Raw genomic sequence first — 55,791 nt, 5'->3', positions numbered from 1 at the left:
CACCGAGGAGCGCACCCGGCTGGTCCGCGACGTCGCGGACGACGTGCTGGGGTACGGTCCGCTCCAGCGGCTGCTGGATGACCCCGCGGTTACCGAGATCATGGTCAACCGGATGGACCAGATCTACGTGGAACGAAAAGGCCAGCTCACCTTGACCGAGTCGCGCTTCAGCTCGGAGGACCACCTGCGCAAGGTGATCGAACGCATCGTCTCCAAGGTGGGCCGCCGGATCGACGAGTCATCCCCGCTCGTGGACGCCCGGCTCGAGGACGGCTCCCGCGTCAACGCCGTCATCCCCCCGCTGGCAGTCGGCGGCTCCTCGCTGACCATCCGAAAGTTCAGCAAGGTCCCGCTCACCGTGCGCAACCTGATCGATTTCGGCACGCTGACACCGGAAATGGCCGAACTGCTGAACGCCTGTGTCCGGGCCAAGCTAAACATCATCGTCTCCGGCGGCACCGGCACCGGCAAAACCACCCTGCTGAACGTCCTCTCCTCCTTCCTGCCGCACGACGAGCGCATTGTCACCATCGAAGACGCGGTGGAACTCCAGATCCAGCAGGAGCACGTGGTGCGGCTTGAAAGCCGGCCGCCGAACACCGAAGGCAAGGGCGAGGTCACCATCCGCGACCTGCTGCGCAACTCCCTGCGCATGCGGCCGGACCGGATCGTGGTGGGCGAGGTCCGCGGCGGCGAGTCCCTCGACATGCTCCAGGCCATGAACACCGGCCACGACGGCTCCCTTTCGACCGTCCACTCGAACTCGCCGCGCGACGCCGTTGCCCGGCTCGAGACCCTGGTGCTGATGGCCGGAATGGATCTTCCGCTGCGCGCCATCCGGGAACAGATTGCTTCGGCGGTGAACTTGATCGTGCAGATCTCCCGTCTGCGGGACGGAACCCGCCGGATCACCCACGTGACCGAGGTGCAGGGCATGGAGGGGGACATTGTCACCCTCCAGGATGCCTTCATCTTCGACTACTCGGCCGGGGTGGACGCCCACGGGAGGTTCCTCGGCAAGCCGGTGGCCACGGGGATCCGGCCGCGCTTCATCGACCGCTTCGAGGACATGGGCATCTACGTTTCCGCCAACGTCTTCGCGGCGCCGCTGGCACCGGCCGGCAAGGCGTGAGCCGGCCATGACACTGACTATCGGCGCCGCCTTCCTGGCCACCGCCCTCCTCCTGTTCGCCGTCGCGGTCCTCTTGCCGGGGACCGCCCGCGTTCCACTTGACCGACGGCGGCCGGTCCAGGCCGCACCGGACTCCTCGCTTAGCCGGTTCGCGGGATCCGCGGTCAACCTGGCGGACGGCTTCTTCGCGCAACGGAAGATCCGGCTCTTCAACCGGGAGGCTTTGGAACAAGCGGGATTGCGCATGGGCCAGGGCGACTTCTACGTGCTGCTGGCGGTCGGCGCCTTTGTGGGGGCCCTGGCCGGCTTCGTCGTCGGCGGCGTCCTGCTTGCCCTTCTGCTGGTCCTGCTCGCCCCGGTGGCCGGTCACCTGGGCCTCACGGTCCTGGCCGGAAAGCGTCGTGCCAAGTTCGACGACCAGCTGGGCGACACCCTGCAACTGCTTTCCGGGGGCCTGCGGGCCGGGCACAGCATCCTGCGCGCCATCGACGCCGCCGGGAGCGAATCGCAGAGCCCCACCGCGGAGGAAATGCGCCGCGTCATCACCGAAACGTCCCTCGGCCGCGACCTGCTGGCCTCGCTCAGCGACACCGCCGAACGGATGCGCAACGAGGACTTCGTCTGGATCGCCCAGGCCATCCAGATCAACCGCGAGGTGGGCGGCAACCTCGCGGAAGTGCTGGACCAGGTGAACGAGACCATCCGCGAGCGCAGCGAGATCAAGGGCCACATCAAGTCCCTCGCGGCCGAAGGCAAGTTCTCCGCCTACATCCTGATGGCCATGCCCATCGGCATCGTGGTCATGCTGATGCTGGTCAACCCCGGCTACATGAACGTGATGTTCACCAACCCGCTGGGCTGGGCCATGATGGCGGCCTCCGTGATCCTGATGACGATCGGTGGTCTGTGGATGCGCAAGATCATCGACCTGAAGTTCTGAGGCCCGGATGAACCCCCTGATCCTGTGCTCCCTCCTGCTGGTCAGCCTCCCCTCGGCGTACCTGACGTGGTCCGTCCTCTCCGTCGACCGGAAATCCCAACGCGCCATCCGGGAGATGCTTTCCCTGGGCACCGGACCCGCCGAGTCCGCCGGGCCCAAGGAGACGGCCCTGCTCGAGCGGATCGGCCACCGCCTGACGCCTCCCGCCTATGTCCGGAAACTCGACCGGCTGCTGTCCTTGGCCGGACGTCCCGCCTCGCTCCCGCTGGGTCGGGTTCTGGCCGCCAAACCGCTGCTGGGACTGCTGGGCGCTCTCCTGGGTCTCTGGCTCGCCGGCACGCCGGCCCCGCTCCTGAAGCTGGTGGGCTTGTTCGTGATGCTCCTGGGCTACTTCATCCCGGACCTGCTGCTCTACAGCAAGGGCCAGGAACGCCAGAAGATCATGCAGCTGGAACTGGCCAACACGCTGGACCAGATGCTGATCTCGGTCGAGGCCGGATTGGGATTCGAGGGGGCCATGGCGCGGGCCGGTGAAAACGGCAAGGGACCGCTCGCCGAGGAACTGGTCCGCACCCTGCAGGATATGCAGGTGGGACGCAGCCGGCGCGAGTCGTACCAGGCGCTGGCGGCACGAACCAACATCCCCGAGCTGCGCAGCTTTGTCCAGGCCGTGGTGCAGGCCGACACCTACGGCATTGCCATCAGCCGCGTGCTCCGGATCCAGGCTAAGGTGATGCGCGTCAAGCGGCGCCAGCGAGCCGAGGAGAAGGCCATGAAGCTGCCGGTCACCATCCTGTTCCCCCTGCTGTTCTTCATCTTTCCGGTGCTCTTTATCGCCATCCTGGGGCCCGCCGTGATCAATGCCATAGAGACCTTCAGTGGACACTAATCGGCCCATAAGTTGCGTCGGACGGCCTGCACGGACGCCGCTAGTTGGCCCATAAAAGTGCCGGTCAAGGATAGCCGCAAGGTTTCCGCAGGATACTCCGCCGCCTCCGGCGCCGGTCCGGACAGCTAGTACCGTAGAGCCATGTCTCTCTTAGCTGCCTGCCCCGACGACGCAAACGCGGGGTCCTTGCTCGCCGCCGATGACCCCGCAGGCGGGGCCGGACTGACGGCGCCGTCCTCCGGCGCGGCCCCGCTCGTGGACCCCGCGGCCCTCCAGGACCTGGGCGAGCAGCTGAACAGCGCCGCCGTCGCCAAGGGCTTCGCCCGGGACTACGCAGAGATGTGGGACCAGCGCTATGACTCGCTGGCCGGGGCCCTGGAACGCCGTGACCAGGCAGCCGCGCTGGACGCCGTGCTGAGCCTCAAGACGTCCTCGTCGATGGTCGGCGGCCTGCGCCTGGCCGAACTCGCCGGCGAACTCGAGGAATCGATCCGGGGCGGGGACCTCGGAAGGGCCGCTTCCCTGCTGGACGATGTCGCCGCCCGCGGCAGCGAAACCGTGGACGAGCTGCAGTTCAGCTACATCCTCTGGGAGCGCTAGGAACGTTCAGCGTACTGGGAGCGCTCGGGCGCCAGCCGGTAGCCCACTCCGCGCACCGTCTGAAGCCAGCGCGGTTGCACCGAATCCTCCCGGAGCTTCCGGCGCAGGTTGCCGATGTGGACCTCAACGGCCCGTTCATCGGACTCGCTGATGTAGGCGTCGGCGCGGTAGTACTCTCCCCGCACCACACGGACCAGCTCGGTCTTGGACTTCACCGCGCCGGCGCCGCGGAGGAGCGCGTGCAGGAGGTCGAACTCACTGCGGGTCAGGGCGAGCGGTTCGCCCTCGACCGTCACCGAGCGCATGTCGGGATTCAGTGCCAGCCCGTTGTGGCGCAAAACATTGTCCGGCACGGCAGCGTCGCCGGCCGGCCGTGCCGACGCCGCAGTCAACGCGCCCTGGCCGTCATGCCGGGGCCGGCGCATCATCGCGGCCACCCGGGCCCGTAGCTCTCGGGGCCGGAACGGTTTGGTCAGGAAATCGTCGGCGCCGGTATGGAGCGCAGTCAGCGTGTCGAGCTCGTCCGTCCGTGCGGTCAGCATGACGATGTAGGCGTCACTGAACTGGCGGATCCGGCGCAGCACCTCATAGCCGTCAATGTCGGGAAGACCCACGTCCAGTGTTACGACGCTGGCCTCCCGGCGCCGGACAACCTCGACGCCCTCCCGGCCCCCGGCCGCTGAATGCACCTCATAGCCGGCCTGCCGGAGCACTGCCTCCACGAGGTTGCGCACATCCGCATCGTCCTCAACAACGACGGCCACCCCAAGGTCAGTCATGCCACCCTCACATCCGATGCTGCTCTGCCGGCCGGCGATGACTGTGCATACGCCGCCGCTGTAAATCCGGGCCTCATGCCCCGATGCCCGCGCCGTGCCCAAGGGACACGGCCTACACATGTCCTGCCACCATACCTACCAAGGGCCCCAATTTCGGTCTCCGGCGCAGTAACACGGGCAACAATAATATGTTTAGTGTCAAGTAGGTGTGACAGCAATGTAAACTCCAGTTGCGAGGAAGGGGCGCTTGTCATTGGGTGAACAGCGGCTGTTTCGTGGCGCGGGCGTGGACCCCCGCCTGGGCGCCCTGCACCCGCGCGCCCGTGTGCTGCTCAGCCAGCTGCCACTCACCCTGTTGTTCGGCGCCGGCCTGACGGCCGCGCCGGCCGCTTGGAGCCTCCACTTGGCCAACGGCTGGGGCCAGACCTCCCTCGCCCTTCATGCCGCACTTCTCCTGGCCTGCCTCCTCGTGCCGTGGCAACGGTTCGGGCCGCTGGCGCCCCTGGCGATTCCGGTCCTGGACCTCGCCGCGATCGGACTCAGCCGGGTGGCGGCCGCCGAGGAACTACCGGGCCTCGGAGTGCTGTCCGTGCTTCCCGTCGTCTGGATCGCCGCCTCGCAGCTCTCCCCCGCCGTCATCGCGGCCGTCAGCTTCCTGGGGCCGCTGCTGGCAGGTCTGCCCTGGTATTTTGCCGCCGGCGCCGGGGACAGCCCGGGGCGCGGCGCCACCGTCGTGCTCCTGGCACTGATGACCCTGGCAGTCGCCCTGGCCATGCAGTTCGCCAGGGCGCAGCTGTGGCGCCAGCAGCGCAAGGTCGAAGCCAAGGAGGCGGAGTTGCAGGCCCTCCTCGCGGAAAGCCGGGAGCGTGAACGGCTGCTGAATACCATCCTGGACACGGTCGACGTCGGCATCGTCGCGATCGGCGCGAACGGCCGCCGGCTGCTCACCAACAGCTGGCAGGCACGGCTCGAGGCGGCCGCGGCGATTCCCGGGCCTGCCGGGCCCGCGGATCCGGGCTGGGAAGACCAACTGCTGCTAACCGGGCGGGACCAGACCACGCTGCTCCCGCCTGCCCGGCGCCCGCTCCGCCGGGCGCTGGAGGGCGAGTCCTTCGCGGACCACCTCGTCTGTTTCGGGGAAGCGCCGGGCAGCCGGGTTGTGTCCACCGGGGCGAGGCCGCTGAAAAACGACGACGGCGGCTTCGGCGGCGCCGTCGTCGTGTACAACGAGGTCACCGGGCTGGTCAATGCCCTCGCCGCCAAGGAAGACGTGGTCGCGACCGTCTCGCACGAGTTCCGGACACCGCTGACGTCGATCATCGGCAACCTGGACCTGGTCCTGGGCGATGAACTGCCCCTGCCGGTGCTGCGCCGGATCGAGGTGGCGCAGCGCAACGCCGAGCGGCTGCTGGCGCTCGTCTCCGACCTGCTGATGTCCGCCAGCTCCGCGGTTCAGGTCCACCCGAGGAAAACCGACCTGGCCGGCCTGGTGGAGGCGAGCCTCGGCTCGGCCCAGGCGCATGCCCAGTCCTCGCGGGTGTCGCTGGCGATGCACGTGCCGGCGCCGCTGTGGGCGAATGTGGACCCGCTGCGGATCAGCCAGGCGCTGGACAACTTGGTCTCCAATGCCATCAAATACTCGCCGGATGGCGGCGCGGTGACTGTCTCGGCCTGGGCCGACGACGGCCGTGTGCTGCTTCAGGTGGAGGACAGCGGCATCGGCATGACCGCTGCCGACGCCGAAAGGGTCTTCACCCGCTTCTTCCGGAGCCCGGCCGTACGGGACGGCGCAATCCCCGGGGCCGGGCTGGGCTTGTCCATCACCAAGGCGATCGTGGAGGGCCACGGGGGCTCCATCACCTGCAGCACCCTCCCCGGCTGCGGGAGCACCTTTACCGTGGACCTGCCGGCAGACGGCCACCCGGCCGCTTTCTAGTCCCGCGGGTCAGTCGCCGGTCGGAACTTCCCCAACTTCGGCGCCGTCGCCCGGCGTGTTGCGCCGGCCCGCCGTCCTTGCCGGCTTTGGTGCCGTCAAAGACGGGGAAACTCGGCCGCGGGCTATTTGCGAAGGGCGCGCGTCAGCTCGGCCCGTGCCAGCAGCCCGCTAGCGGAGGGGTACGCCACCTCTTCAAGGACCAGCGGGTGCGGGGCGGCAAGGACGGACCGGGCATCCCGCTGGCGGGCGATCAGCCGCTCGTAGAGCCACCCGGGCTGCTCGACGCCGGCTCCGACGTAGAGCGCCGATCCCACGAGCGAACGGACCATGTTGTGGCAGAAGGCGTCAGCCTGGACCGTGGCGACGATGACGCCGTCAGCGCCCCGGGTGAACTCGAAACGCTGCAGTTCCCGGATGGTCGTGGCGCCTTCGCGGGGCTTGCAGTAGGAACGGAAGTCCTGCAGCCCCAGCAGCTGGGAGGCGCCTTCGTTCAGCAATGCGGTGTCCAGCTGCTCCTTGTGCCAGAGCGTCGAGTACCGGCCGAGCGGATCCCACAGGGCCGCCCCGTCCGCGATCCGGTAGCTGTAGCGCCGCCACAGCGCGGAGAACCGGGCATCGAAGCCTTCCGGCGCCAGGGCAACCCGGTGCACTTCGATCGCGCCGCTGAGCTCGCCCAGCCCGCGGCTCAGCGCGCCGCGCAGCCGCCGGAGCAGCGCCGCGGCAGGGTCGAGTTCGGCCCCGCGGTTCAGCCCCTGCCATTCCGCTTCACTCAGGTCCAGGTGCACCACCTGTCCGCGGGCGTGCACGCCGGCGTCGGTGCGCCCGGCGACGGTGACGCGGACCGGCCGGCGGATCAGCAGGGCGAGGGCCTCTTCCAGGACGCCCTGCACGGTACGGCGGCCGGGCTGCAGGGCCCAGCCGCTGAACGGGCCGCCGTCGTACGAAAGATCCAGCCGGATACGCAAAAACCCGCCGCCCCCCATAACGGGGGCAGCGGGTTTGAGCTCGTTCATAGACTTAAGTCTATAAGAAGGTTCTAGCGAATTACTTCGCGTCCTTCTCGGACTCTGCAGCAGCTTCCTCGGCGGCCGGAGCCTCTTCGGTCTCGGCGACCTCAGCTTCGGGAGCCTCTTCGGTCTCGGCAGCTTCAGTCTCGGCGACCGGAGCGGCTTCAGCCTTGTCAGCGTCCTTCTTATCGGCATCGCGCTTCGCAGCGGAAGTAGCCTCGGCTACCACGGCCTGCTTGGCGGAAACCGGCTCGAGAACCAGTTCGATGACAGCCATGGGAGCGTTGTCGCCCTTGCGGTTGCCGATCTTGGTGATACGGGTGTAGCCGCCGTCGCGGTTCTCCACTGCCTGTGCAATGTCGGTGAACAGCTCGTGGACGATGCCCTTGTTGCTGATCAGGCCGAGTACACGACGGCGGGAAGCGAGGTCACCGCGCTTGGCGAAAGTCACCAGGCGCTCGGCGTACGGCTTCAGGCGCTTGGCCTTGGTCACCGTGGTGGTGATCCGCTTGTGCTCGAACAGTGCGGCGGACAGGTTCGCGAGCATAAGACGCTCGTGAGCCGCTCCGCCTCCGAGGCGCGGACCCTTAGCGGGGGTAGGCATTATAGTTTCTCCTCATATGGAAGCCGGCGGGCTGCGCACGCTGCGGTGCGTCCAGCCTGCTGGCCAAGATCTGTTTTAGAGCTCGTCGTCGCTGAAAGCGGCGTCGTCCTCTTCGATGGCTGCGGCGCGGGCTGCGAGGTCGAAACCGGGAGGGGAGTCCTTGAGGGACAGACCCAGTTCAACAAGCTTCGCCTTGACCTCATCAATGGACTTCGCACCGAAGTTACGGATGTCCATCAGGTCAGCCTCGGAGCGGGCAACGAGTTCACCCACGGTGTGGATGCCCTCACGCTTGAGGCAGTTGTAGGAACGGACGGTGAGGTCCAGATCCTCGATCGGCAGAGCCATGTCTGCTGCCAGGGCAGCATCCGTCGGCGACGGGCCAATCTCGATACCTTCAGCTGCGGTGTTCAGCTCGCGGGCCAGACCGAACAGTTCCACCAGGGTGGTACCGGCCGAAGCAACCGCATCGCGCGGGGCGATGGCCTGCTTGGTCTCAACGTCGACAATCAGCTTGTCGAAGTCAGTGCGCTGCTCAACACGGGTAGCTTCCACGCGGAAAGTAACCTTCAGGACCGGCGAGTAGATCGAGTCGACCGGGATGCGGCCGATCTCGGAGTCGCCGGACTTGTTCTGAGCTGCCGAAACGTAGCCGCGGCCGCGCTCGATGGTCAGTTCGAGTTCGAACTTGCCCTTCGAGTTCAGCGTGGCAATGTGCAGATCCGGGTTGTGGAATTCGACGCCGGCCGGCGGAGCGATGTCCGCGGCGGTGACGACTCCCGGGCCCTGCTTGCGCAGGTAAGCAACAACCGGCTCGTCGTGCTCGGAGGAGACCGACAGGTTCTTGATGTTCAGGATGATCTCGGTGACATCTTCCTTGACACCCGGAACCGTGGTGAACTCGTGCAGCACGCCATCGATCCGGATGCTCGTTACAGAGGCACCGGGGATGGAGGAGAGCAGGGTACGGCGGAGGGAGTTTCCGAGGGTGTAACCGAAGCCCGGCTCCAGCGGTTCAATGATGAAACGGGAGCGGTTATCGGAGACGACCTCTTCGGAGAGGGTGGGGCGCTGTGCAATGAGCACTTAGGTTTCCTTTCGGCGAGCATCCGCTATATGACGCAACACAGGTGGTGGAAAGATCGGTCTGAAGACTTAACGCGGCTGGGCTTGCCCGGACCGGCGAGGGTCCGGGCAAGCTCCGGCTAAGACTTAGACGCGGCGGCGCTTCGGCGGGCGGCAGCCGTTGTGCGCGCTGGGGGTTACATCCTGGATGGATCCAACCTCGAGGCCAGCGGCCTGCAGTGAACGGATTGCGGTCTCGCGTCCGGATCCCGGTCCCTTGACGAATACGTCAACCTTGCGCATGCCGTGCTCCTGAGCGCGCTTTGCGGCGGCTTCGGCGGCCATCTGGGCTGCGAACGGGGTGGACTTACGTGAGCCCTTGAAGCCAACCTCACCGGACGAAGCCCAGGAGATGACAGCACCGTTCGGATCCGTGATGGAAACGATGGTGTTGTTAAAGGTGCTCTTGATGTGCGCCTGGCCCAGCGCGATATTCTTCTTGTCCTTCTTACGCGGCTTGCGAACCGCGCCACGAGTCTTCGGGGGCATTATTTCTCCTACAGAAAGTTATCGGGGGGAAGACGAGCTAATCCCGAGGGATTTAGCGGGTCTTCTTCTTGCCTGCGACGGTGCGCTTCGGGCCCTTGCGGGTGCGCGCGTTCGTCTTCGTACGCTGTCCGCGCACTGGCAGGCCCTTACGGTGGCGAATACCTTCGTAGCTGCCGATTTCAACCTTGCGGCGGATATCTGCTGCTACTTCGCGGCGAAGGTCACCCTCAACCTTGTAGTTGCCTTCAATGTAATCACGCAGCTGGACGAGCTCGGCGTCGGACAGGTCCTTGACCCGAACGTCCGCGCTGATGCCGGTGGCAGCCAGGGTTTCGTGTGCACGGGTCTTGCCCACGCCGTAGATGTAAGTAAGCGCAATTTCCAACCGCTTTTCGCGGGGAATGTCTACGCCAGCGAGACGAGCCATAGTGGCAGTGCTCCTTGAATAAACCGGAGGTCGTAGGCAGTACACCCGTACAGTCCGTACGGCCCCAGCCTCCGACCGGGGGTTAGCTGTCCGGACTCGTTATTGCTCAGTGTCCCAGATCAGCTTGTGCTGCCTTTTTATTTACTTGCGTGGGTTAGCAACCCAGGGTTTCCGGTGAAGGAAATTAGCCCTGGCGCTGCTTGTGGCGCGGGTTCTCGCAGATCACCATGACCCGGCCATTACGGCGGATCACTTTGCACTTTTCGCAGATCTGCTTGACGCTCGGCTTGACCTTCATGGCGTTCCTTTGCGTGTTGCAGTTGGTCAGCTGGACCGGCCTTTGGCTAATGCCCTGGCCGGCCAGTGTTTACTTGTAGCGGTAGACGATACGACCACGTGTCAGGTCGTACGGGCTCAGCTCCACCACTACCCGGTCCTCAGGGAGAATCCTGATGTAGTGCTGGCGCATCTTTCCAGAGATGTGTGCCAGAACGATGTGCTTGTTGGTGAGCTCAACGCGAAACATCGCGTTAGGCAGCGCCTCGGTCACAACGCCCTCGATCTCAATGACCCCGTCCTTCTTGGCCATACCCTCCGCTAACTGTTGTTGCCACAGCCCCTCCGGCTTGCACCGACGATCACTGCGGACGATTTTAATTGCTTGTTTTGCTAGCTTGCCTGCTGCCACCAGGCCACAAAAGGGCACAACAGGGCAGACAACCAACAGTCAACACTACGGCATTGCGGGCCGAATGTTAAATCCAGCCATGCTAGCGCACTCCGTCCCCGTATGCACGAAAGCGCCCCGCCGGGGTCTCCACCTCCGCCGCCGCGGCGATCCCGTCCAGGATGGCCAGCCGGACGACGTCGGCTGCCGCGCTCTGCAGGTTTATCAGGCTCAACTGCCGTGCGGCGTCGGTACTGCGGTCCAGCGCGACGGCGCCAGTGGAGAGCGCGAAGACCGTATCGCCGTCGGCCAGCGTATGGCTTGGATTCAGCGCCCGGGCGAGGCCGGCGTGGGCTGCCGAGGCTGTCCGCTTGCACTCGGCCTTGTCCAATACGGCGTTGGTCGCGACGACGACGAGGGTTGTGTTGAGGGGCGGCGCGGCATTCGCCGACGGGGAATCGGGAACCCGGAAGCGCGCGTCTAAGGGAGGAACGACCGAGCGCGCGGAGGGTTCGGGATTTCCCGTAGGCACCACAAACGGGAGTCCCAGCGCGTTGACTACAGCAAGCGCCCCGACGACGACGCCGTTGTCCAAGGTGATCGAGGCCGTGCCTATTCCGCCCTTGAATTGGCCCCGGCCGATGGCTGCGCCGGTGCCGGCTCCCACGTTGCCTCGTTCGACGTCGTGCCCCTCCTGGTGTGCGGCGGCATCGGCGGCGGCGGCATAGCCCATGGCCTCGTCCGGGCGGGCGGCGAAGTCGCCGCCGCGGCCCAGGTCGAAGATGGCCGCCGCGGGGACAATCGGCACCACGCCGCCGGGCACGGGGAAGCCCCTCCCCTGCTCCTCACACCAGCGCTGGGCGCCGTGGGCAGCCGCCAGCCCGAAGGCGCTGCCCCCGGTCAGGACCACGGCGTCGACGGCGGTGCTCAGCGTGGTGGGGTCGAGCGCGTCGGTCTCGTGCGTACCGGGACCGCCGCCCCTGACGTCCACCGAGCCTGCCGTCCCCGGGGGCGGCAGGACCACCGTGACACCGCTCTGCCAGCCCTCCCCGGTCCGGGCAGCATGGCCCACTCGGATTCCGGGCACATCCGTAATCGCCGTCATGGCTCCATTGTGCGCCCCGCCGCCGGGAAACCAGGCGCCGCGATCTCCCCGCCCGCAAACGAACGTTGTGGAATACTGCAACCAACAATAGGTAAACGGGCAAGGAAGCCTGACATAACAAAGCTCTGACAAGGCCTTGTGCGGGGTTCCGCCCACCCAGCGTGTGGTGAAGTGTTCTTGATCCCCCGCCCAACTGCCTGCCCTCGGCAGGCCCGGATCCGTTAGAGACGCCCTATGACTAGACAATTGACGGACAGTCCCGTGGCTACCGCCGGGACCGTCACGCGGGACCAGCGCCGGGGACGCTGGTCTGCCCGGACCCGCAGGGACTTCATCGTGTTCCTTGCGCTGGCCCTGCCGAACCTGGCACTGATAGCGGTGTTCACCTACCTCCCGCTCATCAACAACATCTACTACTCCACGCTGGACTGGACGCTGGGCTCCGCCTCCGCCACGGTCGTCGGCTTCGACAACTACATCAACTTCTTCACCAGCGCCGACGCCCCCAAGGTGCTGGGCACCACGGCCATCTTCACCGTCATAACGGTCGGCGGGTCCATGGTCCTCGGACTGCTGGTGGCCCTCGCCTTGAACTCCAAGGTCCGCGGCACCACCTTCGCCCGGTCCGCCGTTTTCGCCCCCTACGTGCTCAGCGGGGTCGGCGTCGGACTGGTCTGGCTGTTCATCTTCGACCCCGGCTACGGGGTGCTGTCCTGGCTGCTCCGCGGGATCGGCCAGCAGAGCCCGCAATGGATCAACGATCCGCAGCTCTCCCTGGTCATGGTGATCACGGTCTACATCTGGAAGAACCTCGGCTACTGCGCCGTCGTCTACCTCGCCGGCCTCCAGTCGCTGCCCCAGGACGTCATGGAAGCGGCGTCGCTGGACGGCGCCAACGGGTTCCGCCGCTTCATCAGCATGTCGGTCCCGCTGCTCTCCCCCACCACGTTCTTCCTGCTGATCACCACGATGCTCAGTTCGCTGCAGGCTTTCGACCTGATCCGGATCATGACCCCGCTCGGCAACGGCACATCCACCCTGATCTACGAGGCGTACCTGCAGGCCTTCGGGGCCTTCAACCGGGCCGGCTACTCGGCGTCCATTTCCGTGGTGCTCTTCGCCATCCTCCTGATCATCACCGTGCTGCAGGTGCGGTTCGTAGAACGGAAGGTGCACTACTCGTGAGCACACTCTCCCCCGTGAACCCCGATCCCGCTGCCAACGCCGGACCCGCCGCCGGCCCCGAGGTTCCACCGCAACGGCAGCGGCCGTTTTCCCGCGCAAACCTGGTCCAGACAATCGCCGCCGGCTACGTCCCGCTCATCCTCGCCACCCTCGTGGTGGTGCTGCCGCTGCTCTGGATGGTGCTGAGCTCCTTCAAGCAGCCCGGCGAGATCGTCACGACGGACCTGAAGATCCTGCCGGAAAGCGTGAACCTGGACAACTACCACGTAGCGATGACGACGGTGCCCTTCGCCAGGTTCTTCCTGAACAGCCTGATCGTCACCACGGTGGGCGCCACCGTGAAGGTGATCCTGGCCATCCTGACGGCCTACGCCCTGGTCTTTGTCCGCTTTCCGTTCAAGAACGTCATCTTCATCCTCATCCTGGTCGCGCTGATGGTGCCGCCGCAGGTGTCCATCCTGCCCAACTACATCCTGATCGCGGGCCTGGGTGGCAAGAACACCCTCTGGGGCATCATCCTGCCCGGGCTGGGCACCGCCTTCGGCACCTTCCTGCTCCGCCAGCACTTCATGACGCTGCCCGGCTCCATCCTGGAAGCTGCCGAGATCGACGGCGCGGGGCACTGGCGCCGGCTGTGGCAGGTCGTCGTCCCGGTCTCCGGCCCGTCAATCGCCACCGTCGCCCTGGTCACCGTCGTGAGCGAATGGAACGACTACATCTGGCCGCTCATCATCACCGACCGGCCGGAAACCATGACGCTGCCCGTGGGCCTGACTCTGTTGCAGAACTCTGAAGGCAACGGCTCCGGCTGGGGCATCCTGATGGCCGGCGCGGTCCTGGTGATTGTTCCGATCCTGCTGGTCTTTGCGGCGCTGCAGCGCTACATCGTGGCCGGCCTCACCCAGGGCAGCGTCACCGGGTGACGCCGCCTCCGAATGCACCCCACCATCACAACAAGTCAACACTTTTGAGAGGATCCACCATGGCAACGAATCTTGGCCGCAGACACTTCCTTGGCCTGGCCGGCGCGGGCGCAGGGGCCGCGGCCCTGGCGGCCTGCGGCGGCCCGTCCACGGGAGGCGGCACCGGGGCCTCCGGCACGGCGGACATCGACTTCAGCGGCGTGAAGCCGGCCTCGTCGATCGATTTCTGGACCAACCACCCGGGCAAGTCCCAGGACGTGGAAAAGGCGATCATCGAGAAGTTCCAGGCCAAGTTCCCGGACATCAAGGTCAACCTGATCACCGCGGGCGCCAATTACGAGGAAATCGCGCAGAAGTTCCAGACCTCCCAGGCAGCGAAGTCGGCCCTGCCCGGCCTTGTGGTGCTCTCGGACGTCTGGTGGTTCCGGTACTACACCAACGGCAACATCATCCCGCTCGACAACCTGATCAAGCAGTTGGACATCAAGGTTGACGACTTCCAGAAGTCACTCGTCGCGGACTACCAGTACGCCGACAAGCAGTGGGCCCTCCCCTACGGCCGCTCCACCCCGCTGTTCTACTACAACAAGGACCACTTCAAGGCCGCCGGCTTGCCGGACCGGGCGCCCAAGACCTGGCAGGAGTTCGCCGAGTGGGCCCCGAAACTGAAGGCCAGCTCCGGCGCCCAGTACGCCTACATCTATCCCGCACTGGCCGGATACGCCGGCTGGACCCTGCAGAACAACCTCTGGGGCTGGGGCGGCAGCTGGTCCAACGAATGGACCATCAACTGTGATTCCGCCGAGTCGGTGGAAGCGCTCCAGTGGGCCCAGGACTCGATCTACAAGGACAAGTGGGCGGGTGTCTCCTCCAAGGAGGCCGCGGACGACTTCGCGGCCGGCATCACCTCCGCCACGATCGCCTCCACCGGCTCCCTGCTGGGCGTGCTGAGCTCCGCCAAGTTCAACGTGGGCGTCGGCTTCCTCCCGGGCGGCCCGAAGAAGGAAAGCGGTGTCTGCCCCACCGGCGGCGCCGGGCTCGGCATCCCCAGCGGTGTCAGCAAGGAAGTCCAGCTCGCTGCCGCGACATTCCTGAAGTTCATGACCGAGCCGGAGAACACCGCCGCGTTCTCCGCCGCGACCGGCTACATGCCGACCCGGACGTCCGCCGACATGACCGCGGTGCTCGCCAAGACGCCTCAGATCAAGACGGCCATCGACCAGCTCGCGGTTACCCACGTCCAGGACAACGCCCGGGTGTTCCTGCCGGGCGCGGACCAGGAAATGGCCAAAGCCGCCGCGAAGATCCTCACCCAGCAGGGCGACGTCAAGGCCACCATGACCGAGCTCAAGACCACCCTCGAAGGCATCTACACCAAGGACGTGAAGCCGAAGCTCAAGAGCTGACGCTGCGCTCACTGCCTGAGGATACGACGAATCCCTGGCGACGCTGGAATACCAGCGTCGCCAGGGATTCGTCGTATCACAAGCCGCCAAGCGCATCGCTAGGGAGCCGCGAAAGAAACGCTTAGGGAATCGGGACGGGTACGACGCCGAGCGGTGCCAGTTTCGAGGCTCCGCCGTCGGGGGCCGAAAGCACCCAGATGCCCTTCTCGTGCACCGCCACGGAGTGCTCCCACTGGCAGGAGCGCTTCCCGTCGGTGGTGACCACGGTCCAGTCGTCGTCGAGGGTGGCGGTTTCGATGCTGCCGCGGACCAGCATGGGTTCGATTGCCAGGCACAGTCCGGGCCGGATCTTGGGGCCGCGGTGGCCCGTACGGTAGTTCAGCACGTCCGGGGCCATGTGCATCTCGGAGCCGATCCCGTGGCCCACGTAGTCCTCCAGGATGCCCAGCGGCTTCCCGGGCACGGAGGAAACGTAGTCGTCCACAGCGTTGCCGATGTCGCCGACGAACTTGCCGGTGGCCAGCGCCGCGATGCCGTGCCACATGGCCGCCTCGGTGACGTCGGAGAGCCGCTGGTCCTCGGGGTCCGCCGTCCCGACGATCACGGTACGGGCCGAGTCGGAGTGCCAGCCGTCCACGATGGCGCCGCCGTCGATCGAGATGATGTCCCCGTCCTGCAGGACACGGTCGCCGGGGATGCCGTGCACCACTTCCTCGTTGACCGAGGTGCAGATGGTGGCCGGGAAGCCGTGGTAGCCGAGGAAGTTGGACTTCGCTCCGGCGTCCTGGAGCACGCCGGCAAAGACGGCGTCGAGGTCGCGGGTGGTCACTCCGGGGACGGCTGCCGCCACGGCGGCGTCGAGCGCGCGGCTCAGCACCAGCCCGGCCTCGTGCATGGTCCGCATCTGGGCGTTGGTCTTGTATTCAATGCGGGTCTGGCCGAATGCCATGCTCAGCGTCCTTTCGGTGGTGCCGCAGCCGCCCTGCAGGGGGTGTGCGGACAAATGGCTGAGGCTCCTCCCGGCACTGCGGGAGGAGCCTCAATAGTCACGGGCCGGATCAGGCGGACTGCGCCGCTTTGATGGCCTGCATGACGCGGTCGGTGACCTCGTCGATGCCGCCGATGCCGTCGACCTGGGTGAGGATGCCGCGGTCGGCATACTTGGCCACCACGGCTTCCGTCTGGCCGTGGTAGAGGTCCAGGCGGTGGCGGATCACGGCTTCGTTGTCGTCGCTGCGGCCGGTGTCCTTGGCGCGGCCCAGGAGGCGCTTGACGAGTTCCTCGTCGTCGGCCGTGAGCTGCAGGACGACGTCGAGCTTCTGGTCGGCGTCGGCGAGGATCGCGTCGAGGTAGTCCACCTGCGCGGTGGTGCGCGGGTAGCCGTCCAGCAGGAAGCCGGCTTCGACGTCGTCCTCCGTGAGGCGGTCCCGGACCATCTTGTTGGTCACGCTGTCCGGGACGAAGTCGCCCGCGTCCATGTACTTCTTGGCTTCGATGCCGAGCGGCGTCTCACCCTTGACGTTGGCACGGAAGATGTCGCCGGTGGAGATCGCAACGACGCCGAGTCGCTCCGAAATGCGTTCCGCCTGCGTTCCCTTGCCGGAACCGGGAGGTCCGATAATCAACATTCTCGTCATCGCAAAAGCCCTTCGTAGTGACGCTGCTGTAGCTGAGCATCAATCTGCTTGACGGTCTCCAAACCTACGCCCACCATGATCAGGATCGAGGTGCCGCCGAACGGGAAGTTCTGGTTGGCGTTGATCAGGACCAAGGCAATCAGCGGGATCAGGGCCACAAAGCCCAGGTAGATCGCGCCGGGCAGGGTGATCCTGGAAAGCACATACTGCAGGTAATCCGCGGTCGGCTTGCCGGCACGGATACCCGGAATGAAGCCGCCGTACTTCTTCATGTTGTCAGAAACTTCCTCAGGGTTGAAAGTGATCGCAACATAGAAGTAAGTGAAGAACACAATCATGGCGAAGTACAGGGCCATGTAGATGGGGTGGTCACCGCGGGTGAGGTTGTTGTTGATCCACTCAACCCACGGCGCGACGGGCTCGCCCGGCGCAGGCCGGTTGAACTGGGAGATCAGGCCCGGCAGGTACAGCATCGAGGACGCGAAGATGACGGGCACGACGCCGGCCATGTTCACCTTGATGGGGATGTAGGTGCTGGTTCCGCCCACGGTGCGGCGGCCGATCATGCGCTTGGCGTACTGCACCGGGATGCGGCGCTGGGACTGCTCAACGAAGACGACCAGGGCCACGGTCAGCAGGCCGATGACGAGGACCATAAAGAAGGTGCCCGGGCCCTGCGCCTTCCAGATGGCGCCGAGGGACGTCGGGAAGCCGGCAGCGATCGAGGTGAAGATGAGCAGCGACATGCCGTTGCCCACACCCTTCTCGGTGACGAGCTCGCCCATCCACATGATCAGGCCGGTGCCGGCCGTCAGCGTGATGATGATCAGGATCGTGGTGATGATGCTCGCGTCCGGAATGATCGGCAGCTGGCAGTTCGGCAGCAGTTGGCCGGAGCGCGCCAGCGACACCAGCGTCGTGGCGTTCAGGAGGCCCAGGGCGATCGTCAGGTACCGGGTGTACTGGGTCAGCTTGGACTGGCCCGAGGCGCCCTCTTCGTAGAGCTGCTGGAACCGGGGAATGACCACGCGGAGCAGCTGGACGATGATGCTTGCCGTGATGTACGGCATGATCCCGAGCGCGAAAATTGAGACCTGCAGCAATGCACCGCCGCTGAACAGGTTGACGAGCTGGTAGATCCCGCCCGAGGTCTGACCGTTCTGCAAGCATTGCTGGACATTCTGGTAGTTCACACCAGGCGAGGGGATGAAGGCACCCAAGCGGAAGATTGTGATGATTCCCAGCGTGAACAACAACTTGCGTCGCAGATCAGGCGTGCGAAAGGCCCGGCCAAATGCGCTAAGCAAGCGTCCTCCTGAGTAATAAGTAAAGTCGTGTGAGATAGGTCAAATAAACCCAACAACCGAGTCTAACGGGTGGATGCGTCCGGCGAACAATCGGCATGGCCGGGAAACAGAAAAAACTCCCGGCACCGGGGGCCTGAGCCCCACGGTGCCGGGAGTTTCAACAACGGGCAACTGCCCCGCCGCCTTTTTAGAGGGCGGTGGTGCTTCCGCCTGCTGCGGCAATCTTTTCTGCGGCGCTGGCCGAGAATGCGTGGACGGTGACGTCAACCTTGACGGTGATGTCGCCGGTGCCCAGCACCTTGACGGGCTGGTTCTTGCGAACGGCACCCTTTTCGACCAGGTTCTCCACGGTGACTGCGCCACCTTCCGGGAACAGCTCGTTGAGCTTGTCCAGGTTTACAACCTGGTACTCAACCCGGAACGGGTTCTTGAAGCCGCGCAGCTTCGGCAGGCGCATGTGCAGCGGCAGCTGGCCGCCGGCAAAGCCAGCCTTGATCTGGTAGCGGGCCTTCGTACCCTTGGTACCGCGACCAGCGGTCTTACCCTTGGAACCTTCACCACGACCAACGCGGGTCTTGGCGGTCTTGGCACCCGGGGCGGGACGCAGGTGGTGAACCTTCAGTGCGTTCTGCTTCTCAGCAGCGGCGCCCTGTGCCTTCTCGGCGGTGTTCTTCTCTGCCATTTACTTCGCCTCCTCTACCTTTACCAGGTGCGGAACCGTGTTGAGCATCCCGACGGTCACGGCGTCGGCGGTGCGGACAACGGTGTGTCCGATCCGCTTCAGGCCGAGGGAGCGAAGGGTGTCGCGCTGGTTCTGCTTGCCGCCAATGGCGGACTTGATCTGAGTGATCTCCAACTGAGCGTCGGAGGGAATCAGGTTCTTAGCCATGACTCAGACACCTGCCTTCTGGTTCAGGAGCGCCTTCACCATTGCCGGCGGAGCGACCTCGTCGAGCGGGAGGCCGCGGCGTGCTGCCACTGCTGCCGGCTCTTCGAGGCGCTTCAGCGCATCAACGGTCGCGTGAACGATGTTGATGGCGTTGGAGGAACCGAGCGACTTGGAGAGGATGTCGTGGATGCCCACGCACTCCAGTACTGCACGGACCGGACCGCCGGCGATAACACCGGTACCGGCGGAAGCCGGACGCAGCATGACAACGCCTGCAGCGGCTTCGCCCTGCACGCGGTGCGGGATGGTGCTGCCGATGCGGGGAACGCGGAAGAAGGACTTCTTGGCCTCTTCAACGCCCTTCGCGATGGCGGCGGGAACTTCCTTAGCCTTGCCGTAGCCGACGCCGACCATACCGTTGCCGTCACCGACGACGACGAGGGCGGTGAAGCTGAAGCGACGACCACCCTTGACGACCTTGGAAACGCGGTTGATGGTTACGACGCGCTCTACGAACTGGCTCTTCTCGGCTTCGCGGCCGCCGTCGCGGCCACCACGGCCACCACGGTCGCCACGGCCCTGGCCGCGGTCGCCACGCTCGCCACGACGGGCGCCACCACGGCGGTCGTCAGTGGTAGCAGGCGCAGCGGTCTCAGTTGCCGGAGCAGCTACAGCTTCAGTCACCTGAATGTCCTTTTCGTTATTTTCGGTCACAGTGCCAGCCCACCTTCACGTGCGCCGTCAGCGACGGCGGCGATCCGGCCGTGGTACTTGTTACCACCGCGGTCGAAGACAACAGCTTCGATACCGGCAGCCTTGGCGCGCTCGGCGACGAGCTCGCCAACGCGCTTGGCCTTGGCGGTCTTGTCACCGTCGAACGCACGAAGGTCGGCTTCCAGAGTGGACGCGCTCGCTACGGTCAGGCCCTTGGTGTCATCGACAACCTGGACGAATACGTGGCGTGCGGAACGGTTGACGACCAGACGCGGACGTACAGCCGTACCGGAGATGCGCTTGCGGATACGAAGCTGGCGGCGGCTGCGCTGGGCAGACTTGCTCTTGTTCGTACGCTTCTTGTTAATTGCGATGGCCATGGTTACTTACCAGCCTTTCCGACCTTGCGGCGGATGACTTCGCCGGCGTAGCGGATGCCCTTGCCCTTATAGGGGTCCGGCTTCCGCAGCTTGCGAATGTTGGCAGCAACCTCGCCGACCTGCTGCTTGGAGATACCTGAAACAGAGAGCTTGGTCGGGGTCTCAACTGCAAAGGTGATGCCGTTCGGAGCCGAGACGTTGACCGGGTGGCTGTAGCCCAGAGCGAACTCAAGGTCAGAACCCTTGGCCTGGACGCGGTAACCGGTACCGACAATCTCAAGCTTCTTCTCGTAGCCTGCGGTAACGCCCTGGATCATGTTGGCGATCAGGGTGCGGGTCAGGCCGTGCAGCGAACGGGAGGCGCGCTCGTCGTTCGGGCGGGCGACAGTCAGGGTGCCATCTTCCAGGGTGACCTCGATCGGGCTGGCCACAGTGTGGCTCAGCTCGCCCTTGGAACCCTTGACGCTGACGACAGAGCCGTCAACCTTGACCTCAACGCCGGCAGGAACGGTGATGGGGAGACGTCCAATACGTGACATTATTCTCTTCCTTTCCCGTTACCAGACGTAAGCGAGGACTTCGCCGCCCACGCCCTTCTTGCCGGCCTGCTTGTCAGTCAGGAGGCCGGAAGAGGTGGACAGGATTGCGATACCCAGGCCACCCAGCACGTGCGGCAGGTTGGTGGACTTTGCGTAAACGCGCAGTCCCGGCTTGGAAATACGACGAACGCCAGCGATGGAACGCTCGCGGTTCGGACCGAACTTGAGCTCGAGGGTCAGCTTCTTGCCAACCTCCGCGTCTTCTTCCTTCCAGGAGGCGATGAAGCCTTCTGCCTTCAGGATGTCAGCAACGCGTGCCTTGAGCTTGCTGTAAGGCATAGACACGGAATCGTGGTATGCCGAGTTTGCATTGCGCAGACGCGTAAGCATATCTGCGACAGGATCTGTCATAGTCATGTGGGCTCTTGCCCTTCCTCATAACGGTTTCCGCTGTCCTGGAAACAAAGCCAGGCAGCCGGACCTTTTACGTAGCTAGATTAATCTTCGGTCTTGAACGGGAAGCCAAGCGCCTTGAGCAGCGCGCGGCCTTCGTCGTCGGTCTTGGCAGTGGTCACGACGGTGATGTCCATGCCGCGAACGCGGTCAATGGAATCCTGGTCGATCTCGTGGAACATAACCTGCTCGGTCAGACCGAAGGTGTAGTTGCCGTTGCCGTCGAACTGCTTGCCGCTGAGGCCCCGGAAGTCGCGGATACGCGGCAGTGCCAGCGTGACCAGACGGTCCAGGAATTCCCACATGCGGTCGCCACGCAGAGTCGCGTGCGCACCGATCGGCATGCCTTCGCGCAGCTTGAACTGTGCGATCGACTTGCGGGCCTTGGTTACCTGCGGCTTCTGGCCGGTGATCAGGGTCAGATCGCGGACAGCGCCGTCGATCAGCTTGGAGTCCTTAGCGGCATCTCCAACACCCATGTTCACAACGACCTTCACCAGACGGGGAACCTGGTTGACGTTCTCGTACTTGAATTCCTCAACGAGCGCGCTCTTGATGGAATCCGCGTACTTGGTCTTCAGACGAGGAACGATCTTGCTTGCCGGAGTCTCGAGAGTCTCAGTCATTAGATGTCCTTCCCTGAGCTCTTGGCCACGCGGACACGCACTTCACGCTTCACGCCATCGCGCTCAACGGTCTCGGTGCGGAAACCGACGCGGGTGGGCTTCTTGGTGGAGGGGTCAACCAGAGCCACGTTGGAGATGTGGATTGAAGCCTCAACGACCTCGATGCCACCGGTCTTGGTGCCGCGCTGCGACTGACCGACCTTGGTGTGCTTGGTTACGCGGTTAATGCCTTCAACCAACACGCGGTTGGTCTCCGGGAATACGCGCAGAACCTTGCCCTGCTTGCCACGGTCGCCGCCGCGCTCAGCCTTGGCGCCAGTGATGACCTGAACGAGGTCACCCTTTTTGATCTTAGCCATGGACTAGAGCACCTCCGGAGCCAGAGAAACGATCTTCATGAACTTCTTGTCGCGAAGTTCACGACCAACCGGTCCGAAGATACGGGTACCGCGGGGGTCACCGTCGTTCTTCAGGATCACAGCTGCGTTCTCGTCAAACTTGATGTAGGAACCATCCGCACGGCGGCGTTCCTTCTTGGTACGGACGATGACAGCCTTGACGACGTCGCCCTTCTTTACGTTGCCGCCCGGAATTGCGTCCTTGACGGTAGCGACGATCACGTCGCCAATGCCTGCGTAGCGACGGCCAGATCCACCGAGAACGCGAATGGTAAGGATTTCCTTAGCACCCGTGTTGTCGGCGACCTTGAGTCGCGACTCCTGCTGAATCACTATTTACTCCTTGCGTCGCGCCGGTTCTCAGACCGAAAATCTTCCTACGGAATGAGCCTTGCGGAACGGTTGATCGGGGTGTCTCTTGACCTGCCTGGATTTTGCCAGACCAGGCCTAAACGCCCGTGCCAAAAACAGTTGCTTCCCGGGAGCGCGAGGCGCGAGGGGGCACTATGCCGTGGCACGATTGTTTACGAGGTTGATGATGACGCACGAAAGGCGCCATACAAACTCAAAATCTTAGCACGTTTCCGGCGCATCCCCATATCACAGCTGCCAGCCCCCTGCCCACGACGCGCGAAGGGACACTTAGTGGGCGCGGGCGGGGTGCGGCCGGCCCTCAGCGGCCGACGTCGTCGCTCACGGCAGTCTCTTGGCCCGCCTTCCGCCCCCTCCCCCGCGAACTGAGCCGGCCGGCGTCGGACACCCGCTGAAACTCTGCGCGGCGTGAGATGCCGGCGACGCCACAGGCCCCCGCCGGGAACGAGGAAACCCCCGCTCCCAGAAGGGAACGGGGGTTTCGGTGCAGATTCCCGGGCGGGGAAGCTGCAGGTGTTACTTGGCCTTCTCGAGGATCTCCACCAGGCGCCACCGCTTGGTAGCGGACAGCGGGCGGGTCTCGGCGAGGAGAACGAGGTCGCCGATGCCGGCGGAGTTCTCTTCGTCGTGAGCCTTGATCTTCGTGTTGCGGCGCATAACCTTGCCGTAGAGGGCGTGCTTCACGCGGTCTTCGACCTGGACAACGATGGTCTTTTCCATCTTGTCCGAGACGACATAGCCGCGCTTCGTCTTACGGTAACCGCGCTCGTCAGCCTTGGCTGCGTCGGAAACAGTTTCCGTCACGTTCTCGTCCTTTTCACTCACTTGGCGTCCTCCTCGGTCTCAACCGTTTCAGCCTTGTCAGCCTTCTTGGTTGCAGCCTTCTTGGACTTCTTTTCTTCCTTGGCTTCCACAACCGGTGCGGCAACCTCGGCACGAATGCCCAGCTCGCGCTCACGGAGAACGGTGTAGATGCGTGCGATGTCCTTCTTTACCGCGCGCAGACGACCGTGGTTCTCCAGCTGTCCGGTGGCGGACTGGAAACGCAGGTTGAACAGCTCTTCCTTGGCCTTGCGGAGTTCTTCAACGAGACGCTCGTTGTCGAAACCGTCCAGCTGTGCGGATGCAAGTTCCTTGGATCCTACTGCCATTTCTACTCACCACCTTCGCGACGCACAATGCGTGCCTTCAACGGCAGCTTGTGGATTGCCAGGCGCAGGGCCTCGCGAGCTACCTCTTCACTGACACCGGAGAGTTCGAAGAGAACCCGGCCCGGCTTGACGTTTGAGACCCACCATTCCGGAGAACCCTTACCGGAACCCATGCGGGTTTCGGCCGGCTTCTTCGTCAGCGGACGGTCCGGGTAGATGTTGATCCAGACCTTTCCGCCACGCTTGATGTGGCGGGTCATCGCGATACGGGCAGATTCGATCTGACGGTTCGTGACGTAGGCCGGGCTCAGAGCCTGGATACCCCACTCACCGAACGAGACCTCGGTGCCGCCCGTGGCAGCGCCGGAACGACCCGGGTGGTGCTGCTTACGGTGCTTTACTCGACGCGGGATAAGCATTTAAGCCTGTCCTCCTTCTACTGCCGGTGCAGCTGCTTCGACAGCCGGAGCGTCGGCAGCAGCGGGTGCAGCCTCGGCCGGGCGGTCGTTACGACGACGGCGGTCACCACGGTCAGCGCCACCCGGGCGGCCCGGACGATCGCTGGCACCACGGCCGCGGGACGGAGCAGCAGCTGCCTGCTGAGCCAGTTCCTTGGCGGTGACGTCACCCTTGTAGATCCAGACCTTCACGCCGATGCGGCCGAAGGTGGTCTTGGCCTCGTAGAAGCCGTAGTCGATGTTCGCGCGGAGGGTGTGCAGGGGCACACGGCCTTCGCGGTAGAACTCCGAGCGGGACATTTCTGCGCCACCCAGTCGACCCGAGCAAGCGATACGGATGCCCTTGGCACCAGCGCGCTGCGCGGACTGCATTGCCTTCTTCATCGCACGGCGGAAGGCCACGCGGGAAGTCAGCTGCTCTGCAACGCCCTGGGCAACAAGCTGGGCTTCCATCTCGGGGTTCTTGACCTCGAGGATGTTCAGCTGGACCTGCTTGCCGGTGAGCTTTTCGAGCTCGCCGCGGATGCGGTCTGCCTCGGCGCCGCGGCGGCCGATCACGATACCCGGACGTGCCGTGTGGATATCCACGCGGACACGGTCGCGGGTGCGCTCGATCTCAACCTTGGCGATGCCGGCGCGCTCCATGCCCGTGGACATGAGCTGGCGGATACGGATGTCTTCGCGAACGAAGTCCTTGTACCGCTGGCCGGCCTTGGTGCTGTCGGCGAACCAGTGCGATACGTGATCGGTGGTGATACCGAGTCGGAACCCGTGCGGGTTAACTTTCTGTCCCACTTAGCGAGCCTCCTCTTTCTCCGGGGTAGCGACTACCACGGTGATGTGGCTCGTGCGCTTCTTGATCTGAAATGCACGACCCTGGGCACGCGGCTGGAACCGCTTCATGGTCGGGCCTTCATCAACAAACGCTTCGCTGATGATGAGGTCACCTTCGTCAAACGCCACGCCGTCGCGGTCCGCGAGGACCCGGGCGTTGGAGATTGCCGACTGAACTACCTTGAATACCGGCTCAGAAGCTGCCTGCGGGGCAAACTTCAGAATTGCCAGAGCCTCGTTCGCTTGCTTACCACGAACAAGGTTGACGACGCGCCGGGCCTTCATAGGCGTTACGCGGATGTGACGCGCAATTGCCTTGGCTTCCATTGCTTTCCTTCTCTCGTCTTTGACGTAAGTGCAGGCGCCTAGCGGCGCTTGCCCTTACGGTCGTCCTTGACATGGCCGCGGAATGTCCGCGTGGGAGCGAATTCGCCGAGCTTGTGCCCGACCATCGACTCAGTGACAAACACCGGGATGTGCTTGCGTCCGTCGTGCACGGCGATCGTGTGGCCGAGCATGTCGGGGACGATCATCGAACGGCGGGACCAGGTCTTGATGACGTTCTTGGTGCCCTTTTCGTTTTCCCTGGCTACCTTCACAAAGAGGTGCTGGTCAACGAAAGGACCTTTTTTCAGGCTGCGTGGCATGTGTCCAGGCTCCTATCGCTTGTTCTTGCCAGTACGACGGCGACGAACAATAAGCTTGTCGCTCTCTTTGTTGGGACGGCGGGTGCGGCCTTCGCGCTTACCGTTCGGGTTGACGGGGTGACGTCCACCGGACGTCTTACCCTCGCCACCACCGTGCGGGTGGTCGACCGGGTTCATGGCGACACCACGGACGGTCGGGCGGACGCCCTTCCAGCGCATACGGCCGGCCTTACCCCAGTTGATGTTCGACTGCTCGGCGTTGCCGACCTCGCCGACGGTTGCGCGGCAGCGCACGTCAACGTTGCGGATTTCGCCGGAAGGCAGACGCAGCTGGGCGAAACGGCCTTCCTTTGCAACGAGCTGGATCGATGCGCCGGCGGAGCGGCCCATCTTGGCGCCGCCACCCGGGCGCAGTTCAACTGCGTGGATTACGGTACCGACCGGGATGTTGCGCAGCGGCAGGTTGTTGCCGGGCTTGATGTCAGCGTCGGCACCTGCTTCCACGGTGTCACCCTGGGCCAGCTTGTTCGGGGCGATGATGTAACGCTTGGTGCCATCAACGTAGTGCAGGAGGGCGATGCGAGCCGTGCGGTTCGGATCGTACTCGATTTCGGCAACGCGGGCGTTGACGCCGTCCTTGTCGTGACGACGGAAGTCGATCAGACGGTACTGGCGCTTGTGGCCACCACCCTTGTGACGGGTCGTGATCTTACCGGTGTTGTTACGGCCACCCTTTTTCGGGAGGGGACGTACCAACGACTTTTCCGGCGTCGACCGCGTGATTTCGGTGAAGTCCGCTACGCTCGAGCCACGACGGCCCGGGGTAGTCGGCTTGTACTTACGGATTCCCATAATTTATTTCCTCGTTAAAGTGGTCTCCGCTACGAGAGCGGACCGCCGAAGATGTCGATAGTGCCTTCTTTGAGGCTCACAATGGCACGCTTGGTGTTCTTGCGGGTACCCCATCCGAATTTGGTGCGCTTGCGCTTACCGGCACGGTTGATGGTGTTGATCGATTCGACCTTGACGGAGAAAATCTTCTCCACGGCCAGCTTGATCTCGGTCTTGTTCGAGCGGGGGTCCACCAGGAAGGTGTACTTGCCCTCGTCGATCAGGCCGTAGCTCTTTTCCGAAACGACGGGTGCAAGCACGACGTCGCGCGGGTCTTTGATGGTGGCTGCGCTCACTTGGCATCCTCCTCGTTCTTTGCAGCCTTGTCAGCAACGAATGCTTCGTAGGCAGCCTTGGTGAAGACTACGTCGTCAGAAACGAGCACGTCGTAGGTGTTCAGCTGGTCTGCGTACAGAACGTGAACATCCTGGAGGTTGCGCACGGAGAGTGCAGCAACATCGTTGGCGCGGTCGATGACAACGAGCAGGTTCTTGCGCTCGGAGACGCCACGCAGCGTTGCCAGTGCGTCACGGGAAGACGGCTTGGTGCCTTCGACCAGATCAGCAACGACGTGGATGCGGCCGTTACGGGCGCGGTCAGAGAGAGCGCCGCGCAGTGCAGCAGCAATCATCTTCTTGGGGGTGCGCTGGCTGTAGTCACGCGGCGTGGGGCCGTGGACGATGCCACCACCGGTCATGTGAGGAGCACGGATTGAACCCTGACGGGCGCGGCCGGTGCCCTTCTGCTTGAACGGCTTGCGACCGGCGCCGGAAACTTCGGCGCGGGTCTTGGTCTTGTGGGTACCCTGGCGAGCAGCAGCGAGCTGTGCAACGACGACCTGGTGCAGCAGCGGCACGTTGGTCTGTACGTCGAAGATCTCTGCAGGCAGGTCAACCTTGACAGTGCTAGTCATTGAACTAGGCTCCCTTCACGGCGGTGCGTACGAGTACGACCTGGCCGCGGGCGCCGGGGACGGCACCCTTGATCAGGAGCAGCGACTTCTCGACGTCAACCGCGTGGACCGTGAGGTTCAGCGTGGTGTGACGAACGGCGCCCATGCGGCCGGCCATTTTCATGCCCTTGAAGACGCGGCTCGGGGTGGATGCTCCACCGATAGAACCGGGCTTACGGTGGTTCTTGTGGGCACCGTGGGAAGCTCCAACGCCGTGGAAGCCGTGACGCTTCATAACACCGGCGAAGCCCTTACCCTTGGTGGTGCCAACGACGTCGATCTTCTGGCCGGCTTCGAAGAGCTCTACGGAGAGCTCCTGGCCCAGCTCGTAAGAGTCAGCATCTGCAGTGCGCAGTTCTACGACGTGGCGGCGAGGCGTGACGCCTGCCTTTTCAAAGTGACCAGCCAGCGGCTTGGTGACCTTGCGGGGGTCGATCTGGCCGTAGCCGATCTGAACGGCGACGTAGCCATCAGTCTCTGCATTGCGCAGCTGCGTGATGACGTTCGAGTCAGCCTGGACCACAGTGACGGGGATGAGCTTGTTGTTCTCGTCCCAGACCTGGGTCATGCCGAGCTTCGTGCCCAGCAGGCCCTTTACGTTACGGGTTGCGGTCATAGTCTCTCAGCACCTCCCTACAGCTTGATTTCGATGTTCACGTCGGCCGGCAGGTCGAGACGCATGAGCGAATCAACAGCCTTGGGCGTGGGATCGATGATGTCGATAAGACGCTTGTGCGTGCGCATTTCAAAGTGCTCGCGGCTGTCCTTGTACTTGTGCGGAGAGCGGATTACGCAGTAGATGTTCTTCTCCGTCGGCAGCGGCACGGGGCCAACTACAGTTGCGCCTGCGCGCGTGACCGTCTCAACGATCTTCCGTGCTGAAACGTCAATGACCTCGTGGTCATATGACTTCAGCCGGATGCGGATTTTTTGTCCCGCCATGTCGCCTGACTCTCTTTCAGTCTGTGCTTCCCCTGTTTAGGGCTGCCCTGTTTACTTACTCGTTGTGTGGCTGCCGAAGCATTTGAAGTCGTAACTACCACCCGCCGCACAAGCTGAATCCGGATGAATCCGGGTTCCTCAACCTGCCGGCGCAACCGACCCCCGCGGTCGGGCGTGTCGCGCTTTGCACGCGTACTCGTCCGCAGTTCCTTGGGAAGTGGGTTATGTTTGGGCTCTTACTTGGACCCTGGCACCCGGCATTATCCGGATCGGGACGCGAAAGAGCGCTTGAACAACTCATCTAGTATGCCGGAATTAATCGGCAGAAGCGAATCAGCGCCGACAGGACCTGCCCCCGGCTCCCCGCTCCTCTCGACTCTTGGTCCTGCCGGCGCCCGGTCATTGCCTTCAGCAACGGTCGATACGAAGATAGGGGCATGACCGTGCAGGATTCCCCCGCCGTCCAGGCCCTCGCTGCCAAGCTGCGGCCGGGCTTCATGCTGGGGGTGGCCTCCGCCGCCTTCCAAATCGAAGGTGCCCTCGCAGCCGGGGGGCGAGGACCCTCAGGCTGGGACGCCTTTGCCGAGAAGCCCGGCAGCATCCAGGACGGGCACTCCCCCGCCGTCGCCTGCGATCACTACAACCGTACGGACGAGGACGTCCGGTTGATGCGCGAGCTGGGCATCGATTCCTACCGGTTCTCGATTTCCTGGCCGCGGATCCAGCCGGACGGCACGGGCCCGTTCAACGCCGAGGGCCTCGACTTCTACGACCGGCTGATCGACCGGCTCCTCGAGGCCGGAATCTCGCCGATGGCCACGCTGTACCACTGGGACACCCCGCTTCCGTTGGAGCACCGCGGAGGCTGGATGAACCGGACGACGGCGGAACGCTTCGCCGACTACAGCGCCGCCGCCGGCGCCCGGTTCGGGGACCGGGTGACCCAGTGGGTGACGTTGAACGAACCGGCCTCCGTCACCCTCAACGGCTATGCCCTCGGCGTGCATGCGCCCGGCCACGACCTGCTCTTCGACGCCCTGCCGTCGGTGCACCACCAGCTCCTGGCCCACGGACTCGCGGTCCAGGCCCTGCGGGCCGAGGGCGTTACCGGGGCGGTCGGCGTCACCAACCTGCACTCCCCCGTCCGGCCGGCCACCGGGTCCGTCACGGACAAGCTGCTGGCGAAGGTCTTCGATCTGGCACTGAACCGGATCTACGCCGATCCGATCCTGTTGGGGAGCTATCCGAAACCGCCGCTGCTGGCCAGGCCCTGGTTCCGTGCCCTCGCCAGGATCTCCGACGCGGACCTGCGCAATATCCACCAGCCGCTGGATTTCTACGGGGTGAACTACTACTACCCGGTGAAGGTGGCCACCGGCCGCGGCCCCGCGGACAGCCCGGTCGGCTCAGCGGAGGCGATGGTTAAGCTGCCGTTCCACTTTGCCGCATTCCCGGAGTATGAAACCACCGGCTTCGGCTGGCCGGTTGCGCCGGACCACCTGGGTCCGCTGCTTCGGGAAATGAAGGACCGGTACGGCGAGGCCCTCCCACCGCTCTACATCACCGAGAGCGGAGCGAGCTTCCCGGAACCGGACCATGTGGACGGGCCGATCGCTGACGCGGGCCGGATCAGCTACCTCGCCGACCATCTGGGCCACGCACTCGCCGCGACGGCCCCCGGCGGCATCGCCGACGACGTCGAACTCCTGGGCTACTACGTGTGGACGCTGATGGACAACTTCGAATGGGCGGCCGGCTACTCCCAGCGCTTCGGCCTGGTCCACGTCGACTTCGACACCCAGGCGCGGACCCCCAAGGAGTCCTTCTATTGGTACCAGGCCCTCAGCAGGGCCAGGCAAGACCAGTCCGCGCGCTAGATCAATGCCCCGCTACTTGTTCTTGTTGGCGCGGTCGATGCGTTTTGCACGCTCGATCTCGTGCCGGAAGTATTTCTTGGCCCACAGCCCGCCACCGACGCCGGCGGCAATTACCACCAGGAAAATGATCCATTCCATGCCGGTCTCCTCTCTTCACCTGCAACCGTAGCAGGCACTTAAAAGGAACAGCCCCGCTGCAGTGCAGCGGGGCTGTTCCTTTTCGTCACGGAGGCCGCCAGGCGGCCGCCGATCAGGACTTCAAGCTCAGATCAGCAAGGACTACTTGATGATCTTGGTGACGCGTCCCGAACCAACGGTGCGGCCGCCTTCGCGGATTGCGAAGCCGAGGCCCTCTTCCATTGCGATCGGCTGGATGAGCGCAACGGTCATCTCAGTATTGTCGCCGGGCATAACCATTTCCGTGCCTTCCGGCAGGGTGATAACGCCGGTTACGTCCGTGGTGCGGAAGTAGAACTGCGGGCGGTAGTTGGAGTAGAACGGGTTGTGACGCCCGCCTTCGTCCTTGGAGAGGATGTAGACGTTAGCCTCGAAGTCGGTGTGCGGGGTGATGGAACCCGGCTTGACGACAACCTGGCCACGCTCGACATCGTCGCGCTTCAGACCGCGGAGCAGGAGGCCACAGTTCTCGCCGGCCCATGCTTCGTCGAGCTGCTTGTGGAACATCTCGATACCGGTAACCGTGGTCTTCTGGACCGGGCGGATGCCGACGATCTCGACCTCAGAGTTGATCGCGAGGGTTCCACGCTCGGCGCGGCCCGTAACAACGGTGCCACGGCCGGTGATCGTGAAGACGTCTTCGATCGGCATCAGGAACGGCTTGTCACGGTCACGTACCGGGTCCGGAACGGACTCGTCGACAGCAGCCATCAGGTCCTCAACGGACTTGACCCACTCCGGGTCGCCTTCCAGAGCCTTCAGGCCCGAAACGCGGACAACCGGTGCTTCGTCGCCATCGAAGCCCTGCGAGCTCAGGAGCTCACGAACTTCCATTTCGACGAGGTCGAGGAGTTCCTCGTCATCGACCATGTCAGCCTTGTTCAGTGCCACCAGCAGGTAGGGAACACCAACCTGGCGGGCGAGCAGAACGTGCTCGCGGGTCTGGGCCATCGGACCGTCAGTGGCGGCAACCACGAGGATTGCACCGTCCATCTGAGCAGCGCCGGTGATCATGTTCTTGATGTAGTCAGCGTGACCCGGAGCGTCTACGTGTGCGTAGTGGCGCTTCTCGGTCTGGTACTCAACGTGGGAGATGTTGATGGTAATGCCGCGCTGACGCTCTTCGGGTGCAGAGTCAATCGACGCGAAGTCACGCTTCTCGTTGAGAGTCGGGTACTTGTCGTACAGCACCTTGGAAATGGCGGCCGTCAGCGTCGTCTTACCGTGGTCAACGTGACCAATGGTACCGATGTTAACGTGCGGCTTAGTCCGCTCGAACTTTGCCTTTGCCACAGGTTCCTCCTAGAACGTTTTCAAATGACTTACCCTTCGACCGCGCTTGTCGCGGCTGAAACTCCAGTAAGTCTACTTGGGGGGCTTTGGATTGGTGAAATTGCAGATTCAGGAACTAATACTAGTCCCTCGAGCCTGTTCGTGCTGGCGGCCGGTGCCCGGCTGGACTGCGTCCGACCGGGGCCGGCCGCCAGCACCAGGTGAATCTCCTATTGAGGAAACGCACCCGAGTGTTTTCGCTGCTGCGGGAAGTCCTTGCGGACTACTCGCCGCGGCTCTTCTGGATGATCTCGTCGGCAACTGCCTTCGGGACCTCGGCGTAGCTGTTGAACGTCATGGAGTACACAGCGCGGCCCTGGGTCTTCGAACGCAGGTCACCGATGTAGCCGAACATGCCGGACAGCGGGACGTGCGCGCGAATGACCTTGACGCCCTGGGCATCTTCCATGGACTGCATCTGGCCACGGCGGGAGTTGAGGTCACCGATAACTTCACCCATGTATTCCTCAGGGGTGCGGACCTCGACATCCATCAGCGGTTCAAGCAGGACGGGGTTCGCCTTGCGTGCGGCTTCCTTGAAAGCCATACGTCCGGCGATCTTGAACGCCATTTCCGAGGAGTCAACATCGTGGTAAGCGCCGTCAATCAGCGTCGCCTTGATGCCGACAACCGGGTATCCGGCCAGGACGCCGTCGTTCAGCGCATCCTGGATACCAGCGTCAACGGACGGGATGTATTCGCGCGGAACGCGGCCACCGGTGACCTTGTTCTCGAACTGGTACATCTCGCCTTCGGACGTGTCCAGCGGCTCGATGGCGATCTGGATCTTTGCGAACTGGCCCGAACCACCGGTCTGCTTCTTGTGCGTGTAGTCGTGACGCTCTACAGCACGCTTGATGGTTTCGCGGTAGGCAACCTGGGGCTTGCCCACGTTTGCCTCGACCTTGAATTCACGGCGCATGCGGTCCACCAGGATGTCCAGGTGGAGCTCGCCCATGCCGGCGATGATGGTCTGGCCGGTGTCTTCGTTGAGGGAGACCTGGAAGGTCGGGTCCTCAGCGGAGAGCTTCTGGATGGCCGTGGAGAGCTTCTCCTGGTCACCCTTGGTGTTCGGCTCGATCGCGACCGAGATCACGGGCTCCGGGAAGCTCATGGACTCGAGGACGATCTGGTTCGAAGAATCGCACAGGGTGTCGCCCGTGGTGGTGTCCTTCAGGCCGATCGCTGCGTAGATGTGGCCAGCGGTAGCGCCGTCAACCGGCATTTCCTTGTTGGCGTGCATCTGGAACAGCTTGCCGATGCGCTCCTTCTTGCCCTTGGTGGAGTTGACCACCTGTGCGCCTGCTTCCACGTGACCGGAGTACACGCGGATGAAGGTGAGCTGGCCGAAGAAGGGGTGCGCGGCGATCTTGAACGCCAGTGCGGAGAACGGCTCGTCAGCGGAAGGCTTACGGGTCAGTTCCTTCTCTTCGTCGCGAGGATCGTGACCGATCATCGGGGGGACGTCGAGCGGGTTCGGCAGGTAGTCCACGACGGCGTCGAGCATCGGCTGGACGCCGCGGTTCTTGAACGCGGAACCACAGAAGACCGGGTAGAGCTCGGAGTTGATCGTCATCTTGCGGATGCCGGCCTTGAGCTCGTCGATCGAAATCTCTTCGCCCTCGAGGTACTTCTCCATGAGCTCTTCGGAGGACTCTGCAACGGTCTCAACGAGCGTTGCGCGGTACTCTTCGGCCTTTTCCTTGAGGTCAGCCGGGATCTCCTGGATCTCGTACTTGGCACCCATGGTGACGTCACCCTTGGAGTCGCCGGGCCAGACCAGTGCACGCATGTAGAGCAGGTCGACGACGCCGATGAAGTCGTTCTCGGCGCCGATCGGCAGCTGCATGACGAGCGGCTTGGCACCGAGGCGGCTGACGATGGTGTCGACGGTGAAGTAGAAGTCAGCGCCGAGCTTGTCCATCTTGTTGACGAAGCAGATGCGCGGAACGTTGTACTTGTCGGCCTGGCGCCAAACAGTCTCGGACTGCGGCTCCACACCTTCCTTGCCGTCGAACACGGCGACTGCACCGTCGAGGACGCGCAGGGAGCGCTCAACCTCAACCGTGAAGTCAACGTGGCCGGGGGTGTCAATGATGTTGATCTGGTTGTTTTCCCAGAAGCAGGTCACGGCGGCAGACGTGATGGTGATGCCGCGTTCCTTCTCCTGTTCCATCCAGTCGGTGGTCGACGCGCCGTCGTGCGTTTCGCCGATCTTGTGGTTCACACCCGTGTAGAACAGGATGCGCTCGGTAGTAGTGGTCTTGCCGGCATCAATGTGGGCCATGATGCCGATATTGCGGACCTTGCTAAGGTCGGTAAGCACGTCCTGTGCCACGGTGTCTCCCTTTCGGATGGACTGCACGTTCGCCGCCGACTCGGTTGAGCCGGCGGCGTCCGGGAAGTATTACCAGCGGTAGTGTGCGAAGGCCTTGTTGGACTCGGCCATCTTGTGGGTGTCTTCGCGACGCTTCACAGCGGCTCCGAGACCGTTCGAGGCATCCAGGATTTCGTTCTGGAGGCGCTCGGTCATCGTCTTTTCGCGGCGGGCCTTGGAGTAGCCAACCAGCCAGCGGAGGGCGAGGGCCGTGGAACGGCCCGGCTTGACCTCGACGGGAACCTGGTAGGTGGCGCCACCGACGCGGCGGGAGCGGACCTCGAGGGAAGGCTTGACGTTGTCCATGGCCTTCTTGAGGGCGGCAACCGGGTCGCCGCCGGACTTGGCGCGTGCGCCTTCGAGTGCACCGTAGACGATGCGCTCTGCGGTGGACTTCTTGCCGTCAACCAGCACCTTGTTGATCAGCTGAGTGACCAGCGGGGAGCCGTAAACGGGATCTAGTACTAGCGGCCGCTTGGGGGCCGGACCCTTGCGAGGCATATTACTTCTTCTCCATCTTTGCGCCGTAGCGGCTGCGGGCCTGCTTACGGTTCTTCACACCCTGGGTATCGAGGGCGCCACGGACGATCTTGTAACGGACACCCGGAAGGTCCTTAACACGGCCGCCACGGACGAGCACAATGGAGTGCTCCTGCAGGTTGTGGCCAACACCGGGGATGTAGGCGGTGACTTCAACGCCGCCGTTGAGGCGCACGCGGGCAACCTTACGGAGAGCCGAGTTCGGCTTCTTCGGGGTCGTCGTGTAAACGCGGGTGCAGACACCGCGGCGCATCGGGCTGCCGTTAAGCGCGGGAGCCTTGGTCTTCTTGACCTTAGGCGTGCGGCCCTTGCGGACCAGCTGGTTAATCGTAGGCACTCTCGTGTTCTCCGTTTTATCCGGAGCGGTCGTTGACGGCCGCTCTCTTGTCGCTTCGCCTCGCCGCTCGAGCTTTGAAGTTCTCTCCAGAGCAGCTGAGGCGAAGCCTTAATAGTCGGACCGCACACCGGGCCTCCGGACTCTCATCCTGGACTGCCCCTAGGCATGCGAAAATGTGGCATACGTTGCACAAGAACCCTGCAAACCGGAAACGTCGTCCTGATTGAACCTTTCGGCTGCAACCGGCGCACTCATCCACTGCCACAATAACAATTAGTCTCAAGTCTAACACGGACGGCCCCCAGCCCTTAATCGGCGGGCTTTCGGGCCCAACCGCCGCCGGCCGCCTCCCGCCGTCGAGTGCTGAGATACGGCCCTTCCGGAGCCCGAAAGGGCGGCATCGGAGCAACCGACTGACCAAGGGCCGGAGGCGCTGGCACCGGGGACGCGGCAGGCTGCGGGTTAAACGGGGATGGTCCCGCACCTTGCGGTGCGGGACCATCCCTGGCAGAGCTACGACGGCCCGGAGGGGCCGCCGTGGCGGTTAGCGGAAGTCGCTGCCCAGATCGTAGTCATCCAGCGGGATGGCGTGGAACTCAGGAGCTCCGTCGCCGCCCAGGGAGTCGTAGGAGAAGTCGCTGAACGCGCTCGGGCCGGTGAACAGATTGGCCTTCGCTTCTTCAGTCGGCTCCACCGTGACCTCGGTGTAGCGCGGGAGACCCGTGCCGGCCGGGATGAGCTTACCGATGATGACGTTTTCCTTGAGGCCGAGCAGCGGATCGCTCTTGCCTTCCATGGCCGCCTGCGTCAGGACGCGGGTGGTCTCCTGGAAGGAAGCTGCGGACAGCCAGGACTCGGTCGCCAGGGACGCCTTGGTGATACCCATGAGCTCGGGACGGCCGGAGGCCGGCGTCTTGCCCTCGGAGACCACGCGGCGGTTGGCATCCTCGAAGCGGCTGCGCTCGGCGAGCTCGCCGGGCAGCAGATCCGATTCACCGGACTCGATGACCGTGACGCGGCGCAGCATCTGGCGGACGATAACCTCGACGTGCTTGTCGTGGATACCGATGCCCTGGCTGCGGTACACGCCCTGGACTTCGTCAACCAGGAACTTCTGCGCGGCACGGGGGCCCATGATGCGCAGAACCTGCTTGGGGTCGACCGGACCGTTGATGAGCTTCTGTCCGACACTTACGTGCTCGCCGTCTTCGATGAGAAGACGTGAACGGCGCAGCACCGGGTAGGCGATCTCTTCGGACCCGTCATCCGGCGTGATGACCAGGCGCATCTGGCGCTCGGACTCTTCGATGGTGATGCGGCCGGCTGCTTCAGCAATCGGTGCGACACCCTTCGGAGTACGGGCTTCGAAGAGCTCCTGGATACGGGGCAGACCCTGGGTGATGTCGTCGCCACCGCCGGCGGAGACAGCACCACCGGTGTGGAAGGTACGCATGGTCAGCTGGGTACCCGGCTCACCGATGGACTGTGCGGCGATGATGCCCACGGCCTCGCCGATGTCCACGGTCTTGCCGGTGGCCAGCGAACGGCCGTAGCACAGGGCGCAGGTGCCGACGCTGGACTCACAGGTGAGTACGGAGCGGACCTTGACCTCGGTAATGCCGGCTGCGAACAGTTCGGCAATGACGACGTCGCCGCAGTCAGTGCCGGCCGCCGCCAGGACCTTGCCCTTGGCGTCAACGACGTCCACGGCCAGGGTGCGGGCGTACGCGCTGTTCTCGACGTTTTCGTCCAGGACCAGCTCGCCGTTGGCGTCAGCCACCGCGATCGGGGTAACGAGGCCGCGTTCGGTGCCGCAATCCTCTTCACGGACGATGACGTCCTGCGAAACATCCACCAGACGACGGGTCAGGTAACCCGAGTTGGCGGTACGCAGTGCGGTATCGGCCAGACCCTTACGGGCACCGTGCGTGGCGATGAAGTATTCCAGCACCGACAGGCCCTCGCGGTAGGAGGACTTGATCGGACGCGGGATGATCTCGCCCTTCGGGTTGGCCACCAGGCCACGGATACCCGCGATCTGACGGACCTGCATCCAGTTACCACGGGCACCGGAGGACACCATGCGGTTGATGGTGTTCATCGGGGACAGGCTGTCACGCATCGCCTGGGCGATCTCGTTCGTTGCCTTGTTCCAGATCTCGATCAGTTCCTGGCGACGCTCGTCGTCGTCGATCAGGCCCTTGTCGTACTGGCCCTGGATCTTGGCGGCCATGGTCTCGTAACCGGCGAGGATCTGCGGCTTGTCCGTGGGCACCTCGATGTCCGAGATGGCGACCGTGACGCCCGAGCGGGTTGCCCAGTAGAAACCGGCGTCCTTCAGGTTGTCCAGCGTTGCCGCCGTGACGACCTTCGGGTAGCGCTCGGCGAGGTCGTTGACGATCCGGGACAGCTCGCCCTTGTCGGCAACAGCCTCAACCCACGGGTAGTCCGCGGGCAGCGTCTGGTTGAAGATGACCTGGCCGAGGGAGGTTTCGACCAGTGCGGTCTGACCCGGCTCCCAGCCTTCGGGAGCTTCCCAGCCGGCGTAAGGAACGAAGTCCTCGAGCCGGATCTTGACCTTGGAGTTCAGGTGCAGCTCGTGCAGGTCGAACGCCATGATGGCTTCCGAAACGGAGGAGAAGATCCGGCCTTCGCCAGCTGAACCGACACGCTTGGTGGTCAGGTGGTAGAGACCGATGATCATATCCTGCGAGGGCAGCGTCACCGGGCGGCCGTCGGACGGCTTCAGGATGTTGTTCGAGGACAGCATCAGGATCCGGGCTTCGGCCTGGGCTTCGGGGCTCAGCGGCAGGTGGACTGCCATCTGGTCGCCGTCGAAGTCGGCGTTGAAGGCGCCACAAACCAGCGGGTGGAGCTGGATTGCCTTGCCTTCAACAAGCTGCGGCTCGAACGCCTGGATGCCGAGACGGTGCAGGGTAGGTGCACGGTTCAGCAGCACGGGGTGCTCGGTGATGATCTCTTCGAGCACGTCCCAGACCTGCGGGCGGTAGCGCTCGACCATGCGCTTGGCCGACTTGATGTTCTGTGCGTGGTTGAGGTCAACCAGGCGCTTCATCACGAACGGCTTGAAGAGCTCCAGTGCCATCTGCTTCGGCAGGCCACACTGGTGCAGCTTAAGCTGCGGGCCGACGACGATCACGGAACGGCCCGAGTAGTCGACGCGCTTACCCAGGAGGTTCTGGCGGAAACGACCCTGCTTGCCCTTGAGCATGTCGCTCAGGGACTTCAGCGGGCGGTTGCCCGGTCCGGTGACCGGACGGCCGCGGCGGCCGTTGTCGAAGAGGCTGTCAACAGCTTCCTGAAGCATGCGCTTCTCGTTGTTGACGATGATCTCCGGGGCACCGAGGTCAAGCAGGCGCTTGAGGCGGTTGTTGCGGTTGATCACGCGGCGGTACAGGTCGTTGAGGTCGGAGGTCGCGAAGCGGCCACCGTCCAGCTGGACCATCGGACGCAGTTCCGGCGGGATCACCGGGACGGCGTCCAGCACCATGCCGAGCGGGCTGTTGTTGGTGGTCAGGAACGCGTTGACCACCTTGAGCCGCTTCAGGGCGCGGGTCTTGCGCTGGCCCTTGCCGTTGGCGATGATGTCGCGCAGCAGGTCCGACTCGGCCTGCATGTCGAAGCTCTCAAGACGCTTCTTGATGGCCTCGGCACCCATGGAGCCTTCGAAGAACATGCCGTAGCGGTCACGCAGTTCGCGGTACAGGCCCTCGTCACCTTCGAGGTCGGCGACCTTGAGGTTCTTGAAGCGGTCCCAGACCTGCTCGAGGCGCTCGATCTCAGCATCCGCGCGCTTGCGGACGTTGGCCATCTGGCGGTCGGCGGAGTCGCGGGCCTTCTTCTTGTCGGCGGCCTTGGCACCTTCACCCTCGAGCCGCGCGATCTCGTTTTCGAGGTCGCGGGCGATCGTGGCGATGTCGGAGTCGCGGTTGTCGATCAGCTGCTTCTTCTCGATGTCGTGCTCAACCTGGAGGTTGGGCAGTTCCTCGTGACGGGCATCAGCGTCGACGCTGGTGATCATGTAGGCGGCGAAGTAGATGACCTTTTCGAGGTCCTTCGGCGCCAGGTCAAGGAGGTAGCCCAGGCGGGACGGGACACCCTTGAAGTACCAGATGTGCGTGACCGGGGCGGCCAGCTCGATGTGGCCCATGCGCTCACGGCGCACCTTGGCACGGGTGACCTCAACGCCACACCGCTCGCAGATGATGCCCTTGAAGCGCACACGCTTGTACTTACCGCAGTAGCATTCCCAGTCGCGGGACGGGCCGAAGATCTTCTCGCAGAAGAGGCCGTCCTTCTCGGGCTTGAGCGTGCGGTAGTTGATGGTTTCCGGCTTCTTAACCTCGCCGTAAGACCAGCCACGGATGTCTTCCGCGGTGGCGAGGCCGATCTGCATGAGGCCGAAGGAGGATTCGCTGGACATATGGTCCCTGTTCTCTCTTGTTCTCTAAATTCTGAAGTCTTGGGTTACGGGAAGAGGGAGGTGGCGTCCGACGGCGGGTGGTGACCCGCCGTCGGACCCCGCCTGCTAAACCTCTTCTACGGAACTGGGCTCTGCACGAGACAGATCGATGCCCAGTTCTTCCGCAGCCGTGAAGACTGCGTCATCAGAGTCACGCATTTCAATTGTGGTTCCGTCCGTGGAAAGAACTTCCACGTTCAGGCACAGCGACTGCATTTCCTTGATCAAGACCTTGAAGGACTCAGGAACGCCCGGCTCCGGGATGTTCTCGCCCTTGACGATGGCTTCGTAGACCTTCACACGACCGTGGATATCATCCGACTTGATCGTGAGGAGCTCCTGGAGCGTGTAGGCGGCGCCATAGGCTTCGAGCGCCCACACTTCCATTTCACCGAAGCGCTGGCCACCGAACTGTGCCTTACCACCCAGCGGCTGCTGCGTGATCATGGAGTACGGGCCGGTGGAGCGCGCGTGGATCTTGTCGTCCACCAGGTGGTGGAGCTTCAGGATGTACATGTAGCCGACCGAGATCGGATCCGGGAACGGCTCGCCGGAGCGGCCGTCAAACAGGCGGGTCTTGCCCGAAGAGTTGATCAGGCGGTCGCCGTCGCGGGTGACGTTGGTGGAGTCGAGCAGGCCCGTGATTTCCTCTTCACGAGCACCGTCGAAGACCGGCGTTGCGACAGTGGTCTGGCCACTCTCACGCGGCAGGTTCGGCAGCTGCTTGACCCACTCGGGCTCGCCCTCGATCTTCCAACCGGTCTTGGCAACCCAGCCGAGGTGCGTTTCGAGCACCTGGCCGACGTTCATACGGCCCGGAACACCCAGCGGGTTCAGGACAATATCAACGGGGGTGCCGTCGGCAAGGAAGGGCATGTCCTCGATCGGAAGGATCTTGGAGATAACACCCTTGTTGCCGTGACGGCCGGCGAGCTTGTCGCCGTCGGTGATTTTGCGCTTGGCGGCCACGTAGACGCGCACCAGCTGGTTGACGCCCGGGGGCAGCTCGTCGTCGTTGTCGCGGTCGAAGACGCGGACACCGATCACGGTGCCGGACTCGCCGTGCGGAACCTTCAGCGAGGTGTCGCGCACTTCGCGGGACTTCTCACCGAAGATGGCGCGCAGCAGGCGCTCTTCCGGGGTCAGCTCGGTCTCGCCCTTGGGGGTGACCTTACCTACCAGGATGTCGCCGGCTTCGACCTCGGCACCGATGTGGATGATGCCGCGCTCGTCCAGGCCTGCCAGGACTTCCTCGGACACGTTCGGGATGTCACGGGTGATTTCCTCGGCACCAAGCTTGGTGTCGCGGGCGTCGATCTCGTGCTCCTCGATGTGGATCGAGGACAGGACGTCCTCGGCCACGATCCGCTGGGACAGGATGATGGCATCCTCGAAGTTGTGGCCTTCCCATGACATGAATGCCACGAGCAGGTTCTTACCGAGGGCGAGCTCGCCCTGGTCCGTTGCCGGGCCGTCAGCGATGATGCCGCCGACCTCCAGGCGCTGGCCTTCGTTCACCAGGACACGGTGGTTGTAGCAGTTGCCCTGGTTGGAGCGGGCGAACTTGTTGATCCGGTAGTTGGTCTCCGTGCCGTCGTCGTTGAGCATGATGACGAGCTCGGCGGAAACCTCGGTGACCACACCGGCCTTCTTCGCGATGACTACGTCACCGGCGTCGACGGCGGCGGCGCGCTCCATGCCGGTGCCGACGAACGGCGCCTCGGAGCGGACCAGCGGGACAGCCTGGCGCTGCATGTTGGCACCCATGAGTGCACGGTTGGCATCGTCATGCTCGAGGAACGGGATCAGGGCGGTAGCCACGGACACCATCTGGCGCGGGGAAACGTCCATGAACTCGACGTCGGCGGCGGGAACCAGCACGGGCTCGCCTCCACCACCGCGGGCACGGACCAGCACGGTCTCTTCGGCGAAACGCTTGTTCTCGTCCAGCGGGGCGTTGGCCTGTGCGATCAGCACCTCGGCCTCGTCGTCGGCGGTGAGGTACTGGACCTCATCGGACACGACACCCTCGGAGACCAGACGGTACGGGGTCTCGATGAAACCGAACGGGTTGATGCGTCCGTAGGAAGCCAGCGAACCGATCAGACCGATGTTCGGGCCTTCAGGAGTTTCGATGGGGCACATACGTCCGTAGTGGGACGGGTGCACGTCACGAACTTCCATGCCGGCGCGGTCACGGGACAGACCGCCCGGGCCAAGCGCGGACAGGCGGCGCTTGTGGGTGAGGCCCGAGAGCGGGTTGTTCTGGTCCATGAACTGTGACAGCTGGGAGGTTCCGAAGAACTCCTTGATGGCTGCCACGACGGGGCGGATGTTGATCAGGGTCTGCGGCGTGATGGCCTCGACGTCCTGGGTCGTCATACGCTCGCGGACAACGCGCTCCATGCGGGACAGGCCGGTGCGGACCTGGTTCTCGATGAGCTCGCCGACGGCGCGGATGCGGCGGTTGCCGAAGTGGTCGATGTCGTCGATCTCGACGCGCAGCTCGTGGTCCTGGCCGTCGCGCTTGCCCATGAGGGTCTTCTCACCGGCGTGCAGGGCTACCAGGAACTTGATCATGGCAACGATGTCTTCAACGTGCAGCACGGATGCTTCCTTGTCGCCAAGGGAGCGGTCGATGCCGAGCTTGCGGTTGATCTTGTAACGGCCAACCTTGGCCAGATCGTAGCGCTTGGAGTTGAAGTACAGGTTGTCCAGCAGGGACTGGGCAGCCTCAACGGTGGGCGGCTCGCCCGGTCGCAGCTTCCGGTAGATGTCCAGCAAGGCGTCTTCGCGGGTTTCGGTGGCGTCCTTCTCCAGCGTTGCGCGCATGGAGTCGTACTGGCCGAACTCTTCGAGGATCTGGCCTTCGGTCCAGCCGAGGGCCTTCAGCAGCACCGTGACGGACTGCTTGCGCTTGCGGTCGAGGCGAACGCCGACCTGGTCGCGCTTGTCGATTTCGAGTTCGAACCAGGCGCCGCGGGACGGGATGATCTTCGCGGTGAAGATGTCCTTGTCGCTGGTCTTGTCCGCGGTGCGCTCGAAGTAGGCGCCCGGGGAACGGACCAGCTGGGACACGACGACACGCTCGGTGCCGTTGACGACGAAGGTGCCCTTCTCGGTCATCAGCGGGAAGTCACCCATGAACACGGTCTGCTGCTTGATTTCGCCCGTGTTGTTGTTCATGAATTCGGCCTTGACGTACAGCGGAGCCGAGTAGGTAGCGTCCCGGTCCTTGCACTCGGCCATGGTGTACTTCGGATCAGCGAACTCCGGCTCGGAGAAGCTCAGGGACATGGTGCCCTGGAAGTCCTCGATCGGGGAGATCTCTTCGAAGATGTCAGACAGGCCCGAAGTGGTGGCGACGCTGAGGTCGCCTTCTTCGACGGCCTTCGCGACGCGTGCCTGCCAGCGTTCGTTTCCGACCAGCCAGTCGAAGCTGTCGGTTTGCAGGGCAAGCAGATTCGGAACGTCAAGCGGTTCGTGAATCTTTGCGAAGGAGAGCCGGCGGGTTGCACCGTCGGTGCTGTCGGCATTGATAGCGGTAGCGTTGTTTACATTAGAGGTGCTCGAGGCGACCAAGAGGGATCCTTCCACAGACCTTCAGGCGTTTTCAGATCTCCCCCGTTATGCACCCTGCGAAGTGACTTCGCAGTGCTACCAGTCCGGTTCCGCTATATGACCCGGGACCCGGCTGCCCATGCTGGTGCGCGTTGTAGACGGCACATTGATGGAGCAGCTGTCAGGCTAAGCCCACCGCTATATGAAGGCTGAAGGTAAACAGGGAAGACGCAAATATCTACGATACGGCAAAGCAACCTACTTGTCTACCCCACTTGCGGCGTGAATGCAAGCACGGCCCCCGCTCCCCCACGGCCTCGCCGCGGGCCCACCCACAGCCGGGACGATTCCGCGGAATGGCTCCGTGATGGGGCTCACGATAGCCTTGGAGGACATCGTTAGAGATCGGAAGAGATAACCATGAGCAACTCCGCGGACAACAATGATGTTGTCATCCTCGCCGCCGCCCGCACCCCGCAGGGGCGGCTCAACGGGCAGTTGGCCAGCTTCACCGCCGTCGAACTCGGCGCCCACGCGATCCGGGCGGCCCTGGCCGCCAGCGGAGTGAAGCCGGACCAGGTCGACTCGGTGGTCATGGGCCAGGTCCTGCAGGCCGGCGCGGGCCAGAACCCGGCCCGGCAGAGCGCCATCGGCGCCGGCATCGGCTGGAACGTCCCCACCGTCACCATCAACAAGGTCTGCCTCTCCGGCCTCACCGCCGTGATCGACGCGGCCCGGATGATCCGCAGCGGCGACGCCACGGTCGTCGTCGCCGGCGGCCAGGAATCCATGAGCCGGGCGCCGCACCTGCTGCCCGGCTCGCGGCAGGGCTGGACCTACGGCTCGGTCCAGGCACTCGACGCCGCCGCCCACGACGGCCTCACCGACGCCTTCGACGGGCAGTCGATGGGCCTGTCCACCGAGAGCAAGAACGTCACGCTCGGCATCGACCGCACCTCCCAGGACGAAGTGGCGGCGGCATCGCACCAGCGCGCCGCCACGGCGGCGAAGGACGGGGTGTTCGACGGCGAAATCGCCCCGATCAGCGTCAAGCAGCGCAAGGGCGACCCGATCGTGGTCGGCACCGACGAGGGGATCCGCCCGGACACCTCCGTCACATCCTTGGCGGCCCTGCGCGCCGCCTTCGCCACGGACGGCACGATCACCGCCGGCAACTCCTCCCCGCTCTCCGACGGCGCCGCGGCCCTGGTCCTCACCTCGCGGAAGTTCGCCGAGGACCACGGCCTGGACTACCTGGCCGTCGTCGGCAAGCCCGGGCAGGTCGCCGGACCGGACAATTCGCTGCACTCCCAGCCCTCCAATGCGATCAAGAACGCGCTGGACAAGGCCGGCTGGTCCACCGGGGACCTGGACTTCATCGAGATCAACGAGGCCTTCGGTTCCGTGGCCGTGCAGTCGCTCAAGGACCTGGACTACCCGCTGGAACAGTGCAATATCCACGGCGGCGCCATCGCCCTGGGCCACCCGATCGGCGCCTCGGGGGCCCGGCTGGCTCTGCACGCGGCCCACGAGCTGAAGCGGCGCGGCACCGGCAAGGCCGCCGTGTCGCTCTGCGGCGGCGGCGGCCAGGGCGAAGCCCTGCTGCTGTACCGCGACTGATGAGCGAGCTCGTCTCGGGCCAGGACCGCGGCGGCGGTGCCGGCAGGAAGCGTTTCCTCGCCGACGCCGCCGCGCGCGGACTTGAGGTGGAGCTGGTTGAGCGGCTGGCCGCCAGCAGCCTGGAGGAGGCCGCCGGTATCCTCGGGATCGCCCCCGGCGACATCGTGAAGTCACTCGTGGTCAAACACAAGGACGGCAGCTTCCTCTTCGCCCTCGTTCCCGGCGACCGCCAGATCTCCTGGCCCAAGCTCCGCCAGCTGGTCGGCGTCAACAAGCTCTCGCTGCCCGGCGCCGACGTCGCCCTCGCGGCGACCGGCTACGAGCGCGGCACGATCACCCCGCTCGGCAGCACCTCCCCGTGGCCGGTCTACGCGGACAGCACCATCACCGGCCGGCGGATCTCGATGGGCGCCGGCGAACACGGCTACAGCGCGTTCGTCGACGCCGACGCGCTCACCGCGGCGCTCGGCGCCGTCGTCGCGGACATCACCGAGCCGATGCCGGCCGTCTAATACACCCGGGTTAAAACCAACGCGGGGTCACTTCCAGCCCATCCGAGGCCAAAGGATGGGCGAGAGGTGACCCCGCGTTGCTGTTTCCGGCGGAAGGGTCCGTAGGAATCAGGCGGTGACGGTCAGCGGCGCCCCGTTGACTGTGAGCCGCCAGTTGCTTTGGCTGAATACGGCCGCGTCCAGGGTGCCGAGGTCCACGACGTAGTCAATGATGCGCTGCCGGATTTCCTGCTGGCTGTTGGAGAGCACCGGCGCGGTCTTCACGGCCGGGAAGTTCCCTCCGCCGCTCTGCCGGTAGTTGTTGATCGCCATCGCGAATTCCTGGCCGGCCGGGACGGGCGCCCCGCCGTACGTCAGGTTCATGATCCGGTCCCCCACCGGGCGGGCGAGGTCGATCTCGTAGTCCAGCGGGGCGTCCAGGCCGTAGACGACGTCGTAGTTATAGTCCGGGGTGCCGTTCGGCGCCATCGCGGTGGCCGCGTTCGTGACGTCCTGGGCGCTGGCCGTTGTGCCGGAGACCGGCTTGAAGTACTGCGCGGACCATTCGAGGTAGGCCTTGACCTGGGCGCCGGTGACCTTGATGGACAACAGCGTGTTGTCGAAGATGTACAGCCCGGCCACGTCGCGGATGGTCAGCGGGCCCGCCTTGACGTCCACCGCCCGCGAGAACGCCGCCGCGATGGAGAGCACCGGGAGCCCGGCTGCCGGCCCGTTGGCCAGCTCCGCCTTGATAGTGCTCGCCTGGACGTAGTTGATCGCGTCGATCGCGGCCGAGTCGCCCCAGCAGGCGGTCGCCGTGCTCAGCGGCGCGGTGGACGTGCCGATCACCTGGTTCACGTACTTCACGGTCGCCTGGTGGCCGGCCTGCACGGCGCTGACGACGGCGGCGTCGGCATCGACGGTCTTGGCGTCGAGGAGGTGGGAGTGCGCCGAGACGACGCTCCACTGCCCCCGGTCCTTGGCGAGCTGCAGGTCGATCACGGCGACGCGCATCCCCCACTTGAGGGGTTCAGTCAGGAGCACCTGCCGGCCGGTGGCCTTGTTGGTGACGAAGCGTTCCGGAATCTCCAGGTGGGCGTGCCCGACTAGGATCGCATCGATCCCGGGGACCTCCTCGGCGAGCTGGGTGGAGGCGTTCTCGGGGAACGGCAGCGCATCGCCGTAGGAAGAGCCCGGCGTCGCACCGGAGTGGCTGGAGACGATGACGACGTCGGCTCCGGCCGCCTTCATCTGCGGGATAACGGTCTTGGCCTCCTCGACGATCCCGTTGAAGTCGAGCTTGCCCTGGACGTTGTCGCGGTCCCAGAGCGCGCAGCCGGGGGTCACGAAGCCGACGAGCCCCACGGTCAGCCAGCCGTTCCCGGTCTTGACGCGCTTGAGGATGTACGGGGTGAAAGCGCGCTGGCCGGTGACGGCGTCGTGCACATTCGCGCCGAGCAGCGGGAAATCCAGCTGCTTTTCCCAAGTCCGCAGCAACGGGATGCCGTAGTTGAATTCGTGGTTGCCGAGCGCGACGGCGTCGTAGCCCACGGCGTTCATGGCCAGTGCCATGGGGTGCTTGACGGTGTCGGAGATGGGGTTGACCTTGGCGAAGTAGTAGGCCAGGGGCGCGCCCTGGATCGTGTCCCCTGAGTCGATGGTGAGGGTGTTGCCGGCGCCGCGTTCTGCCCGGACCGCCTTGATCAGGGTGGCGGCCTGCGCGATGCCGATCTTGTTTCCTGCGTTGTCCGAATAAGGCACGTCCTTGAAGTAGTCCCAGTTGAAGACGTTGTTGTGCAGGTCGGTGGTGCCGAGCACGGTCAGCTGGAACTGCTTCTTCCCGTTGGCCGGCGCGGCCTGGGCCGCCGGGGCGCCAGAGAGGGCGGCAGCGGCAGCGCTGCCGCCGACGAAGGCCGCGGTGAGCATGGCGCGGCGGGAGAACGAAGGATTCGGATCGGTCATTGGGTGGACTCCTCAGGGTTTGGCGGCCGGTCGGCACAGAGCCAAAGTCTAGGGGCCGCGCACGCTCCTGAAAAGGAGAGCCCCCAATCATTTACAGAAGGTTCACCTGGGCCGGATCCGACCCGGAACGCAGGAAACCCCGCCCACCGGAGTGGACGGGGTTTCCCGAAGCTGGAAAGCTGAATGCCTTCCGGAGCTCAGAGTGTTACTTGAGGGTAACGGTGGCGCCGGCAGCCTCGAGCTGCTCCTTGGCCTTCTCTGCAGCTTCCTTGGTGGCGCCTTCGAGGACAGCCTTCGGTGCACCGTCGACCAGGTCCTTGGCTTCCTTGAGGCCGAGGGAGGTGATAGCGCGAACTTCCTTGATCACTGCGATCTTCTTGTCGCCAGCAGCTTCGAGGATGACGTCGAAGTCAGTCTTCTCTTCAACCTCTTCAGCGGCGCCGCCGGCGGGGCCAGCAACAGCAACCGCAGCAGCGGTAACTTCGAAGGTCTCTTCGAAGAGCTTGACGAACTCGGAGAGCTCGATGATGGTCAGTTCCTTGAAAGCTTCAATGAGCTCTTCGTTGGTGAGCTTCGCCATGGTTGGCGTCCTTCCTATAGTGGTGCTTGGCGGCCGGGGCCGTGCCTTCGCACCGGAGTCTGGTTTGAAAGAGAGTTAGTTCTCTTCGGCAGCTGCGGCTTCGGCCGGAGCTGCGGCTTCGGCGTTAGCCTCGGCTGCGGGGGCTTCTGCTTCTTCAGCGGCGGGCGCTTCGGCAGCTGCCGGTGCACCGTTCTCTTCTTCAAGCTTGAGGCGCAGTGCGTCGATGATGCGTACAGCAGCGGCAGCAGGAGCCTTGAGGACGCCTGCAACCTTGGCGAGCTGCAGCTCACGGGACTCGAGTGCTGCCAGGGCAGCAACTTCGCTGGCGTTCAGTGCCTTGCCTTCGAAGTAACCGGTCTTGATAACCAGCTGCTTGTTGGCCTTGGCAAAATCCGTCAGGCTCTTGGCAGCGGCAACTGCGTCACCCTTGATGAACGCGATTGCAGTGGGGCCGGCGAGCTGACCGTCGAATGCTTCGACACCAGCTTCCTTGGCTGCAATTGCGGTCAGGGTGTTCTTGACGACCGAGAACTTGGTTTCCTGGCCGAGAGAAACACGCAGCTGCTTGAGCTGTGCAACGGTGAGCCCACGGTATTCGGTCAGGACAGCGGCGTTCGATTCCTTGAAATCGTTAGTGATCTCAGCTACTGCTGAAACCTTGCTAGGCGTTGCCATAACCCTCCTTCCGGGGATAGTGCCGGTTTGTCCGGGTCCCCGCTCAGATGAGCTAAAACTAAAAACGCCCCGCGCAGATGCACGGGGCTTGGCTCAACGCGATCATGCCGCGGAGCTTTGCTTCGTTCACCTGCGCCGGCCGCCCTATGTCAGGGTCCTTCGTCTGGAGATCCACTGGCCCTCCCGGCGCAGCTGCAGAATTGAGCCTTGCTTGGGAGAGTGGATTTCCAACAACCGACGGTCTTTGGTCCCATCAGCTTACGGGAAGGGCACCGTGTGCTCCAAATCGGCTCAGCTGACACTGGGCCGGAAGTCCGGCAGCTCCTTTTGCCAGATGCCCGTCACGCCCGCGGTGGTGAACCCGAGCTGCTGGTTAACGGTGAGGAGGTAGCGGTTTTCCGGAGCGTTCCAGGTATAGAGCACACGCGCGTCCGGGAACTGTTCGGTCAGCCTTTCCATGTTCGCCACCTTAATCAGCAGGCCAAGCTTGTTGCCGCGGTGCTCGCGCAGCACAACGGTGTCGTCCTGGAAGACGACGTCGGGGCGCAGGGCCAGGACGCTGATGGTGGTCAGCCCCACGAGCGTTCCGCTGGCGATGTGCTCGACGGCGGTGACCACCGTCCGGCGTCCCTGCGCGATGGCGACGTCCTCCGCCTCACGGAGGATGCCGCCGTCGAACACCAGAGCCCCGTCGTCGGCGCCGGGGATACCATCCTCTCCGGCCTGGTTCTCCAGCGCGGCGACAGCCTCGAGCCACTGCTCCGGGCAGCGGTCCGTCCAGTGGTGCAGCTGGTAACGTCCGGCGTTGGCTTCTTCCGCCTCGGCCTGCAGCTCGGCGACCAGCTTGCTGTCCAGCGGAAGGGTGCAGGAGCTGAACTGTTCGATGTGCTGCAGGGTGTAGCCGGTGTGCTGCGCGAATTCCACCTCCCGGCTGTTCAGTGGCACGAACCCCATCCCGGTACCGGGAATCAGCTGCCCTGCCTTGTTGTCGGCGAGCGTCGCGCCGGGGTGGTTCGTGTCGATCAGGATGATGCGCCTGCCCTCCTCCCGGGCCAGGTGCTCCGCGGCTTCCAGCAACTGCCGCCCCACGCCGCGGCCCTGGAACTCCGGCAGGATGTCGAGGGTGAATTCGGCCAGGTCCAGGTTGTCCGCGAGCGGCAGGGCAATATCCACGGTTCCGACGATCTGGTTGTCGACCTTGGCTACCAGGATCACCTGGCGTTCATAGGGGTCCGCCAATTCCAGCAGCTTCTCCAGCGGCGCGTAGGCCAGGTCATCGCTCCCCCACGTCTGCATCCGGACCTTCCGCCCTACTTCGACGGCGGCAAGGAAATCTGCTGCATCCGGTCCGTCCAGCGAATCCGGGATCCAGAGCTGCTCGACCCGTACCTCGTGTGCCTTAGCGGGCATGTTCCCAGCCATCCTGCCGCCCAATGCTCTACCGCCCCATGCGTTGCCCGGCCCGCGCCGGGCTTTCAAGCGTCAGCATATGCCCGTTTGGGTCCGCATTCCATGGCCGGCACCGGGATGTTTGCGGGCAGCCTCGATGCAGGCGGGGTCACTGGGACGACGCTGCTGTCCCGGACGTGACGGAGCGTTGCCATTCCCCGTCCCAGCCGGCCGGACGGAAGCCGAGGGCCACGTTAATGGCCAGCATGTGGTCGTTTTCGGCGGCGTTGAAGGTGGTGACGCGTTCGACGCGGGGGTAGTCCGCCAGACGGCGGAGGTTGGCGATCTTGACCAGCATGCCCAGGCGGTGGCCGCGGTGGTTGGCGGCCACCAAGGTGTCATCCTGCTCGGCAAGCCACGGCTTGCTGGGCGCCAGCTCGAGGACGGAGTAGGCGGCCAGTGCGCCGCTCTCCCGGTGCCGGGCCGCAGCCACGAGCGAGACGTTGCCGGCCTGTTTCCAAGTGTCCTCCACATGCCGGACGCGTGCGGCGTCCCAGGTTTCCTCGTCAAAGCTGAGGCCTCCCGTGGGCGCGTCCGTGCTCATCCGTGACATCAGCACGGCAAGCTGCTCCACGTGTTCGTCCGGGCAGCGGTCCGTCCAGGTCAGCAGCTCGTACCCGGCGGCCCTGGTCCGCGCGTCCCGCTCCAGGCCGTCCAGCGCCGGCGCCGCGGCAACGAGATCCAGGCTGCTGAACCGCTCCACCTGCTCGAGCTGGTAGCCTGCCGCCGCGGCGAAACGAACGCCGCGGGCCGCCGCCGGCAGGGCGCCGGTCCCGGTCAGCGGGGCGATCACGTCCGGGCCGTCGGCGTCGAAGTCCGCCGGGTGTTCCGTGAAACTCATCAGGACGCTGCGGCCGTCAGCGGCGGCCAACTCCTCCGCGTGCTGCAGCAGCGCCCGGCCGATCCCGCGGCCGGCATACGCCCTGAGCACGGCGACGTGCAGGAGTGCCCGGCCAAGGTTCTCCTGCTGCTCGAAGCGGATCCAGGACTTCGCCGCCATCCGGCCGTCAACGCGGACAAAGAAGATCCGCATTCGGGTGTAGGCGTTGTCGCGCCAAAAGCGCAGCCGCGCCGGGGGCGCCGTCGCCCGGTCCAGGCTTCCCCAGGTTTCGAGGGTCAGCGCGTCACAGAGGCGACCGAATTCGTGGAAGTCCGCGGCGTCCGGGGCGTCGATGGTTTCCGGGAGGGTCAGGGGTTCGATGAGGTACGTCGCTGGAGTCACCGGGACAGCCTAACCGGGGTCCGGAATGCAGAAAAGACCGCCCCGCGGACGCGGGACGGTCTTTTCGCTGCTTACTACGGCAATCCGGGAGGGGATTAGACCTCGGTCAGGACCTTGGTGACGTTGGGGTCAACCGAGATGCCCGGGCCGAACGTGGTGGCGACGGTGGCCTTCTGGATGTAGCGGCCCTTGGAAGCGGACGGCTTGAGGCGAAGGACCTCTTCCAGAGCGGCTGCGTAGTTCTCGGCCAGCTTGATGGCGTCGAAGGAAACCTTGCCGATGATGAAGTGCAGGTTCGAGTGCTTGTCGACGCGGAAGTCGATCTTGCCGCCCTTGATGTCGTTGACAGCCTTGGCGACGTCAGCGGTCACGGTACCGGTCTTCGGGTTCGGCATCAGGTTGCGCGGGCCGAGGACCTTACCGAGGCGGCCAACCTTGCCCATGAGGTCAGGGGTGGCGACGGCGGCGTCGAAGTCGGTCCAGCCGCCGGAGATCTTCTCGATCAGGTCGTCGGAACCGACGAAGTCGGCGCCGGCAGCGATTGCGGCCTCAGCCTTGTCGCCCGTGGCGAAGACGAGGACGCGGGCGACCTTGCCGGTGCCGTGCGGCAGGTTGACGGTGCCGCGGACCATCTGGTCGGCCTTACGGGGGTCGACACCGAGGCGGAACGCGACCTCAACGGTGGCGTCGAACTTGGACGGGTTGGTGTCCTTGGCGAGGGTCACTGCCTCGAACGGCGCGTAGAACTTCTCCGCGTCGATCTTGGCGGCGGCTGCCTCATATGCTTTGCTGCGCTTTGCCATGCTGCTTATTCTCCTTGTGCAGTTGTGGTCTGCGGACCGCGCTGGGCCCTGCCACAGCCGGATGCCGAACGGTTGATCCGTTCCTGGTTCCCGACATTTCAATGTTTAGGTGGTGCCGGTCGCCCGGCGGTGCTGTCCGTCGTCGGTTTCGGTTTCCCGGACCCGGCGCCGCATCAGCGGTGGGGGAATTAACCCTCGACGGTGATACCCATGGAACGGGCGGTGCCGGCGATGATCTTCGCGGCGCCTTCCAGGCTGGTGGCGTTGAGGTCTTCCATCTTGGTGGAGGCGATCTCGTTGACCTGGGCCTGGGTCAGCTTCGCAACCTTGACGGTGTGCGGGGTAGCCGAACCCTTGGCGACGCCTGCAGCCTTCTTGATGAGCTCTGCAGCCGGCGGGGTCTTGGTGATGAACGTGAATGAACGGTCTTCGTAGACGGTGATTTCAACCGGAATAACGTTGCCGCGCTGGGCTTCCGTCGCAGCGTTGTACGCCTTGCAGAATTCCATGATGTTGACACCGTGCTGGCCAAGCGCAGGACCGATCGGCGGGGCCGGGTTAGCGGCACCTGCCTGGATCTGCAGCTTGATGAGGCCGGTGACCTTCTTCTTGGGAGCCAATGTAGGGTCCTTCTCTCAATTACGTCCTGGGACACAGGAGCGTGCCTCAGGTTGTTGGCCGCCATGGCGAGGCGGCCTGCCGCTCCAAGGCTGCTAAGCGGGCAGCCCGGGGCGAATTCTGTCGGTGTTGCTAGATCTTGCTGACCTGGTTGAACGCCAGCGTGACCGGGGTCTCGCGCTCGAAGATGGAGACCAGCACCACGAGGGTCTGCGAATCCACCTTGATCTCGGAGATCGTGGCGGGGAGGGTCTCGAAGGGACCTTCCTTGACGATAACGGATTCGCCGACCTCGAAGTCGACGTCGACCGCGGCGGCTGCGTGCTTGACCGGCTTGCCCTTCTCGGCCTGCTCTTCTTCGAAGACCGGGGCGAGCATGGAGAAGACCTCGTCGAGGCGCAGCGGCACGGGGTTGTGGGCGTTGCCCACGAAGCCGGTGACGCCGGGGGTGTGGCGGACGGCGCCCCACGAGGCGTCGGTCAGGTCCATGCGGACCAGTACGTAGCCGGGGATGCGGACGCGGTTGATGACCTTGCGCTGAGCGTTCTTGATCTCAACGACTTCCTCCATCGGGACCTGGATTTCGAAGATGTAATCTTCCATGTCCAGGGTCTGGATGCGGGTCTCAAGGTTTGCCTTGACGCGGTTTTCGTAGCCGGCGTAGGAGTGGATGACGTACCAGTCACCCTCCTGGCGGCGCAGCTTGGCCTTGAATTCGTCGGCGGGGTCGACCTCGGCCGCGGCGGCGGCGGCCGCGAGGGCGTCGCCTTCCTCGCCGGTTCCGGTTTCCTCGGCAGCTACGGCCTCGTCAGCAGTCTCGTCAGCGGCGTCGGATTCGGGCGCAGCAGACACAGCCTCGGACTCTTCCGTGGCTTCCGCCGCGGCGTCCTGGCTCTTATCCAGCTCAGTCTCAGTTACCTCGAGCTCCTGCTCAGACACTTGGTCTCCTGCTTCCTCATTGCCTAACATGCCTATTTAAATGACTCAATTCCGCACACCCCGCGGAAGCTCCGGTTTCCCGGAGGTCCACGCAGTCTGCGGACCGGTCGCCTTAGCGGTCCGTGGCGCCTGTTCCGCCGAATACCCAGCTCACTCCGGTCCCGAAGGCCAGGTCCAGCAGGGTGACGATCACCATCATGATGACCACGAACACCAGCACCACGAGCGTGTAGTTGATCAGTTCCTTGCGGGTGGGTGCAACGACTTTCTTCAGTTCACCGATGACCTGGCGGACGAAGAGTGCAATCCGAGCGAAGAATCCTGCCTTAGGGGCATTCTTGGCGGGGCGGCCTTTGGAGCTGCTGGCAGCTGTTTCGGTCACCTGATCCTCACTCATCCTCGCGATGTCGGATACCCGGCTCTGGACTGAACCATGGTTGCTGCGCTGGTTCCGGTAAACCCCGGAACAGCTTGCGCAGGGCAGACAGGACTCGAACCTGCAACCTGCGGTTTTGGAGACCGCTGCGCTACCAATTGCGCCACTACCCTATGGATCGAAAACCGGTCAGACCGCGCATTTCCGCAGGCTTCCCTGAGGCGCACGCCATCATCGTGTTTTCAACACCGGAGAACCAGTCTACGCAACAACTGCGTCCACGTCGAACCGGCTCCGTCCGGACCCCTGGCTGCCTGCGGAAACGGCGGACCCGAAAGCCGCTTTCCCGCTCTGGGTCACATTCATACCCGGCACCCCGGAGGATCCGCTGAACAGCATAGAGTAGATTTCGTCGAATCCCCTCATCCAGCCACGAGCTGAACGCGAAGAACGGACCCGCAATGCCTGCCGCCCGCATTTCCCAGCGCATTTCCGCCATAGCCGAATCCGCCACACTGGCTGTCGATGCCAAGGCGAAGGCGTTGAAGGCGGCCGGCCGGCCGGTGATCGGCTTCGGCGCCGGCGAACCCGATTTCCCGACTCCCGGCTACATCGTCCAGGCAGCCATCGAGGCCGCGGGCCAGCCGAAGTACCACCGGTACTCCCCCGCCGGCGGGCTGCCCGAGCTGAAGCAGGCCATCGCGGACAAGACCTTCCGGGACTCCGGCTACAAGGCCGAGGCATCCCAGGTGCTCGTCACCAACGGCGGCAAGCAGGCTGTCTACAACACCTTCGCCACGCTGCTGGATCCGGGCGACGAAGTGATCGTCCCTGCGCCGTTCTGGACCACTTACCCGGAGGCGATCCGGCTGGCCGGCGGCGTTCCGGTGGAGGTCTTCGCCGGCCCGGAACAGGGCTATCTGGTCACGGTGGAGCAGCTGGAAGCGGCCGTCACGGATCGCACCAAGATCCTGCTCTTCGTCTCCCCGTCCAACCCCACCGGCGCTGTCTACTCCCCGGAGCAGGTCCGCGAAATCGGCCAGTGGGCGGCCGCCAAGGGCCTCTGGGTGGTCACCGACGAGATCTACGAGCACCTGACGTACGACGGCGTGCCCTTCACCTCGATCGCCACGGCCGTCCCCGAGCTCGGCGACAAGGTGGTCATCCTCAACGGCGTCGCCAAGACCTACGCCATGACCGGCTGGCGGGTGGGCTGGATGATCGGCCCGGCCGACGTCATCAAGGCCGCCACCAACCTGCAGTCGCATGCCACCTCCAACGTTTCCAACATCATGCAGATCGCTGCCCTCGCGGCAGTTTCCGGCCCGCTCACGGCGGTCGATGAGATGAAGGTGGCCTTTGACCGCCGCCGGAAGGCCATCGTGGCCGGGCTCAACGCGATCGAGGGCGTGGACTGCCCCACGCCCAAGGGCGCCTTCTACGTCTACGCCGACGTCCGGGGGCTGCTGGGCAAGGAGCTCCCCACCGCGAACGGCCCGGTCCGGCCCTCGACGTCGGCCGAACTCGCCGCGCTGATCCTCGACGAGGTGGAAGTCGCTGTGGTGCCGGGCGAGGCCTTTGGCCCCTCCGGTTACCTGCGCTTGTCCTACGCACTGGGCGACGAGGACCTCGCCACCGGCGTCGGCCGCCTCCAGGACTTCCTCGGCAAGGCCAAGTAGCGGCCCGAACCTCTGATGCTCCCTCACATAGGGTCCCTAAGCCGCCGGCTTGGGGACCCTACGTGACGGAGCATCTTAGGGTTAGAGGAGGCGGCGCTCCGCGGCCCAGCGGGTCAGCTCGTGCCGGCTGGAGAGCTGGAGCTTGCGCAGTACCGCCGAGACGTGGGTTTCTACTGTCTTGATCGAGATGAACAGCTCCTTGGCCACTTCCTTGTAGCTGTAGCCCCGCGCGATCAGCCGCATCACCTCAAGTTCGCGGGCCGACAGCCGGTCCAGTTCGTCGTCGGCG

The 55,791-nt window shown here is 64.4% G+C and carries 61 protein-coding genes and 1 tRNA gene (2 of these 62 running past the window's edge); 12 read left to right on the top strand and 50 right to left on the bottom strand.

Annotation, left to right across the window (positions count from 1 at the left end):
- The 4 genes from AC1DBD_RS02965 to AC1DBD_RS02950 all read left to right on the top strand — a co-directional run.
- A protein-coding gene (locus AC1DBD_RS02965) for a CpaF family protein (protein ID WP_476981455.1) crosses the window boundary here: on the top strand, positions 1–1,132 show its 3' portion. 158 nt of this gene lie to the left of the window's left edge; the window shows 1,132 of its 1,290 coding nt (coding positions 159–1,290); the start codon falls outside the window, past its left edge; the stop codon is at positions 1,130–1,132.
- 7 nt (positions 1,133–1,139) lie between these two features.
- Positions 1,140–2,072, top strand: a complete 933-nt coding sequence (locus AC1DBD_RS02960) for a type II secretion system F family protein (RefSeq protein ID WP_476981376.1) — start codon at positions 1,140–1,142, stop codon at positions 2,070–2,072.
- Positions 2,073–2,079: 7 nt separating this feature from the next.
- Complete coding sequence (locus AC1DBD_RS02955) at positions 2,080–2,961, top strand: type II secretion system F family protein (protein ID WP_441417048.1); 882 nt, start codon at positions 2,080–2,082, stop codon at positions 2,959–2,961.
- Between the two features lie 141 nt (positions 2,962–3,102).
- Positions 3,103–3,561, top strand: a complete 459-nt coding sequence (locus AC1DBD_RS02950; RefSeq protein ID WP_476981375.1) for an Hpt domain-containing protein — start codon at positions 3,103–3,105, stop codon at positions 3,559–3,561.
- Here AC1DBD_RS02950 and AC1DBD_RS02945 read toward each other — a convergent pair.
- A complete protein-coding gene (locus AC1DBD_RS02945) occupies positions 3,558–4,340 on the bottom strand; it encodes a response regulator transcription factor (protein ID WP_441417046.1) in 783 nt (260 codons plus the stop codon). The genes AC1DBD_RS02950 and AC1DBD_RS02945 overlap by 4 nt on opposite strands.
- A 247-nt stretch (positions 4,341–4,587) precedes the next feature.
- On the opposite strand from AC1DBD_RS02945, the gene AC1DBD_RS02940 reads away from it, so the two are divergent.
- Positions 4,588–6,276 (top strand): sensor histidine kinase, encoded by a 1,689-nt coding sequence (locus tag AC1DBD_RS02940; RefSeq protein WP_476981374.1) that lies wholly within the window; start codon positions 4,588–4,590, stop codon positions 6,274–6,276.
- A gap of 122 nt (positions 6,277–6,398) precedes the next feature.
- Here the strand turns inward: AC1DBD_RS02940 and AC1DBD_RS02935 are convergent, their stop codons facing one another.
- From AC1DBD_RS02935 to AC1DBD_RS02900, 8 genes are all read right to left on the bottom strand, one after another.
- A complete protein-coding gene (locus AC1DBD_RS02935) occupies positions 6,399–7,289 on the bottom strand; it encodes a tRNA pseudouridine synthase A (RefSeq protein ID WP_476925362.1) in 891 nt (296 codons plus the stop codon).
- A 31-nt stretch (positions 7,290–7,320) separates the two neighbouring features.
- A complete protein-coding gene (rplQ, locus tag AC1DBD_RS02930; protein ID WP_441417043.1) occupies positions 7,321–7,887 on the bottom strand; it encodes a 50S ribosomal protein L17 in 567 nt (188 codons plus the stop codon).
- Positions 7,888–7,962: 75 nt separating this feature from the next.
- The gene (locus AC1DBD_RS02925; RefSeq protein ID WP_024366109.1) at positions 7,963–8,973 is read right to left on the bottom strand and encodes a DNA-directed RNA polymerase subunit alpha; all 1,011 of its coding nucleotides are present in this window, start codon (positions 8,971–8,973) and stop codon (positions 7,963–7,965) included.
- A gap of 126 nt (positions 8,974–9,099) precedes the next feature.
- Positions 9,100–9,501, bottom strand: coding sequence for a 30S ribosomal protein S11 (gene rpsK / locus AC1DBD_RS02920; protein ID WP_018773682.1), 402 nt, complete (start codon positions 9,499–9,501; stop codon positions 9,100–9,102).
- A gap of 52 nt (positions 9,502–9,553) precedes the next feature.
- On the bottom strand, positions 9,554–9,928 hold the full coding sequence (gene rpsM, locus AC1DBD_RS02915; protein ID WP_024366110.1) for a 30S ribosomal protein S13: 375 nt from the start codon (positions 9,926–9,928) through the stop codon (positions 9,554–9,556).
- 184 nt (positions 9,929–10,112) lie between these two features.
- Positions 10,113–10,226 (bottom strand): 50S ribosomal protein L36, encoded by a 114-nt coding sequence (gene rpmJ / locus AC1DBD_RS02910; protein ID WP_009358722.1) that lies wholly within the window; start codon positions 10,224–10,226, stop codon positions 10,113–10,115.
- Positions 10,227–10,295: 69 nt separating this feature from the next.
- Positions 10,296–10,517, bottom strand: coding sequence for a translation initiation factor IF-1 (infA, locus tag AC1DBD_RS02905; RefSeq protein ID WP_009358723.1), 222 nt, complete (start codon positions 10,515–10,517; stop codon positions 10,296–10,298).
- 181 nt (positions 10,518–10,698) lie between these two features.
- Positions 10,699–11,700, bottom strand: coding sequence for a P1 family peptidase (locus AC1DBD_RS02900; RefSeq protein ID WP_476981373.1), 1,002 nt, complete (start codon positions 11,698–11,700; stop codon positions 10,699–10,701).
- Positions 11,701–11,934: 234 nt separating this feature from the next.
- Here AC1DBD_RS02900 and AC1DBD_RS02895 point away from each other — a divergent pair, with 234 nt between their 5' ends.
- From AC1DBD_RS02895 to AC1DBD_RS02885, 3 genes are read left to right on the top strand one after another with little or no spacing between them, the layout of a single operon-like run.
- Complete coding sequence (locus AC1DBD_RS02895) at positions 11,935–12,885, top strand: carbohydrate ABC transporter permease (RefSeq protein WP_476981372.1); 951 nt, start codon at positions 11,935–11,937, stop codon at positions 12,883–12,885.
- Positions 12,882–13,808, top strand: coding sequence for a carbohydrate ABC transporter permease (locus tag AC1DBD_RS02890; RefSeq protein ID WP_476892122.1), 927 nt, complete (start codon positions 12,882–12,884; stop codon positions 13,806–13,808). The genes AC1DBD_RS02895 and AC1DBD_RS02890 overlap by 4 nt, the downstream gene beginning before the upstream one ends.
- 59 nt (positions 13,809–13,867) lie before the next feature.
- Positions 13,868–15,214 carry an ABC transporter substrate-binding protein gene (locus AC1DBD_RS02885; RefSeq protein WP_476981371.1) on the top strand — a complete coding sequence of 449 codons (1,347 nt, stop codon included), beginning with the start codon at positions 13,868–13,870 and terminating at the stop codon, positions 15,212–15,214.
- A 121-nt stretch (positions 15,215–15,335) separates the two neighbouring features.
- Here the strand turns inward: AC1DBD_RS02885 and map are convergent, their stop codons facing one another.
- The 23 genes from map to rpsJ form a co-directional block, all read right to left on the bottom strand.
- On the bottom strand, positions 15,336–16,163 hold the full coding sequence (gene map, locus AC1DBD_RS02880; protein ID WP_476981370.1) for a type I methionyl aminopeptidase: 828 nt from the start codon (positions 16,161–16,163) through the stop codon (positions 15,336–15,338).
- Between the two features lie 109 nt (positions 16,164–16,272).
- A complete protein-coding gene (locus AC1DBD_RS02875; protein ID WP_441417836.1) occupies positions 16,273–16,842 on the bottom strand; it encodes an adenylate kinase in 570 nt (189 codons plus the stop codon).
- Positions 16,843–16,847: 5 nt separating this feature from the next.
- Positions 16,848–18,158: a preprotein translocase subunit SecY gene (gene secY, locus AC1DBD_RS02870; RefSeq protein WP_175321179.1), complete on the bottom strand. Its 1,311-nt coding sequence runs from the start codon at positions 18,156–18,158 to the stop codon at positions 16,848–16,850.
- Between the two features lie 187 nt (positions 18,159–18,345).
- Positions 18,346–18,840: a 50S ribosomal protein L15 gene (gene rplO / locus AC1DBD_RS02865; protein WP_011692793.1), complete on the bottom strand. Its 495-nt coding sequence runs from the start codon at positions 18,838–18,840 to the stop codon at positions 18,346–18,348.
- Positions 18,841–19,047, bottom strand: a complete 207-nt coding sequence (gene rpmD / locus AC1DBD_RS02860) for a 50S ribosomal protein L30 (RefSeq protein ID WP_056626615.1) — start codon at positions 19,045–19,047, stop codon at positions 18,841–18,843. It abuts the gene before it with no gap.
- Positions 19,048–19,050: 3 nt separating this feature from the next.
- Complete coding sequence (gene rpsE / locus AC1DBD_RS02855; RefSeq protein ID WP_441417037.1) at positions 19,051–19,731, bottom strand: 30S ribosomal protein S5; 681 nt, start codon at positions 19,729–19,731, stop codon at positions 19,051–19,053.
- A 26-nt stretch (positions 19,732–19,757) separates the two neighbouring features.
- Positions 19,758–20,141: a 50S ribosomal protein L18 gene (gene rplR / locus AC1DBD_RS02850; protein WP_018773674.1), complete on the bottom strand. Its 384-nt coding sequence runs from the start codon at positions 20,139–20,141 to the stop codon at positions 19,758–19,760.
- A 2-nt stretch (positions 20,142–20,143) separates the two neighbouring features.
- Positions 20,144–20,680 (bottom strand): 50S ribosomal protein L6, encoded by a 537-nt coding sequence (gene rplF / locus AC1DBD_RS02845; protein WP_028269576.1) that lies wholly within the window; start codon positions 20,678–20,680, stop codon positions 20,144–20,146.
- Positions 20,681–20,698: 18 nt separating this feature from the next.
- Entirely contained in the window at positions 20,699–21,097 is a 399-nt protein-coding gene (gene rpsH / locus AC1DBD_RS02840; protein WP_056737814.1) for a 30S ribosomal protein S8, read from the bottom strand.
- A gap of 80 nt (positions 21,098–21,177) precedes the next feature.
- Complete coding sequence (gene rplE / locus AC1DBD_RS02835) at positions 21,178–21,759, bottom strand: 50S ribosomal protein L5 (RefSeq protein WP_056737813.1); 582 nt, start codon at positions 21,757–21,759, stop codon at positions 21,178–21,180.
- Positions 21,759–22,118, bottom strand: a complete 360-nt coding sequence (gene rplX, locus AC1DBD_RS02830) for a 50S ribosomal protein L24 (RefSeq protein ID WP_066436866.1) — start codon at positions 22,116–22,118, stop codon at positions 21,759–21,761. Before rplX ends, rplE begins: the two co-directional genes overlap by 1 nt.
- 3 nt (positions 22,119–22,121) lie before the next feature.
- The gene (rplN, locus tag AC1DBD_RS02825) at positions 22,122–22,490 is read right to left on the bottom strand and encodes a 50S ribosomal protein L14 (RefSeq protein WP_003803789.1); all 369 of its coding nucleotides are present in this window, start codon (positions 22,488–22,490) and stop codon (positions 22,122–22,124) included.
- Between the two features lie 555 nt (positions 22,491–23,045).
- A complete protein-coding gene (gene rpsQ / locus AC1DBD_RS02820; protein WP_056737811.1) occupies positions 23,046–23,354 on the bottom strand; it encodes a 30S ribosomal protein S17 in 309 nt (102 codons plus the stop codon).
- Positions 23,351–23,680, bottom strand: a complete 330-nt coding sequence (gene rpmC, locus AC1DBD_RS02815; RefSeq protein WP_011692802.1) for a 50S ribosomal protein L29 — start codon at positions 23,678–23,680, stop codon at positions 23,351–23,353. Before rpmC ends, rpsQ begins: the two co-directional genes overlap by 4 nt.
- A gap of 2 nt (positions 23,681–23,682) precedes the next feature.
- Positions 23,683–24,099 (bottom strand): 50S ribosomal protein L16, encoded by a 417-nt coding sequence (gene rplP / locus AC1DBD_RS02810; RefSeq protein ID WP_138768571.1) that lies wholly within the window; start codon positions 24,097–24,099, stop codon positions 23,683–23,685.
- On the bottom strand, positions 24,100–24,933 hold the full coding sequence (gene rpsC, locus AC1DBD_RS02805) for a 30S ribosomal protein S3 (protein ID WP_441417036.1): 834 nt from the start codon (positions 24,931–24,933) through the stop codon (positions 24,100–24,102).
- Entirely contained in the window at positions 24,934–25,299 is a 366-nt protein-coding gene (gene rplV / locus AC1DBD_RS02800) for a 50S ribosomal protein L22 (protein ID WP_003803798.1), read from the bottom strand. It lies immediately after the preceding gene.
- A gap of 38 nt (positions 25,300–25,337) precedes the next feature.
- A complete protein-coding gene (rpsS, locus tag AC1DBD_RS02795) occupies positions 25,338–25,619 on the bottom strand; it encodes a 30S ribosomal protein S19 (RefSeq protein ID WP_018773666.1) in 282 nt (93 codons plus the stop codon).
- Between the two features lie 12 nt (positions 25,620–25,631).
- Positions 25,632–26,471, bottom strand: coding sequence for a 50S ribosomal protein L2 (gene rplB / locus AC1DBD_RS02790; protein ID WP_024366131.1), 840 nt, complete (start codon positions 26,469–26,471; stop codon positions 25,632–25,634).
- A 29-nt stretch (positions 26,472–26,500) separates the two neighbouring features.
- Positions 26,501–26,806, bottom strand: coding sequence for a 50S ribosomal protein L23 (rplW, locus tag AC1DBD_RS02785; RefSeq protein ID WP_018773664.1), 306 nt, complete (start codon positions 26,804–26,806; stop codon positions 26,501–26,503).
- Entirely contained in the window at positions 26,803–27,423 is a 621-nt protein-coding gene (gene rplD, locus AC1DBD_RS02780; protein ID WP_441417035.1) for a 50S ribosomal protein L4, read from the bottom strand. Before rplD ends, rplW begins: the two co-directional genes overlap by 4 nt.
- 4 nt (positions 27,424–27,427) lie before the next feature.
- Positions 27,428–28,078 (bottom strand): 50S ribosomal protein L3, encoded by a 651-nt coding sequence (gene rplC / locus AC1DBD_RS02775; RefSeq protein WP_003803812.1) that lies wholly within the window; start codon positions 28,076–28,078, stop codon positions 27,428–27,430.
- 17 nt (positions 28,079–28,095) lie between these two features.
- Positions 28,096–28,404 (bottom strand): 30S ribosomal protein S10, encoded by a 309-nt coding sequence (gene rpsJ / locus AC1DBD_RS02770; protein WP_038464699.1) that lies wholly within the window; start codon positions 28,402–28,404, stop codon positions 28,096–28,098.
- Positions 28,405–28,841: 437 nt separating this feature from the next.
- Between rpsJ and AC1DBD_RS02765 the strand changes: the two genes are divergently transcribed.
- On the top strand, positions 28,842–30,281 hold the full coding sequence (locus tag AC1DBD_RS02765; protein ID WP_476892120.1) for a GH1 family beta-glucosidase: 1,440 nt from the start codon (positions 28,842–28,844) through the stop codon (positions 30,279–30,281).
- Positions 30,282–30,293: 12 nt separating this feature from the next.
- On the opposite strand, the gene AC1DBD_RS02760 is transcribed toward AC1DBD_RS02765, so the two are convergent.
- The 7 genes from AC1DBD_RS02760 to rpoB form a co-directional block, all read right to left on the bottom strand.
- Positions 30,294–30,419, bottom strand: coding sequence for a hypothetical protein (locus tag AC1DBD_RS02760; RefSeq protein ID WP_441417033.1), 126 nt, complete (start codon positions 30,417–30,419; stop codon positions 30,294–30,296).
- Between the two features lie 141 nt (positions 30,420–30,560).
- Positions 30,561–31,751, bottom strand: coding sequence for an elongation factor Tu (tuf, locus tag AC1DBD_RS02755; RefSeq protein ID WP_003803827.1), 1,191 nt, complete (start codon positions 31,749–31,751; stop codon positions 30,561–30,563).
- 262 nt (positions 31,752–32,013) lie between these two features.
- Complete coding sequence (gene fusA / locus AC1DBD_RS02750) at positions 32,014–34,128, bottom strand: elongation factor G (protein WP_138768566.1); 2,115 nt, start codon at positions 34,126–34,128, stop codon at positions 32,014–32,016.
- Between the two features lie 69 nt (positions 34,129–34,197).
- Positions 34,198–34,668: a 30S ribosomal protein S7 gene (gene rpsG, locus AC1DBD_RS02745; RefSeq protein WP_026531948.1), complete on the bottom strand. Its 471-nt coding sequence runs from the start codon at positions 34,666–34,668 to the stop codon at positions 34,198–34,200.
- A gap of 1 nt (position 34,669) precedes the next feature.
- On the bottom strand, positions 34,670–35,044 hold the full coding sequence (rpsL, locus tag AC1DBD_RS02740) for a 30S ribosomal protein S12 (RefSeq protein ID WP_011692814.1): 375 nt from the start codon (positions 35,042–35,044) through the stop codon (positions 34,670–34,672).
- A gap of 544 nt (positions 35,045–35,588) precedes the next feature.
- Positions 35,589–39,488, bottom strand: a complete 3,900-nt coding sequence (locus AC1DBD_RS02735) for a DNA-directed RNA polymerase subunit beta' (protein ID WP_476892119.1) — start codon at positions 39,486–39,488, stop codon at positions 35,589–35,591.
- 105 nt (positions 39,489–39,593) lie between these two features.
- Positions 39,594–43,109: a DNA-directed RNA polymerase subunit beta gene (gene rpoB, locus AC1DBD_RS02730; RefSeq protein WP_138768564.1), complete on the bottom strand. Its 3,516-nt coding sequence runs from the start codon at positions 43,107–43,109 to the stop codon at positions 39,594–39,596.
- A 399-nt stretch (positions 43,110–43,508) separates the two neighbouring features.
- On the opposite strand from rpoB, the gene AC1DBD_RS02725 reads away from it, so the two are divergent.
- Both AC1DBD_RS02725 and AC1DBD_RS02720 read left to right on the top strand, forming a co-directional pair.
- The gene (locus AC1DBD_RS02725) at positions 43,509–44,708 is read left to right on the top strand and encodes an acetyl-CoA C-acetyltransferase (RefSeq protein ID WP_476892118.1); all 1,200 of its coding nucleotides are present in this window, start codon (positions 43,509–43,511) and stop codon (positions 44,706–44,708) included.
- Positions 44,708–45,220, top strand: coding sequence for an aminoacyl-tRNA deacylase (locus AC1DBD_RS02720; RefSeq protein WP_441417030.1), 513 nt, complete (start codon positions 44,708–44,710; stop codon positions 45,218–45,220). The genes AC1DBD_RS02725 and AC1DBD_RS02720 overlap by 1 nt, the downstream gene beginning before the upstream one ends.
- 108 nt (positions 45,221–45,328) lie before the next feature.
- Here AC1DBD_RS02720 and AC1DBD_RS02715 read toward each other — a convergent pair whose 3' ends face one another.
- The 10 genes from AC1DBD_RS02715 to AC1DBD_RS02670 all read right to left on the bottom strand — a co-directional run bounded on the left by AC1DBD_RS02715 (position 45,329) and on the right by AC1DBD_RS02670 (position 53,996).
- Positions 45,329–47,161: a bifunctional metallophosphatase/5'-nucleotidase gene (locus AC1DBD_RS02715; RefSeq protein WP_476981369.1), complete on the bottom strand. Its 1,833-nt coding sequence runs from the start codon at positions 47,159–47,161 to the stop codon at positions 45,329–45,331.
- 205 nt (positions 47,162–47,366) lie between these two features.
- Entirely contained in the window at positions 47,367–47,741 is a 375-nt protein-coding gene (rplL, locus tag AC1DBD_RS02710; protein WP_441417028.1) for a 50S ribosomal protein L7/L12, read from the bottom strand.
- Positions 47,742–47,816: 75 nt separating this feature from the next.
- Positions 47,817–48,416, bottom strand: coding sequence for a 50S ribosomal protein L10 (gene rplJ, locus AC1DBD_RS02705; protein WP_441417027.1), 600 nt, complete (start codon positions 48,414–48,416; stop codon positions 47,817–47,819).
- Between the two features lie 291 nt (positions 48,417–48,707).
- Positions 48,708–49,826 carry a GNAT family N-acetyltransferase gene (locus AC1DBD_RS02700; protein ID WP_476981368.1) on the bottom strand — a complete coding sequence of 373 codons (1,119 nt, stop codon included), beginning with the start codon at positions 49,824–49,826 and terminating at the stop codon, positions 48,708–48,710.
- A gap of 148 nt (positions 49,827–49,974) precedes the next feature.
- Positions 49,975–51,087, bottom strand: a complete 1,113-nt coding sequence (locus AC1DBD_RS02695; RefSeq protein WP_476981367.1) for a GNAT family N-acetyltransferase — start codon at positions 51,085–51,087, stop codon at positions 49,975–49,977.
- Positions 51,088–51,182: 95 nt separating this feature from the next.
- Positions 51,183–51,890: a 50S ribosomal protein L1 gene (gene rplA, locus AC1DBD_RS02690; protein ID WP_441417024.1), complete on the bottom strand. Its 708-nt coding sequence runs from the start codon at positions 51,888–51,890 to the stop codon at positions 51,183–51,185.
- A gap of 188 nt (positions 51,891–52,078) precedes the next feature.
- Complete coding sequence (gene rplK, locus AC1DBD_RS02685) at positions 52,079–52,510, bottom strand: 50S ribosomal protein L11 (RefSeq protein ID WP_003803853.1); 432 nt, start codon at positions 52,508–52,510, stop codon at positions 52,079–52,081.
- Between the two features lie 130 nt (positions 52,511–52,640).
- A complete protein-coding gene (gene nusG / locus AC1DBD_RS02680; protein ID WP_441417023.1) occupies positions 52,641–53,447 on the bottom strand; it encodes a transcription termination/antitermination protein NusG in 807 nt (268 codons plus the stop codon).
- A 112-nt stretch (positions 53,448–53,559) separates the two neighbouring features.
- On the bottom strand, positions 53,560–53,844 hold the full coding sequence (secE, locus tag AC1DBD_RS02675; RefSeq protein ID WP_056738571.1) for a preprotein translocase subunit SecE: 285 nt from the start codon (positions 53,842–53,844) through the stop codon (positions 53,560–53,562).
- Positions 53,845–53,923: 79 nt separating this feature from the next.
- Positions 53,924–53,996, bottom strand: a tRNA-Trp gene (locus tag AC1DBD_RS02670).
- Positions 53,997–54,284: 288 nt separating this feature from the next.
- Here AC1DBD_RS02670 and AC1DBD_RS02665 point away from each other — a divergent pair.
- Positions 54,285–55,502, top strand: a complete 1,218-nt coding sequence (locus AC1DBD_RS02665) for a pyridoxal phosphate-dependent aminotransferase (RefSeq protein WP_476981366.1) — start codon at positions 54,285–54,287, stop codon at positions 55,500–55,502.
- An 81-nt stretch (positions 55,503–55,583) separates the two neighbouring features.
- On the opposite strand, the gene AC1DBD_RS02660 is transcribed toward AC1DBD_RS02665, so the two are convergent.
- Positions 55,584–55,791: the 3' portion of a LuxR C-terminal-related transcriptional regulator gene (locus tag AC1DBD_RS02660; RefSeq protein WP_441417021.1), read on the bottom strand. 482 nt of this gene lie beyond the right edge of the window; 208 of the gene's 690 nt are visible here — the last part of the coding sequence; its start codon lies beyond the right edge, outside the window; it ends in the stop codon at positions 55,584–55,586.

The organism is Arthrobacter sp. 10T419 (assembly GCF_056394105.1).
The sequence above is the reverse complement of the archived record's forward strand: the minus strand, read 5'-3'. Positions and strand labels throughout refer to the sequence as shown.

Coding starts and splice junctions, on each gene's coding strand:
- rplA (WP_441417024.1), bottom strand. CDS start 51,890: ATGGCAAAGCGCAGCAAAGCATATGAGGCAGCCGCCGCCAAGATCGAC.
- AC1DBD_RS02665 (WP_476981366.1), top strand. CDS start 54,285: ATGCCTGCCGCCCGCATTTCCCAGCGCATTTCCGCCATAGCCGAATCC.
- rpsJ (WP_038464699.1), bottom strand. CDS start 28,404: ATGGCGGGACAAAAAATCCGCATCCGGCTGAAGTCATATGACCACGAG.
- rpmJ (WP_009358722.1), bottom strand. CDS start 10,226: ATGAAGGTCAAGCCGAGCGTCAAGCAGATCTGCGAAAAGTGCAAAGTG.
- rplB (WP_024366131.1), bottom strand. CDS start 26,471: ATGGGAATCCGTAAGTACAAGCCGACTACCCCGGGCCGTCGTGGCTCG.
- AC1DBD_RS02960 (WP_476981376.1), top strand. CDS start 1,140: ATGACACTGACTATCGGCGCCGCCTTCCTGGCCACCGCCCTCCTCCTG.
- map (WP_476981370.1), bottom strand. CDS start 16,163: ATGGCATTCGGCCAGACCCGCATTGAATACAAGACCAACGCCCAGATG.
- rplP (WP_138768571.1), bottom strand. CDS start 24,099: ATGCTTATCCCGCGTCGAGTAAAGCACCGTAAGCAGCACCACCCGGGT.
- rpsH (WP_056737814.1), bottom strand. CDS start 21,097: ATGACTATGACAGATCCTGTCGCAGATATGCTTACGCGTCTGCGCAAT.
- infA (WP_009358723.1), bottom strand. CDS start 10,517: ATGGCCAAGAAGGACGGGGTCATTGAGATCGAGGGCGTTGTGACCGAG.
- AC1DBD_RS02765 (WP_476892120.1), top strand. CDS start 28,842: ATGACCGTGCAGGATTCCCCCGCCGTCCAGGCCCTCGCTGCCAAGCTG.
- rplL (WP_441417028.1), bottom strand. CDS start 47,741: ATGGCGAAGCTCACCAACGAAGAGCTCATTGAAGCTTTCAAGGAACTG.
- rpsK (WP_018773682.1), bottom strand. CDS start 9,501: ATGCCCCCGAAGACTCGTGGCGCGGTTCGCAAGCCGCGTAAGAAGGAC.
- rplE (WP_056737813.1), bottom strand. CDS start 21,759: ATGACTGAGACTCTCGAGACTCCGGCAAGCAAGATCGTTCCTCGTCTG.
- rplF (WP_028269576.1), bottom strand. CDS start 20,680: ATGTCACGTATTGGACGTCTCCCCATCACCGTTCCTGCCGGCGTTGAG.
- AC1DBD_RS02725 (WP_476892118.1), top strand. CDS start 43,509: ATGAGCAACTCCGCGGACAACAATGATGTTGTCATCCTCGCCGCCGCC.
- rplQ (WP_441417043.1), bottom strand. CDS start 7,887: ATGCCTACCCCCGCTAAGGGTCCGCGCCTCGGAGGCGGAGCGGCTCAC.
- AC1DBD_RS02950 (WP_476981375.1), top strand. CDS start 3,103: ATGTCTCTCTTAGCTGCCTGCCCCGACGACGCAAACGCGGGGTCCTTG.
- AC1DBD_RS02875 (WP_441417836.1), bottom strand. CDS start 16,842: ATGTTGATTATCGGACCTCCCGGTTCCGGCAAGGGAACGCAGGCGGAA.
- rpsS (WP_018773666.1), bottom strand. CDS start 25,619: ATGCCACGCAGCCTGAAAAAAGGTCCTTTCGTTGACCAGCACCTCTTT.
- AC1DBD_RS02955 (WP_441417048.1), top strand. CDS start 2,080: ATGAACCCCCTGATCCTGTGCTCCCTCCTGCTGGTCAGCCTCCCCTCG.
- rpmD (WP_056626615.1), bottom strand. CDS start 19,047: ATGGCTAAGAACCTGATTCCCTCCGACGCTCAGTTGGAGATCACTCAG.
- AC1DBD_RS02945 (WP_441417046.1), bottom strand. CDS start 4,340: ATGACTGACCTTGGGGTGGCCGTCGTTGTTGAGGACGATGCGGATGTG.
- AC1DBD_RS02715 (WP_476981369.1), bottom strand. CDS start 47,161: ATGACCGATCCGAATCCTTCGTTCTCCCGCCGCGCCATGCTCACCGCG.
- rpsG (WP_026531948.1), bottom strand. CDS start 34,668: ATGCCTCGCAAGGGTCCGGCCCCCAAGCGGCCGCTAGTACTAGATCCC.
- AC1DBD_RS02895 (WP_476981372.1), top strand. CDS start 11,935: ATGACTAGACAATTGACGGACAGTCCCGTGGCTACCGCCGGGACCGTC.
- rplX (WP_066436866.1), bottom strand. CDS start 22,118: ATGGCTAAGATCAAAAAGGGTGACCTCGTTCAGGTCATCACTGGCGCC.
- rplJ (WP_441417027.1), bottom strand. CDS start 48,416: ATGGCAACGCCTAGCAAGGTTTCAGCAGTAGCTGAGATCACTAACGAT.
- AC1DBD_RS02760 (WP_441417033.1), bottom strand. CDS start 30,419: ATGGAATGGATCATTTTCCTGGTGGTAATTGCCGCCGGCGTCGGTGGC.
- AC1DBD_RS02935 (WP_476925362.1), bottom strand. CDS start 7,289: ATGAACGAGCTCAAACCCGCTGCCCCCGTTATGGGGGGCGGCGGGTTT.
- AC1DBD_RS02735 (WP_476892119.1), bottom strand. CDS start 39,488: ATGTCCAGCGAATCCTCCTTCGGCCTCATGCAGATCGGCCTCGCCACC.
- AC1DBD_RS02885 (WP_476981371.1), top strand. CDS start 13,868: ATGGCAACGAATCTTGGCCGCAGACACTTCCTTGGCCTGGCCGGCGCG.
- rpsM (WP_024366110.1), bottom strand. CDS start 9,928: ATGGCTCGTCTCGCTGGCGTAGACATTCCCCGCGAAAAGCGGTTGGAA.
- rplO (WP_011692793.1), bottom strand. CDS start 18,840: ATGGCAGAGAAGAACACCGCCGAGAAGGCACAGGGCGCCGCTGCTGAG.
- rpmC (WP_011692802.1), bottom strand. CDS start 23,680: ATGGCAGTAGGATCCAAGGAACTTGCATCCGCACAGCTGGACGGTTTC.
- AC1DBD_RS02900 (WP_476981373.1), bottom strand. CDS start 11,700: ATGACGGCGATTACGGATGTGCCCGGAATCCGAGTGGGCCATGCTGCC.
- secE (WP_056738571.1), bottom strand. CDS start 53,844: ATGAGTGAGGATCAGGTGACCGAAACAGCTGCCAGCAGCTCCAAAGGC.
- rplR (WP_018773674.1), bottom strand. CDS start 20,141: ATGGCCATCGCAATTAACAAGAAGCGTACGAACAAGAGCAAGTCTGCC.
- AC1DBD_RS02720 (WP_441417030.1), top strand. CDS start 44,708: ATGAGCGAGCTCGTCTCGGGCCAGGACCGCGGCGGCGGTGCCGGCAGG.
- AC1DBD_RS02700 (WP_476981368.1), bottom strand. CDS start 49,826: ATGCCCGCTAAGGCACACGAGGTACGGGTCGAGCAGCTCTGGATCCCG.
- rplV (WP_003803798.1), bottom strand. CDS start 25,299: ATGGAAGCCAAGGCAATTGCGCGTCACATCCGCGTAACGCCTATGAAG.
- rplD (WP_441417035.1), bottom strand. CDS start 27,423: ATGACTAGCACTGTCAAGGTTGACCTGCCTGCAGAGATCTTCGACGTA.
- rplC (WP_003803812.1), bottom strand. CDS start 28,078: ATGACCGCAACCCGTAACGTAAAGGGCCTGCTGGGCACGAAGCTCGGC.